General features: G+C 64.3%; 55 protein-coding genes (1 of these 55 running past the window's edge). 25 read left to right on the plus strand and 30 right to left on the minus strand.

Annotation, left to right across the window (positions count from 1 at the left end):
• The first annotated feature begins 91 nt into the window (after positions 1-91).
• The 10 genes from BTO02_RS32530 (at position 92) to BTO02_RS32575 (ending at position 10122) form a co-directional block, all read left to right on the plus strand.
• Entirely contained in the window at positions 92-874 is a 783-nt protein-coding gene (locus tag BTO02_RS32530; protein ID WP_075161060.1) for an ABC transporter substrate-binding protein, read from the plus strand.
• Positions 875-1021: 147 nt separating this feature from the next.
• Positions 1022-2137 carry a succinylglutamate desuccinylase/aspartoacylase family protein gene (locus BTO02_RS32535; protein WP_075161061.1) on the plus strand — a complete coding sequence of 372 codons (1116 nt, stop codon included), beginning with the start codon at positions 1022-1024 and terminating at the stop codon, positions 2135-2137.
• Between the two features lie 381 nt (positions 2138-2518).
• Positions 2519-3688 (plus strand): porin, encoded by a 1170-nt coding sequence (locus BTO02_RS32540; protein WP_075161610.1) that lies wholly within the window; start codon positions 2519-2521, stop codon positions 3686-3688.
• Between the two features lie 400 nt (positions 3689-4088).
• Positions 4089-5015, plus strand: a complete 927-nt coding sequence (locus BTO02_RS32545) for a ketopantoate reductase family protein (RefSeq protein WP_075161611.1) — start codon at positions 4089-4091, stop codon at positions 5013-5015.
• A gap of 41 nt (positions 5016-5056) precedes the next feature.
• Positions 5057-6151, plus strand: a complete 1095-nt coding sequence (locus BTO02_RS32550) for an enolase C-terminal domain-like protein (protein WP_075161062.1) — start codon at positions 5057-5059, stop codon at positions 6149-6151.
• 39 nt (positions 6152-6190) lie between these two features.
• Positions 6191-6838, plus strand: coding sequence for a TetR/AcrR family transcriptional regulator (locus BTO02_RS32555; RefSeq protein ID WP_075161063.1), 648 nt, complete (start codon positions 6191-6193; stop codon positions 6836-6838).
• Positions 6839-7083: 245 nt separating this feature from the next.
• Positions 7084-7476: a thioredoxin family protein gene (locus tag BTO02_RS32560; protein WP_198039293.1), complete on the plus strand. Its 393-nt coding sequence runs from the start codon at positions 7084-7086 to the stop codon at positions 7474-7476.
• 2 nt (positions 7477-7478) lie between these two features.
• A complete protein-coding gene (locus BTO02_RS32565; protein WP_075161065.1) occupies positions 7479-8201 on the plus strand; it encodes a cytochrome c biogenesis CcdA family protein in 723 nt (240 codons plus the stop codon).
• Positions 8202-8281: 80 nt separating this feature from the next.
• Positions 8282-9025 carry a hypothetical protein gene (locus BTO02_RS32570; protein ID WP_198039294.1) on the plus strand — a complete coding sequence of 248 codons (744 nt, stop codon included), beginning with the start codon at positions 8282-8284 and terminating at the stop codon, positions 9023-9025.
• Entirely contained in the window at positions 9025-10122 is a 1098-nt protein-coding gene (locus BTO02_RS32575; protein ID WP_075161066.1) for a 3-oxoacyl-ACP synthase III family protein, read from the plus strand. The genes BTO02_RS32570 and BTO02_RS32575 overlap by 1 nt, the downstream gene beginning before the upstream one ends.
• 61 nt (positions 10123-10183) lie before the next feature.
• On the opposite strand, the gene BTO02_RS32580 is transcribed toward BTO02_RS32575, so the two are convergent.
• From BTO02_RS32580 to BTO02_RS32630, 11 genes are all read right to left on the minus strand, one after another.
• Complete coding sequence (locus BTO02_RS32580) at positions 10184-11167, minus strand: sugar-binding transcriptional regulator (RefSeq protein ID WP_075161067.1); 984 nt, start codon at positions 11165-11167, stop codon at positions 10184-10186.
• 84 nt (positions 11168-11251) lie between these two features.
• Entirely contained in the window at positions 11252-11743 is a 492-nt protein-coding gene (rpiB, locus tag BTO02_RS32585; protein WP_075161068.1) for a ribose 5-phosphate isomerase B, read from the minus strand.
• Positions 11744-11986: 243 nt separating this feature from the next.
• Positions 11987-12997: an ABC transporter permease gene (locus BTO02_RS32590; RefSeq protein ID WP_083615494.1), complete on the minus strand. Its 1011-nt coding sequence runs from the start codon at positions 12995-12997 to the stop codon at positions 11987-11989.
• 7 nt (positions 12998-13004) lie between these two features.
• Positions 13005-14483, minus strand: a complete 1479-nt coding sequence (locus BTO02_RS32595) for a sugar ABC transporter ATP-binding protein (protein WP_075161070.1) — start codon at positions 14481-14483, stop codon at positions 13005-13007.
• A 55-nt stretch (positions 14484-14538) separates the two neighbouring features.
• A complete protein-coding gene (locus BTO02_RS32600; RefSeq protein WP_075161071.1) occupies positions 14539-15642 on the minus strand; it encodes an ABC transporter substrate-binding protein in 1104 nt (367 codons plus the stop codon).
• Positions 15643-15738: 96 nt separating this feature from the next.
• A complete protein-coding gene (gene dhaL / locus BTO02_RS32605; protein ID WP_075161072.1) occupies positions 15739-16413 on the minus strand; it encodes a dihydroxyacetone kinase subunit DhaL in 675 nt (224 codons plus the stop codon).
• Positions 16414-16427: 14 nt separating this feature from the next.
• Positions 16428-17435: a dihydroxyacetone kinase subunit DhaK gene (locus BTO02_RS32610; RefSeq protein WP_075161073.1), complete on the minus strand. Its 1008-nt coding sequence runs from the start codon at positions 17433-17435 to the stop codon at positions 16428-16430.
• Between the two features lie 107 nt (positions 17436-17542).
• Complete coding sequence (locus BTO02_RS32615; RefSeq protein WP_075161074.1) at positions 17543-18310, minus strand: GolD/DthD family dehydrogenase; 768 nt, start codon at positions 18308-18310, stop codon at positions 17543-17545.
• Positions 18311-18338: 28 nt separating this feature from the next.
• Positions 18339-19316 carry a substrate-binding domain-containing protein gene (locus BTO02_RS32620; RefSeq protein ID WP_075161075.1) on the minus strand — a complete coding sequence of 326 codons (978 nt, stop codon included), beginning with the start codon at positions 19314-19316 and terminating at the stop codon, positions 18339-18341.
• Between the two features lie 78 nt (positions 19317-19394).
• Positions 19395-20384: an ABC transporter permease gene (locus BTO02_RS32625; RefSeq protein ID WP_075161076.1), complete on the minus strand. Its 990-nt coding sequence runs from the start codon at positions 20382-20384 to the stop codon at positions 19395-19397.
• Positions 20381-21859, minus strand: coding sequence for a sugar ABC transporter ATP-binding protein (locus BTO02_RS32630; protein ID WP_075161077.1), 1479 nt, complete (start codon positions 21857-21859; stop codon positions 20381-20383). Before BTO02_RS32630 ends, BTO02_RS32625 begins: the two co-directional genes overlap by 4 nt.
• A 439-nt stretch (positions 21860-22298) precedes the next feature.
• On the opposite strand from BTO02_RS32630, the gene BTO02_RS32635 reads away from it, so the two are divergent.
• From BTO02_RS32635 to BTO02_RS32675, 9 genes are all read left to right on the plus strand, one after another.
• Positions 22299-23549: an ABC transporter substrate-binding protein gene (locus BTO02_RS32635; protein ID WP_075161078.1), complete on the plus strand. Its 1251-nt coding sequence runs from the start codon at positions 22299-22301 to the stop codon at positions 23547-23549.
• 2 nt (positions 23550-23551) lie between these two features.
• Positions 23552-25093, plus strand: a complete 1542-nt coding sequence (locus BTO02_RS32640) for a sugar ABC transporter ATP-binding protein (protein WP_075161079.1) — start codon at positions 23552-23554, stop codon at positions 25091-25093.
• On the plus strand, positions 25090-26142 hold the full coding sequence (locus BTO02_RS32645) for an ABC transporter permease (protein ID WP_075161080.1): 1053 nt from the start codon (positions 25090-25092) through the stop codon (positions 26140-26142). Before BTO02_RS32640 ends, BTO02_RS32645 begins: the two co-directional genes overlap by 4 nt.
• A 21-nt stretch (positions 26143-26163) precedes the next feature.
• Positions 26164-27114: a 3-hydroxyacyl-CoA dehydrogenase gene (locus BTO02_RS32650; RefSeq protein ID WP_075161081.1), complete on the plus strand. Its 951-nt coding sequence runs from the start codon at positions 26164-26166 to the stop codon at positions 27112-27114.
• 35 nt (positions 27115-27149) lie between these two features.
• Positions 27150-27941: an FCD domain-containing protein gene (locus tag BTO02_RS32655; RefSeq protein ID WP_075161082.1), complete on the plus strand. Its 792-nt coding sequence runs from the start codon at positions 27150-27152 to the stop codon at positions 27939-27941.
• 48 nt (positions 27942-27989) lie between these two features.
• Positions 27990-28898 carry an SMP-30/gluconolactonase/LRE family protein gene (locus BTO02_RS32660; protein WP_075161083.1) on the plus strand — a complete coding sequence of 303 codons (909 nt, stop codon included), beginning with the start codon at positions 27990-27992 and terminating at the stop codon, positions 28896-28898.
• Positions 28899-29028: 130 nt separating this feature from the next.
• Positions 29029-29412 (plus strand): DUF6232 family protein, encoded by a 384-nt coding sequence (locus BTO02_RS32665; RefSeq protein WP_075161084.1) that lies wholly within the window; start codon positions 29029-29031, stop codon positions 29410-29412.
• 162 nt (positions 29413-29574) lie between these two features.
• The gene (locus tag BTO02_RS32670) at positions 29575-29907 is read left to right on the plus strand and encodes a hypothetical protein (protein ID WP_075161085.1); all 333 of its coding nucleotides are present in this window, start codon (positions 29575-29577) and stop codon (positions 29905-29907) included.
• Positions 29908-30060: 153 nt separating this feature from the next.
• Positions 30061-31131: a hypothetical protein gene (locus tag BTO02_RS32675; protein ID WP_075161086.1), complete on the plus strand. Its 1071-nt coding sequence runs from the start codon at positions 30061-30063 to the stop codon at positions 31129-31131.
• A 43-nt stretch (positions 31132-31174) separates the two neighbouring features.
• On the opposite strand, the gene BTO02_RS32680 is transcribed toward BTO02_RS32675, so the two are convergent.
• Positions 31175-33628, minus strand: a complete 2454-nt coding sequence (locus tag BTO02_RS32680; RefSeq protein ID WP_075161087.1) for a glycogen/starch/alpha-glucan phosphorylase — start codon at positions 33626-33628, stop codon at positions 31175-31177.
• A gap of 343 nt (positions 33629-33971) precedes the next feature.
• Between BTO02_RS32680 and BTO02_RS32685 the strand changes: the two genes are divergently transcribed.
• A complete protein-coding gene (locus BTO02_RS32685) occupies positions 33972-34199 on the plus strand; it encodes a hypothetical protein (RefSeq protein WP_075161613.1) in 228 nt (75 codons plus the stop codon).
• A gap of 213 nt (positions 34200-34412) precedes the next feature.
• Here BTO02_RS32685 and BTO02_RS32690 read toward each other — a convergent pair whose 3' ends face one another.
• From BTO02_RS32690 to BTO02_RS32715, 5 genes are all read right to left on the minus strand, one after another.
• Positions 34413-36386, minus strand: coding sequence for a PhoX family protein (locus tag BTO02_RS32690; RefSeq protein ID WP_075161088.1), 1974 nt, complete (start codon positions 36384-36386; stop codon positions 34413-34415).
• 119 nt (positions 36387-36505) lie between these two features.
• Positions 36506-37081, minus strand: coding sequence for a DUF308 domain-containing protein (locus BTO02_RS32695; RefSeq protein WP_198039295.1), 576 nt, complete (start codon positions 37079-37081; stop codon positions 36506-36508).
• A 284-nt stretch (positions 37082-37365) separates the two neighbouring features.
• A complete protein-coding gene (metG, locus tag BTO02_RS32705; RefSeq protein ID WP_075161091.1) occupies positions 37366-38892 on the minus strand; it encodes a methionine--tRNA ligase in 1527 nt (508 codons plus the stop codon).
• A gap of 190 nt (positions 38893-39082) precedes the next feature.
• Positions 39083-39559 carry a GNAT family N-acetyltransferase gene (locus BTO02_RS32710; protein ID WP_075161092.1) on the minus strand — a complete coding sequence of 159 codons (477 nt, stop codon included), beginning with the start codon at positions 39557-39559 and terminating at the stop codon, positions 39083-39085.
• A 45-nt stretch (positions 39560-39604) separates the two neighbouring features.
• Positions 39605-40504, minus strand: coding sequence for a LysR family transcriptional regulator (locus tag BTO02_RS32715; protein ID WP_075161093.1), 900 nt, complete (start codon positions 40502-40504; stop codon positions 39605-39607).
• Between the two features lie 265 nt (positions 40505-40769).
• On the opposite strand from BTO02_RS32715, the gene BTO02_RS32720 reads away from it, so the two are divergent.
• The gene (locus tag BTO02_RS32720; protein ID WP_075161094.1) at positions 40770-41711 is read left to right on the plus strand and encodes an aromatic alcohol reductase; all 942 of its coding nucleotides are present in this window, start codon (positions 40770-40772) and stop codon (positions 41709-41711) included.
• Between the two features lie 304 nt (positions 41712-42015).
• Positions 42016-43437 (plus strand): MFS transporter, encoded by a 1422-nt coding sequence (locus BTO02_RS32725; protein WP_083615495.1) that lies wholly within the window; start codon positions 42016-42018, stop codon positions 43435-43437.
• On the opposite strand, the gene ltaE is transcribed toward BTO02_RS32725, so the two are convergent.
• From ltaE to BTO02_RS32745, 3 genes are all read right to left on the minus strand, one after another.
• Positions 43422-44426, minus strand: coding sequence for a low-specificity L-threonine aldolase (ltaE, locus tag BTO02_RS32730; protein WP_075161095.1), 1005 nt, complete (start codon positions 44424-44426; stop codon positions 43422-43424). The genes BTO02_RS32725 and ltaE overlap by 16 nt on opposite strands.
• Positions 44427-44564: 138 nt before the next feature.
• Positions 44565-45326 carry a peptidoglycan DD-metalloendopeptidase family protein gene (locus BTO02_RS32735; protein WP_075161096.1) on the minus strand — a complete coding sequence of 254 codons (762 nt, stop codon included), beginning with the start codon at positions 45324-45326 and terminating at the stop codon, positions 44565-44567.
• Positions 45327-45716: 390 nt separating this feature from the next.
• Positions 45717-46028: a cupin domain-containing protein gene (locus BTO02_RS32745; RefSeq protein ID WP_075161098.1), complete on the minus strand. Its 312-nt coding sequence runs from the start codon at positions 46026-46028 to the stop codon at positions 45717-45719.
• 186 nt (positions 46029-46214) lie between these two features.
• Between BTO02_RS32745 and BTO02_RS32750 the strand changes: the two genes are divergently transcribed.
• The gene (locus BTO02_RS32750; RefSeq protein ID WP_075161099.1) at positions 46215-46535 is read left to right on the plus strand and encodes a hypothetical protein; all 321 of its coding nucleotides are present in this window, start codon (positions 46215-46217) and stop codon (positions 46533-46535) included.
• A 96-nt stretch (positions 46536-46631) separates the two neighbouring features.
• A complete protein-coding gene (locus BTO02_RS32755; RefSeq protein ID WP_075161100.1) occupies positions 46632-47390 on the plus strand; it encodes a DUF2968 domain-containing protein in 759 nt (252 codons plus the stop codon).
• A gap of 178 nt (positions 47391-47568) precedes the next feature.
• Here BTO02_RS32755 and BTO02_RS32760 read toward each other — a convergent pair whose 3' ends face one another.
• From BTO02_RS32760 to BTO02_RS32800, 9 genes are all read right to left on the minus strand, one after another.
• Complete coding sequence (locus BTO02_RS32760) at positions 47569-47862, minus strand: DUF4148 domain-containing protein (protein ID WP_075161101.1); 294 nt, start codon at positions 47860-47862, stop codon at positions 47569-47571.
• 297 nt (positions 47863-48159) lie between these two features.
• Positions 48160-49572 (minus strand): NADP-dependent phosphogluconate dehydrogenase, encoded by a 1413-nt coding sequence (gndA, locus tag BTO02_RS32765; RefSeq protein WP_075161102.1) that lies wholly within the window; start codon positions 49570-49572, stop codon positions 48160-48162.
• A 171-nt stretch (positions 49573-49743) separates the two neighbouring features.
• Positions 49744-50376, minus strand: a complete 633-nt coding sequence (locus tag BTO02_RS32770; protein WP_075161103.1) for a DUF938 domain-containing protein — start codon at positions 50374-50376, stop codon at positions 49744-49746.
• A gap of 35 nt (positions 50377-50411) precedes the next feature.
• Positions 50412-51023: a pyridoxamine 5'-phosphate oxidase family protein gene (locus BTO02_RS32775; protein ID WP_075161104.1), complete on the minus strand. Its 612-nt coding sequence runs from the start codon at positions 51021-51023 to the stop codon at positions 50412-50414.
• Between the two features lie 73 nt (positions 51024-51096).
• Positions 51097-51954, minus strand: coding sequence for an NAD-dependent protein deacetylase (locus BTO02_RS32780; protein WP_075161105.1), 858 nt, complete (start codon positions 51952-51954; stop codon positions 51097-51099).
• A 106-nt stretch (positions 51955-52060) separates the two neighbouring features.
• On the minus strand, positions 52061-52294 hold the full coding sequence (locus BTO02_RS32785) for an oxidoreductase-like domain-containing protein (protein ID WP_332262274.1): 234 nt from the start codon (positions 52292-52294) through the stop codon (positions 52061-52063).
• Positions 52291-53085 (minus strand): SDR family oxidoreductase, encoded by a 795-nt coding sequence (locus BTO02_RS32790; protein WP_075161106.1) that lies wholly within the window; start codon positions 53083-53085, stop codon positions 52291-52293. The genes BTO02_RS32785 and BTO02_RS32790 overlap by 4 nt, the downstream gene beginning before the upstream one ends.
• 346 nt (positions 53086-53431) lie before the next feature.
• The gene (locus BTO02_RS32795; protein WP_075161107.1) at positions 53432-53683 is read right to left on the minus strand and encodes a GlsB/YeaQ/YmgE family stress response membrane protein; all 252 of its coding nucleotides are present in this window, start codon (positions 53681-53683) and stop codon (positions 53432-53434) included.
• A 90-nt stretch (positions 53684-53773) separates the two neighbouring features.
• Positions 53774-55183, minus strand: a complete 1410-nt coding sequence (locus BTO02_RS32800; RefSeq protein ID WP_075161108.1) for a DUF2252 domain-containing protein — start codon at positions 55181-55183, stop codon at positions 53774-53776.
• 206 nt (positions 55184-55389) lie between these two features.
• Here BTO02_RS32800 and BTO02_RS32805 point away from each other — a divergent pair, with 206 nt between their 5' ends.
• Complete coding sequence (locus BTO02_RS32805) at positions 55390-56334, plus strand: DUF72 domain-containing protein (protein ID WP_075161615.1); 945 nt, start codon at positions 55390-55392, stop codon at positions 56332-56334.
• Between the two features lie 69 nt (positions 56335-56403).
• Here the strand turns inward: BTO02_RS32805 and BTO02_RS32810 are convergent, their stop codons facing one another.
• Positions 56404-57399, minus strand: the 3' portion of a protein-coding gene (locus tag BTO02_RS32810; RefSeq protein WP_442953473.1) for a penicillin-binding protein 1A. Its footprint extends 1602 nt past the window's final position; only the last 996 of its 2598 coding nucleotides appear in the window; its start codon lies off the right edge, out of view; its stop codon occupies positions 56404-56406.

A 57399-nucleotide genomic window follows, 5' to 3' on the forward strand; every position in this document is an offset into this window, starting at 1 on the left:
AACCACCAGGCCCGGCCGCCTATCCGCGGCGGGCCATGTCGCATAGCACAATCCGCATAGCGACTTATCAGAACCACTCGGGAGTAAATCAGTGAAAAAACTGCTCGCGGCCTTGACGGTTGCCCTGCTTGCCACCGTTTCGATCGGCGCACACGCCAAAGACTGGACGACGATCCGTTTCGGCGTCGACGCCAGCTACCCCCCGTTCGAATCGAAGGGCTCCGACGGTAAGCTCGTCGGTTTCGACATCGACCTCGGCAACGAAATCTGCGCGCGCCTCAAGGCGAAGTGCGTATGGGTCGAGAACGACTTCGACGGCATGATCCCGGCACTGAAGGCCAAGAAGTTCGACGGCGTGCTGTCGTCGATGTCGATGACGCCGCAACGCGCCGAACAGATCGCTTTCTCGTCGAAGCTGTTCAACACGCCGACGCGCCTCGTCGCGAAGAAAGGCTCGAACATCCAGCCGACTCCTGAATCGCTCGCCGGCAAGTCGGTCGGCGTCGAGCAGGGCACGATCCAGGAAACGTACGCGAAGACCTACTGGGAGCCGAAGGGCGCGAAGGTCGTCGCTTACCAGAATCAGGACCAGGTCTACGCCGATCTGATCTCGGGCCGCCTCGACGCAGCGCTGCAAGACGCCGTGCAAGCGGACATCGGCTTCCTGAAGACGCCGCGCGGCGCGGGCTTCCAGTTCGTCGGCAAGGATCTCGAAGACAAGAAGATCCTCGGTGAAGGCGCCGGCATCGGCATGCGTAAGGAAGACACCGATCTGAAGGCGAAGGTCGACAAGGCGATCGCCGAAATCATCAAGGACGGCACCTACAAGAAGCTCGAGAAGAAGTATTTCGACTTCGACGTCTACGGCGGTTAACACGCCGGCGGCGCGGTTCGCCGCGCCGCACTCGCAAGGCTCCGCCGTATAAACGGGCTCCGCATGGAGCCCGTTTTCGTTCGAGACGGGCATAATAGCCCGCAGTCAACCGATAACGCGGCCTCTACGCTTTGCCGCCTCTCTCTCATGCAAACGCAAATTCACCCGCTGTTGTCCCCGTCGCTTGGCACCGCTCGCAACGTGACGAGCTTCCACTACGGCCCCGGCGGCGGAAAGAAGGTGTATATCCAGTCGTCGCTGCATGCCGACGAACTGCCCGGCATGCTCGTTTCGTGGGCCTTGCGCCGCAAGCTCGAGGCGCTCGAAGCGGCCGGCAAGCTGCGCGGCGAAGTGATCGTCGTGCCGGTCGCCAATCCGATCGGTTTGAACCAGCATATGCTCGGGCTGCTCGCGGGCCGCTTCGAATCGAATTCCGCGCAGAACTTCAACCGCAATTTCCATAACCTCGCGGCGCTCGTCGAACCGATCATCGAAGGCCGCCTGAGCGGCGATATCGAGCACAATCGCGCGGCGATCCGCGCGGCCATGCACGAAGCCTTGCAGGCGCAAAAGCCGCGCACCGAGCTCGAATCGCACCGCCTCGCACTGCAACTGATGTCGTTCGACGCCGATATCGTGCTCGATCTGCATTGCGACTGGGAAGCGGCGCTGCATCTGTACACGAACCCGGACCTGTGGCCCGACGTCGAGCCGCTGTCGCGCTATCTCGACGCCAAGGCATCGCTGCTCGCGCTCGATTCGGTCGGCAATCCGTTCGACGAGATTCACAGCTTCTGCTGGTCCGATTTGCGCGCGCGCTTCGGCGACCGCTTCCCGATTCCGAACGGCTCGATCTCGGTCACGGTCGAACTGCGCAGCCAGCGCGACGTGTCGTACGAGTTCGCGGAGAAAGACGCACAAGCGATCATCGAGTACCTCACGCATCGCGGCGTGATCGACGGCACGGCTGCGCCGATGCCGGCGCTCGAATTCGCGGCCACGCCGCTCGCGGGCACCGAGCCGGTCGTGTCTCCGGTCAGCGGCGTCGTCGTGTTTCGCGCGGAAGTCGGCAAGTGGGTCGACGCAGGCAAGGAGATTGCCGATATCGTCGATCCGCTGACCGATCAAGTCGTCACGCTGAAGTGCACGGTCGCGGGCGTCCTGTACGCGCGGCACGTATCGCGATTTGCGACCGCCGGCATGGAAGTCGCGCGTGTGGCAGGGGCGAAAGCGATCCGCTCGGGATCGTTGTTATCCGCTTAGCCAGGTCTCGTTTCACAGCCGGTTATTCCGCCCGTATTGCTTCGCCTTGTTGTTGCACTCATGCCGTTCGCGGTATGTCGCCAGCAAAAAATCGCCCGCTTGAAAGCGGGCGATTTGTCTTGTGCGTCACCGATTCACACGCGAAGCAGCATTACTTTCATTGAACCTACACTTATAAACAGCTCGTATGCATAACTATAAGAAACGAGCAAAAATTCCCGCGATCCCGTCCTATAAATGTAGTTTTTGCACTACATCTAGTGCATTTTTCGCAATTGTCATATTCAGTCGTATGTAATCCGTTTAAATTTCCGGTCGACGAAAGACCTGCCGAAGAGCATGGCGACAGTCGCTGGCAATTTTCTAAAAACGGAGAAATCTTTGAACAAGAAAGTACTGACCACGGCGCTCCTCGCAACTTTTGCGGGCGCTGCACACGCGCAAAGCAGCGTGACGCTCTACGGGATTATCGATGCAGGTATCAGCTATGTGAATCACAGCGGCACGAATTCGCAGAAGCTGTTCAAGTATGACGACGGCGTCGCACAGGGCAGCCGTTGGGGCATGCGCGGTGCGGAAGACCTCGGTGGCGGCCTGAAGGCGATCTTCGTGCTCGAAGGCGGTTTCAACAGCGGCAACGGCACCTCCAGCCAGGGCGGCGCACTGTTCGGCCGTCAGGCCTTCGTCGGTTTGTCGAAGAATGGTATCGGCGCGTTGACGTTCGGTCGTCAATACTCGATGTCGACCGACGTTCTCGGCGGCGCGTACTCGAACGGCGGCAACATCGTCAGCGGCAACTACTCGTACCACATGAACGACGTCGACCAGTTGACGTCGAGCCGCATCAACAACTCGGTGAAGTTCAGCAGCGCGAACTTCTACGGCCTCACGTTCGGCGCGTTGTACGGCTTCTCGAACCAGGCTGGCGCATTCGGCGGCGCACCGACGGTCGGCACGACGACCGGCTCGTCGCGCACGTACAGCTTCGGCGCGAACTACGCATACGGTCCGTTCAGCGTCGGCGCTGCCTACACGGACATCAAGTTCCCGGCTCTGTCCACGCCGGCATTCAACGTTACCCTCGCGAACTTCACCCCGGGCTCGGGTCCGTCGGGTGGCGCGGCGATCCGCGATCTGCGCACGTTCGGCGTCGGCGGCCGCTACACGCTCGGCCCGATCACGGCATGGGCGTTGTACACGAACACGCTGTTCCAGCCGATCACGCTGGGCTCGTCGCTGTACCAGGCTTACGACGTGGGCGGCAAGTACAACTTCACGCAAGCGCTGTCGGTTGCTGCCGGCTACACGTACTCGAAAGTGGACGGCGCCACGGCAAGCGGCCACTGGAACCAGATCTCGGGTGCTGTCGACTACGCGCTCAGCAAGCGTACCGACGTGTACTTCCTGACGGTGTTCGAGGACGCAAGCGGCCGCGCCGGCAACTCGGAACTGCAATCGCAGATCGGCGACACGAGCTCGTTCTTCGGCAACTCGGGCAACGGCTCGCAAAGCCAGCTGGCGTTCCGCGTCGGCCTGCGCCACAAGTTCTAAGCAGCTTGAGCGGTTGGCCTTGCGGCGAGACGCTCGGCCAGCCTGCTTCGAGAACAGGCACAGACGCCCTTCGGGGCGTCTTTTTTTTTGAGCAGCGCCATGAACGCGCATGCCGCGTCGACATGCGTCGCCACACGCGTTCGCACGATGCTCGACAAGGCGCGGCCGGCGCCGCGCGACGCGCGTTCCGCGGTTTCTGCACGTTTTAAAGCAATCGTTCTAAAATGACGCGTGCGGCTCCGGCGACGGGTCGCGGGCAGGGCCGAACAGCCATGGCTGTTCGGCAGCACGGTTGCGCCATGTGCAAGCGTGACCGTTACGCCTCCCGAATCACGTCGCCGTGTGCATGGCGCCCGACCCGCTCGTCGGCGCGCCGGCCTCATCCATTACAGGAACCGGCATGAAAATCGTAGTTTTTGGCACGGGCGGCGTCGGCGGCTATTTCGGCGCGCGGCTCGCCCAGTCAGGTTGCGACGTCACGTTCGTTGCGCGAGGACGCCACTATGCAGCCATCAAGGCGCACGGTTTGCGCATCGAGAGCCCGCTCGGCAATTTCACACTCGAGGCGCCCCGAATCGTCGAACACATCGGTGCTGTACAACAGGCCGACCTCGTCATAGTCGCGGTGAAACTGTGGGATACCGACGAGGCCGCCCGATCGCTTGCTCCGCTCGTCTCGCGCGGCGCGGCCGTGGTGTCGTTCCAGAACGGCGTGCAAAAAGACGAAACGCTCGGCAAACATCTGCCGCGCGAGTCGATCATCGGCGGAGTCTGCTACATCGCATCGGTGATCTCGTCGCCGGGCGTCATCACGCACAGCGGCACGATGCAGAAACTCGTATTCGGCGAATATGACGGCAGCCGCTCGGCGCGCGTGCAGGCGTTTCATGCGGCATGCGAGAAAGCGGGCATCGCCGCCGAAATAGCCGACGATATCGAGCGGCTGATCTGGGAGAAGTATGTGTTTCTCGTCGGACTGTCGGGCACGACCGCCACGATCCGGCGGCCCATCGGCGCCATTCGCACTCATGCCCGAACGCGCGCATTCCTGTTCGACGTGATGCACGAGGTGGTCGCGGTAGGCCGTGCGAAAGCGGTGCGGCTGCCCGCCGACTTTGCCGAAAACCGGCTCGCGTTCTGCGACACGCTGCCCGAAGGCATGACCTCGTCGATGCATCACGATCTCGAGAACGGCAACCGCCTCGAATTGCCGTGGCTGAGCGGCGGCGTGGCATCGCTGGGCGAAGCGCTCAATGTGCCGACGCCGAGAAACCGGACCATCGCCGACATTCTGGAACTGAGCGCCGACGGCCGCGTGTCCGGCTGAAGCCGGCCCGCACCTCACCCATTCGTGCAGGAGACTTCGCGATGACGACATCCCCGCTGACCATCCGCTCGCTTAGCGCCGCGGCCGTATCGGTGCCGATGCGACGTACCTTCGGTACGAGCGCGCAGACCTTCAACGCCGCTCCGCTGTTACTGGTTACGCTCGAAACCAGCGAGGGCATCGCGGGCCACGGCTATGCATTCTGCTATCTGGATTCAGTGGCACGAGCGATGTCGGCGATGGTCGCGGACCTGAGTGCGTTCCTCGCCGGGCAGCCGGTCAGTCCGCTCGACATCGGCAAGGCCCTTGCGCGCTACTTCAAGCTGACGGGGCTGTACGGACCGCTGTGTATGCTCGCCTCGGCAATCGATACGGCCGCGTGGGACGCGCTTGCGCTTGCCGCGGACGTGCCGCTCGCGACGCTGCTCGGCGGGTCGCCGCGGGCCGTGCGTGCGTACAACAGCAACGGCCTCGGACTCGTCGAGCCGCCGCGCGCAGCCGACGAAGCAGAAGCGTTGCTCGCCGGTGGCTTCCGCGCGGTCAAGATGCGGCTTGGACGTGCTTCTTTCGCAGACGACCTGGCCGCGGTTCGCGCCGTGCGCAAGCGCCTGCCCGACGACGTCGCGTTGATGACCGATTTCAACCAGGCCTTGAGCATCGCGCAAGCGCTCGAATACTGTCCGATGCTCGATGGCGAAGGCGTCTACTGGATCGAAGAGCCGATTCGTCACGACAGCTATGAGCATCTCGCGCAAATCGCCGCGCGCATCGATACGCCCGTCCAGCTCGGCGAGAATTTCGTGTCGGTGCAGCCGGTGTTCGAGGCGGCGAAGGCCGAGGCGAGCGACTATCTGATGTTCGATCTCGACCGCATCGGCGGCGTGTCGGGATGGCGCCTCGCGTCGGGCATCGCGGCGTCGGCCGGGCGCGAAGTCTCTTCGCACCTGTTTCCCGAAGTCAGCGCGCATCTGCTTGCCGCGACACCGACCGCGCACTGGCTCGAATACGTCGATTGGGCCGACGCCGTGCTCGAAGAGCCGCTGCGTATCGAAGACGGATTCGCGATGTTGACGGACAGGCCCGGCAACGGTCTGTCATGGAACGATGCGGCTGTCGAAGCCTATCGAATTGCCTGACGCGTCCGATGCGTTCAATCCGTGTAACGAGTTCGAGCAATGCCACGTCCACGCGAATTTGATGAAGACACCGTACTCGACGCCGCGATCGCGCAATTCTGGTCGCGTGGCTACGAATCGACCTCGGTACGCGAACTCGCGGACACCATGGGCATCACGAGCGCGAGTCTGTACAACGCGTTCGGCGACAAGCGTGCGTTATACGATCGGGCTCTCGAACGCTATGTCGAGCGCGGCTTCCGCGATCGCGTGCAACGGTTCGAAACAACGCTTTCCCCTCGCGACGCGATCGTCGCTTTTTTCGAGGAGATCGTCGATCTCTCGGTCAACGACAAACAGCGCCGCGGCTGTTTGATCGTCAACTCCGTGCTGGAACTGGCGCCGCACGACACGGCCGTTCAGGACGCGCTCGAATGCGTTCTGAAAGAGATGGAGCGCTTCTTTCTGCGCTGCGTGAGCGCCGGTCAGGCCGACGGCACGATTCCGGGTCACACGGCTCCAGCAGATCTTGCGAGAACGCTGCTCGCCGTGCTGATGGGGCTGCGCGTGCTCGCGCGCGTGCGCCCACAGCGCAGTCTGCTGGAAGGCGCCGCGCGTCCGGCAATGGAACTGATCGGCGCGACGCCGAAGACGCGGGCGTCATCGGCGTTGCGCCGTCCGGCCCGAAAAACGTCGCGCATTCCATAACGGGGCCGCGGCTTTTTCTTCAAGCCGCATAACGTGGCTCCTCACAGCCGCCTGCCACATCCTTCTTTGGGCCGCCGCGATCGTTCGCGGCCGGATTCGCTCGCCGCCGCATTGTTTTTTTGCTGCCGCGCTGTCATTTCGGCCCGCGCACGCCGACCTAAGGTCAGCACCGTGGCGTTCGCACGCGATCGCGCGGCAGTACGAGCGGCGCCGCTCTGCCCTATTCGTGACTGGAGATGTCGATAATGAAACTGCTTTCTCATATCGCCGTGGCGGCGACCTTCGCATTCGCGGCCGTAGCGCCGGCCCATGCAGCCGATTTCCGCGACTTCGACAGCAACGCGTTCGCGGCTGCCCAGGCGGCCGGCGAACCGGTACTGGTCGACGTGCACGCGTGGTGGTGTCCCGTGTGCGCATCGCAAAGCCACACGATCAAAAAGCTGACCGCGTCGCCGCGCTATGACAAGCTGGTGGTGTTCCGCCTCAATTACGACAAGCAGAAGGACGACTGGAAGCGTCTGGGTGTGACCACCCAGGGCACGCTGATCGCCTATCGCGGGCAAACCGAAACCGGCCGGCTCGCATATCAGACCAACGCGGCGAAGATCGAAGCGGTGCTCGACAGTGCGGTGCGTTGACCATGAGCGCTTCGTTCAACCTGCTTCTGCTCGGCTACGCAGCCGGCGCACTGACGATTCTGTCGCCGTGCGTGCTGCCGCTCGTGCCGATCGTGCTCGGCAGCGCCGCGCAGCGCAGCCGCTGGGGGCCGCTCGCGCTGGCCGCGGGGCTCGTCGCGTCGTTTACGCTGGTGGCGCTGGCGGTCGCGCTGGCCGGCGTGTCGAGCGGCAGCGACGTGCTGCGCATCGGTGGCGCCGCGGTGCTCGTGCTCGCCGGCGTCGCCATGCTGTTCAAGCGCGCCAGTGCGGGCCTTGGCCGGCTGCTCGCACCGCTTACCGCATGGGCCAGCGACACGCAGCTGCGCGCCGAGCGCTTCGGCACGCTTGGCCAGGCCGCGATCGGCGTGCTGCTCGGCGTCGTCTGGAGTCCGTGCATCGGCCCGACGCTCGGCGCGGCGACCGCGCTCGCCAGCCAGGGTCGCGACGTCGGCTCCGCCACGCTGACGATTTTCTCGTTCGGCGCAGGCATCGCGACGATGCTGCTGGTCGTCGCGCTCGCCGCGCGCACGCTGCTGCCGCGCTGGCGGCAACGGCTGATGAGCGTCGGCGGCATCGGCAACCGCGTATTCGGTGCGCTGCTGGTGGTGGTCGGGCTGCTGATCATCACGGGCCTCGATCGTCAGTTCGAAGCGCTCGCGGTGGCGGCCTCACCTGACTGGCTGACCGATCTGACCACCCGCTTCTAGCCTCCCACATGCACCGTGCCCATCGCGCCGCCGCACTCGCGGCGCACGCGAAGCGCCGCATATCAGACCTGGACGCACGCATGGCAACCCGAACCGCAGACCGCGCACCCGATTCCGGCATCGCGCGCACCGCAGTACCTGCCCCGACGCGGTGCTTTTCTGCGCGAATCCGGCGCTTGCCGGCCACGCAAACCATGCTGCCGATGCCGCCGCATCTCGACGACGACACTGCACAGGCACTCGCCGACGTGCTGCCGCTGCTCGGCTGCGCGGAGGAAGCGGCGACGCTCGCGTTCGGCCGGCTGGCCGACCGCGCGCCGGCAGACGACAAGCACGGCAGCGAGGCCGCTGCGTTGCGCGCGATCGAAGCCGAAGAGCGCGTGCACGACGAACTGCTGCAGCGGCTCGGCGCGGCCTTGCCGGCAGTGCCCGGCGGCGCGGCGCAGCGGGCTGCGGCGCGCCGCTTTCATCTGGGACTCGAAACGCGCGAGCGCACTACGCATCTCGCGCGGATCTGCGCGGTCGATGCGGCGGTCTGCACGATCCTGGCGCGCCTGACGGCGCCGCGCGCGGCGCTTGCGCAAGACGCGCAACTGGTGCGGCTGTTGCAAGGCATTCGCCGCGACGAAGCGCGCCACGTCGCGGTGACGCGCAAACTGGTCGCCGCGCGCGGTGCCGCGGCGCTTGGGCGCATGCAAGGCGCGGCTGCGCGCCACGCGCTGGCCGGCCTGCTCGTCCCGAGCGGGGCGGCCTTCGAGCGCCTGCGCGTAGACCCGGATGCGTTGCTGCGCGACGTTGCACATTTGCCGAACGGGTTGTTCTGATGGATGCGCCGTTGCACACCGCCTACTCGGAAGGCAGTGTCGCCGTGCTCGGCACCGGCGCCGCGCTGCCGGGCGAAGCGCTCGACAACGCAAGCCTGATCGCGCGCGTCGCCGCGCTCGCGCCGGCACTGGACACGCGTGCGCTGCACGCGCTGATGCGGCGGCTCGCGATCGGCCGGCGGCACGTCAGCCGCCCGTTTCGCGAGCGGGCGGAGGCGCCGTCGGCCGGCGCGCGCAATCCGCAACTGGCCGCGCAGGCGTTGCGCCGTGCGCTCGCGCAGGCACAGCTCGAGCCGCAGCAACTAGGCTATCTGATCGGCCACACCGCCACACCCGCTCAGCCGCTGCCGTCGAATATCGCGCTGGTCGCGGACCTGCTCGGTTATCCGGGCCCGCACGTCGAATTGCGGCAAGCATGCACGGGCTTTGCAAACGCGTTGCTGATCGCGTTCGGCATGCTCGCGCAGCGCGGCGCGCGGCCGCTCGCGATCGTCGGCTCGGAAACCGGTTCGCTGTTCTTCGATCCGGCGGCCGCCGTTCACGACCGCGATCAGCGCGTCAATCTCGCGCAGATGGGCGACGGCGCGGCGGCCATCGTGCTTGCGCCGGCGCGAGCCGGCATGCCGCAACTGCGCGCCGCGTGGTTCGGCGCGCTCGGCCTGAACCGTGCACCGGGGCTCGAAATGCGCGCCGGCGGGTCGGACGACGCAGCCGCGCGCACCTCGCCGCTGACGTTTTCGCACGATTACCGGCGCATCGCCGAGTCCGGCGCATTGCTGTTCGACGCCGGCGCAGCGACGGCGCGGCAGCGCGGGGTCGCGCTGGAAGACGTCGACTGGATCATTCCGCATCAGGTGAGCGGCAATATCGGTACGCAGCTGGCCGCCCACTTCGAGGTGCCGGCCGAGCGCTTCTTCGTCAACGCCGGCGAGGTCGGCAACACCGGCTCCGCGGCCATCTGGCTGGCGCTTGCCCAGCTTCGCGAACAGGGTCTCGCGGCGGGCTCGCGCGTCCTGGCGCTCGGCGCGGAAGCCACCAAGTACATGCATGGCGGCTTTCTGTACGAGCACGGTTCCTGCGAACATCGCGCCGCATGATGCGCTTTGCCGCCAGGCGAACGGCACTACGCAATAAAGAATGCCGGGCTGACCACGCGCGCTAGGTCGCGCCTGCCGTGACGCCGGCCGCTTGCCGTGGCCGCGTCGCGCCATCGAGACTGAGCACCGACTGCGCGATCGCCTCGGTCGTAGCGAGCGTGTTGATCGCGCCGGTGCGCAGCGCGCCGAGCACGGCGGTGGTTTTCGTCATCTCGCTGGCGACCGCGATGACGTTCGGGATGCGCACGAGATCCTCGAACGAGAGCCCGATCACCCGATCCGCGAACGGCGTGCGGGACGGTTGCCCGGCCAGATCGATAAAGTCGTAGCCCATCATGTCGCCGACCGCGCCCAGTTGCCTCACGGCGACAATCTCTTCGGGCGTGAACCAGCCCATGCGCACCATGTTGCTGTCTTCGTTGATGTCGCCAATACCGATCAGCGCGAGTTGGGCGCGCCGCGCATGATCGAGCGTCTGCTTGACCGTATCGTTTTGCAGCAGCGCCTCGCGCGCGTCCGGATCGACCACCAGCGCCGGTGCGTACAGCGTTTCGCTTTCGCCGCCGAAGCGCGCCGCGAGCCGCCGGCAAATATGGTCGGCATTCATGGTTTCGCCGCCGCGATACGCACCGCCGATCGCGCAAACGAACTGGCAGGAACGGCGCGTCGACGAGATCGCATGCTGCGAAATCGAGCTGATGTTGCGTCCCATGCCGACCGCGACGATCATGCCGTCCGAGAGGATGCGATCGAGATGGCTCGCCACGAGCCCGGCCAGCAATTCGCGCTGTTTGTCCTGATCCTTGTGGTTCACCGAGACAATCGCGCGTTCGAGCTTGAAGCGCGTGACGAGCTGCTGCTCGAGTTCGCTCGTATCGCGCGGATGATGCCGGACGCGAATCTCGACAATGCCCTCTTCCTGCGCACGCCTGAGCAACCGCCCGACCTTGGCCCGCGAAATGGAAAATGTCTTGGACAGATCTTCCTGAGTGAGCCCGTCGACGTAGTAGAGGGTGGCGAGGCGTGTCAGTTCGTCGGTTTCCATCAGGCAATCCTCAGAAGTGGAATCGGGCTGCGACGTGCGCAACGATACCGACCGGGACTCGCCGCGATTGGCGTTGCCGCTGCATCAGCCCGGGATCCGGTCCCCGCCCGCGGTGCGCTCGTCCTCTTTCGCGTGGAGCTCGGTCTCGTATTGCTGGATGCGTTGCACCTTCGGTGCCGAGCGGCCGCCGTCGAACTGCGCGGCGAGAAAAGTATCGACAATGGCTTTCGCCAGTTCCGGACCCACGACGCGTGCGCCGATCGTCACGATCTGCGCGTCGTTGCTGCGGCTCGCGCGCTCGGCCGAATACGTATCGTGACACTGCGCGGCACGGATGCCCGGCACCTTGTTGGCCGAAATGGCCATGCCGATGCCGGTTCCGCACAGCAATACGGCACGCCCGTATTCCCCGGTGACGACGCGCTCGGCCACGGCAAACGCAATGTCGGGATAGATAACAGGCTGCGCATTATAGGTGCCGAAATCCGTCACGTCGACACCTCGCCCGCGCAGATGCGCCAACAGGATCTCCTTCAGGTCGTAGGCCGCCTCGTCACAGCCGATCGCAATTTTCATTCAGTCACTCCCGGCGCAATTCCGCGCAGACGTGCGCGTTCGTTCGCGGTTTTCAGCATTGTGAAATTGAACATTTGATTAGTCAAGAGCAAATTCTCGACCTGATTTCGGGTAAAAGATACCCATTCTTCGTGAATTTCAGAAGCAGTTGCGCCCAACTCGGCGCTCTCGAATAAATACAAGTGCTCGCATATGAGCAAATGTCACATCGATTGCGCACCCGAACTCGACCATGCATGAGATCTATTTGATGATCCCGATCTTCTTGCGGTCGATCGTGATGAACACCGCGGCAATCAGCACGACGCCTTTTACGATGTTCTGCAGGTACGGATCGACGCCTGCCATGTTCATGCCGTTCGACAGGATCGTGATGATCAGGACTCCGAGTATCGTGCCCTGAACGCTGCCTAGTCCGCCGGTCAGCGGCGTGCCGCCGACCACCACCGCGGCGATCACATCGAGTTCGAGCCCCTCGCCGAGCTGCGAAGTGGCGGCCATGGCGCGCGCGCTTTGCAGCAGGCCGGCAATGCCGCACAGCAGACCGAGCAGGGTGAACATGGCGATCTTGACCCGGTCGATGCGGATCCCGGTCAGTCGCGCGACGCGCTCGCCGCCGCCCGTCGCCTTGAGCTCTCGCGCGAACACCGTGAAGCGCAACGTCACCCACCCGAGCAGCACCACCGCAACGGCGATCCACACGGCGTTCGGCACGGCGAGGGAACGGCCCGAATAGAAGTCGAGAAAGCTTTCGCTCTCGATCGAGACCGGTGCGCCGCGCGTGAAATACAGCACGATGCCGCGAAACACCACCATCGTGCCGAGCGTGACGATGAAGGACGGCACTTTCCCTTTGGCGACCACCACTCCATTGACGAAGCCGCACGCAAGACCGACGAGCACGGCGGGCACGATGGCGAGTACGCCGAGCGCGTTCGAACTGGCCGCGGCGGCCAGCGCGGCCAGTGCGACGATCGAGCCGACCGACAGATCGATCGAACCGGCGATCACGACGAAGGTCATGCCGAGCGCGGCGACCGCCAGCACCACGGCCTGCTGCAGCACGATCAGCGCGTTGCCGGGCGTGAGAAAGCGCCGCGAGCTGATCGAGAAGGCGATGCACAGCGCGGCCAGCAACAGCACGGGGAACATTCGCCGCAGCACGTCCGGCCGCTCGCGCGAAGCCGAGGTTTCGACACGGGTGCCGGCGTGCTCACGCCGGCCGGGAAGCGGTGATGTAGACGGACGGTCCATGGTGTTCTCAGGTCATGAAGCGGACGATAGTCGTCTCGTCCGCTGTATCGCCGGCGGCGAACGTATGTTCGATGCGGCCGCCGCGCATCACGGCGAGCCGGTCGGAGAGGCCGATCAGTTCCGGCAGGTCGTCGCTGACGAGCAGCACCGCGACGCCCTCTTCCGCCAACGTGCGGATGACGCGGTAGATCTCGATACGCGCGCCGATGTCGACGCCACGCGTCGGGTTGTTGAGCAACAGCAGCCGCGGCGCGACATGCAGGCACTTCGCCAGCACGACTTTCTGCAGGTTGCCGCCGCTCAGCGCGCGGCACGCGATGCCCGGATGCGCGGCCTTGATCTTCAGGCGCGCGCCGAGTTCCGACACGTCGCGATGCGCCTGCCGCGTGTCGAACATCCCGAGGCGGCGCGGCGGCCGGGCCATGACGATGTTGTCCAGCACGCTGAAGTCGGCAATCAGGCCTTCGCCGGTGCGATCGCCCGGCAGATACGCGACGCCGGCACGCCACGCCGCATCGGGATGTCGGGGCGCGTAGCGGTTCGCGCCGAGCGCGAGCGTTCCGCGCTGCGGCGCGAGCACGCCCATCGCGAGTTCGAGCACCGCTTCGCCGCCGCCGCCCTTCAGGCCGGCAATGCCCACGATCTCGCCGCTGTGCACGTCGAGGCGCACATCGTCGAGACGGCCGGCCACGCTCACGTCTTGCACGGCGAGCACGATTTCGGCCGGCGGCCGTTGTGCCTTGGGCGGAAACACGTGGCCCGAGATATCGCGGCCGACCATGCGCGCATGGATCTCCGCCGGCGCGATGTCGGCGACGTGCGCGCTGCCGGCGAGGTTGCCGTCCTTCAGGATGGTCAGTCGATCGGCGACTTCCGTTACCTCGCTCAGGTGATGCGACACGAACGCGACCGACAACCCGCGCGCCTTGAGCGCGCGAATCGCCTTGAGCAGCGCGTCGACTTCCCGGTGGCCGAGAAAAGCGGTCGCTTCGTCGAGAAACAGGATCTGCGGATCGTGCGACAACGCCCGCGCAATCTCGATGCATTTCCATTGCCCGAGATCGAGCCGCTCGATACCGGTCGACACCTGAATCCCCGCGTCGAAACTATCGAGCACCTGTTGCGCAGCGCGCTCGAGCGCCCTGCGCTGCATGAAGCCGTAACGCGAGAAGCGCGAAAGCCGATCGATGAAGATGTTTTCCGCCACTGTCAAAGACGGATTGATCGTGATTTCCTGGTGCACGAGCGCCACGCCGTGGCGCTCGGCTTCGCGCGTGTCGTGCGGTGCGTAACGCGCATCGGCGAGGCGCATCGCGCCGTCGTCGGGCCGCTCGGCGCCGGCGAGGATCCGCAGCAGCGTCGACTTGCCCGCGCCGTTCTCGCCGACCAGCGCGTGAACCTCGTTCGACGCGAGTTCGATCGATACGTCCCGAAGCGCAACGGTATTGCCGAAACGCTTGTTAATGTGCTCAGCGACCAGCGTCATCTGCGAATACCGTCGGGCATGACAGGGAACCTCGCGTGTGCAAATCGACGAATGCCTAGCTGTACTTCATATCGAACGACGCGGCCGGTGCATTCGGCGTGTAGAAACGCGAGTGCTTGCGGAAGTCGTAGGGTGGAATGCCATGCGGGAAGTCCTTTTCGAACTGCGGCACCTGATCGCGGCTCAGCGGCAGCAGATGAAGCTTGACCGTGTCGTCCTGCCGGCTCACGGGCTTGCCCTTGATCTGGTCGAACAGCATCACGAGCGCGAAGCCGCCCTGTAGCCAGTGACCGCCGATATCGAACAGCAGTTCGCCGCGCTTCACCGCCTCGACGTTTTCGGGGTTCAGGTCCATCGCGACCACGTAGACATCCTTGCCGGGCATCTTGCCGGCATTGCGCAGCGCGGCCATCACGCCGGTCGCCGTGCCGCCGTTGGCGGCCCAGACGCCCTTGATGTCGGGATGCCCCTGATACAGCGATTCGAAGGCGGTCTGCGACGTATCGCGCACGAAGTTGCCGTCGACCTCGCCGGCCACCGTCACCTCGGGATGTTCCTTCAGCGCGCGTCCGAGCCCTTTGCGCCGATCGATCGCGACCGACGTGCCGGCCGTGCCGTTGACCACGCCGATCACCTTCTTGCCGTTTGCGCCGGCGGGCACCGCGGTGAACAGTTTGATCGCCATCTGATAGCCGGCCTCTTCGTCGCTCGGTCCGATGAAGGCGATGTAGTTCGGAAAGCGCGGCGTTTGCGGGCTGAAGTCGGGGTACGAGTCCGTGAGGATGACCGGAATGCCCGCGTTCTTCGCAAGCGTGAGTCCGGGCACCGCGGTCGACCAGTACGGCGTGAAAATGATGCCGTCCACCTTCTGCGCGGTCAGATCCTCGAGGCTGCTCACCATGCGGTCCGGCTTGTTGTCTGCATTGAGCACGGTCAGATCGACGCCGAGTTGGCTGGCGCCCTGCTTCATGAAGTCGACGTAGTTGTTCCAGAACTGCGCGTCGAGCGTCGGCACGACCACGCCGATGCGGACCTTCTGCTGCGCCGCGCGCACGCCGCCTGCGAGCGGCAGCAGCGCGATACTCGTCAGGTACTTCAGGGACCGCCGTTTGCTCGCCTGCATGATCGTCTCCTTGAGGTTGTTCTGTCGTTCTGCCATTGCGCGCCCGCGTCGTTCGGACGGACGTCTCCTCGCGCAGACGCATCGCCTGCCTGCGCGTCCCTTCAGCGCCTTTGCTGCGCCTTCAGCGCCCGTTCAGGCGGGGTGCTTCTCGGTCTGCTTCTCGCCCCGCTCCGCAGCGGCGAGCAACGCGCCGAGCGATTCGCTCATGCTGCGCAGGATCAGGAAGCACGAACACGCGCCCGCATCGAGCACGCCGATCGAGCGATCGCCGAGACGGCTGGCGCGGCCGACGCGCGCGCGCAGTTCGCGCGTGGAGTTCATGCCACCCTCGGCCGCCGCGGTCATCGCGTCGAGGCATTCGCGAAACGAACGGTTTTCAGCAAGCGCCGCCTCGTATGCGGCCCGCGCCGGCTCGAGCGTATCGATCAAGGTCTTGTCGCCCACTTTCGCGTCGCCGATCGCCTGGACCGCGTCGATGCCGGCCGAGAGCGCGCGATAGAACAGTGGGCTGTCGAGCAACGCGTGTCCTTCGAGCACGCTGCTCATATCGAGGAAGAACGAGCCGTACAGCGGTCCCATCGACCCGCCGATGCCGCCCATCAGCGCATCGGACAGATCGGCGAGCGCAGCCGGCAGCGACGGCGGCGTGGCGCGTTTCGCGAGGCGTTCGCCGCATTGCGAGAAGCCCTTGCTCATGTTGATGCCGTGATCGCCGTCGCCGATCGCGCCGTCGACTTCGCTCAGGTATTGGCGGTTCGAATTGATGACGCCGATCAGATCGGCAACCACGCTGCCCGCGGCGGCCATGTCGAGAGTGTCGGTCACGATGCGTCTCCTACGGTGATGCCGATGCTTCGGCACGGATGGTGAAGCGCACGCGAAAGCTGCTCGTCGAGCCGCGTCAGCGTGACGGTCACGCCCATCATCTCGAGCGAAGTGAAGAGGTTGCCCACGCGCGAAAAGCCGATTTCGATGCCGCCTTCGCGCAGATAGTCCGCTACCTCGCCGTACAGGATGTACTGCTCCATCAACGGCGTCGCGCCGAGCCCGGAGACCAGCAATGCAACCTTGTCGCCGCGCGCGAAAGGCAGGTCGGGCAGCAGCGTATCGAGCATCCGCCTGGCCATGTCTTTTGCCGGCACCGTGCGCTGCACTTCGATTCCGGGCTCGCCGTGATGGCCGATGCCGACTTCCATGTCGCCATCCTTGATCGTGAAGTTGGCCTTGCCGACCGCGGGAATCGTGCACGCCGACAATCCGATGCCGATCGAGCGCGTCGATTCGATCGCATGTCGCGCGGCCGACACCACTTCGTCGAGCGAGGCGCCCAGCGCCGCGCACGCGCCGGCGACCTTCCACATGACGATCTCGCCGGCCACGCCGCGGCGTTTCGCGATTTCCTCCGGCGGCGCCGAGGCGGCGTCGTCATTGGCGACGACCGGCACCACGCGGATGCCGTCGCGTTCGGCCATGCGCATGGCCATCTTGACGTTCATGTTGTCGCCGGCGTAGTTGCCGTACAGGCAGGCGACGCCCGCGCCGCCGTCGGCGGCCTTGAACGCGTCGGCAAACGACTTCGCGGTCGGCGACGAAAAGATCTCGCCAACGGCGACCGCATCGACGAGGTGCTCGCCGACATAGCCGATAAAGGCCGGTTCGTGACCCGACCCGCCGCCCGTGACGATGCCCACGCGGCCCTTCTGTCCTGCGTTCACATGCGAGACGACGCGCGGATTGTCGGCCGACGCTCGCAGTTCCGGATGCGCGGCGAGTATGCCGCGCAACATGTCTTCGACAACCAGATCCGGATTATTGATGACGCGATTCATGAGCTTTCCTCGAGTTCTCTGGTTGCGTTTATCCGCTTCGCGGTGCGCTGCTTCCTATGCACCCGCTTCCATGCACGCTTCGTATGCGCGGCTTCGCGTTGCGCCGCCTATTGAGCGGTATAGCCGCCGTCGATCACGATGTTCTCGCCGTTCACCATCGCAGCGGCGTCGCTCGCGAGATAAAGAATCAGTGCGCCGATTTCGTCGGGACGGGCAAAGCGGCCGGCCGGAATCTTCGCCTTCATTGCTTCGCCGACCGCGCCCGCCCACGCTTTGCGGCCCAGTTCGGTTTCGACCACGGTCGGCGAAACAGCGTTGACCGTGACGCCGTGTTTCGCCCATTCGAGCGCGAGCACCTTCGTCATGCCGACGATGGCCGCCTTGCTCGCGCAGTACGCGGCATGACGTTCGAGCGCGATTACGCTCGCCTGCGAGGCGAGGTTCACGATGCGTCCGTAGCCGCGCCCGATCATCTCGCGGCCCGCTGCCTGCGCGAGCAGAAACGGCGCCTTCAGATTCAGCGCCATGGTGCGGTCCCAGGCGTCCTCGCTCAACGTCTCGGCCGGTTCCAGCAACGCGACGCCGGCATTGTTGACAAGGATGTCGAGCCGGCCGCAGCGGGCGACGACATCGCGCACCGCCGCCTCGGCGGCGCCGGGCGCGACGAGATCGGCCACCACGGCGACGTGGCCCCGTTCGCCGCCTTGCAGCGCGGCGGCAACCTCGCGCACCGCCGGATTGATGTCGAGCAGCGCGAGCCGCGCACCCGCCGCCGCGAGGCTTTCGGCAGCCGCGAAGCCGATGCCGCTCGCCGCGCCGGTGACGAGCGCCACGCGGCCGCTCAGATCGAAAAGTTTGCCTGCTTGCTGCGCCATGAATCTGCTCCGGTCGGTGACGTACGGCTTACTGTTGCGAGACTTCGCGAACCTTCTTGAGGATGGCGTCCGCATTCGCTTGCGTGACCTGCGTCCACGGCACCGTGTACTCCTTGCTGGTGCCGCCGTTCCACGGCATCTTCGCGCCGTACTCGGTCCAGATTTCGGACTGCGGCTTGTACGACGGGCCGACCACCGCGCGCATCGCGAGATCGAGCGCACCTTGCGATTGCGCCCTGGCGTCCTGGAAGAACGTCGTCATCTCGCCGCGCTTGGCCGCCTGTATGCCGTCGGCAATGCCGTCGATGCCGGCCACCGGAATCTTCTTCGGGTCGAGCCCCTTCGACTTCATCGCCTGGATCGCGCCGAGCGCTTCCTCGTCGTTTTCGGCGATGACGCCGTTGATCTGCCCAGGGTGCGACGTCAGCCAGTCCTCGACGAGCGCGAGCGCCTCGGCGCGCGACCAGTTGGCGGTCTTGTTTTCGAGCACCTTCACGTCCTTGTGCTGCGCGAGCACTTCGGCAATGCCCTTCGAGCGGTCGATCTGCGCCGACTGGCCGATCGGCCCCTCGATGATCACGACGTTGCCTTTGCCGCCGATCGCCTTGACGATCGCTTCGGCTTCGAGCCGGCCCGCGACGACGTCGTCGTTGCCGACGTACGAAGTCAGCTGGTCGCCGGACACGTGCGTGTTCGAGCCGATCACCGGAATATGGGCGGCCACGGCCTTCGCGACCGCGGCCGCGCCGGCATTCTTGTCGATCGGCGCAAAGATGATCGCGTCGTACTTCTGCGTGATCATGGTGTCGAACTGATTGCTTTGCGTGAGCGCATCGTAGTTGCCGTCGAACACGACGATCTGCGCCGAGCCGTTCTTGACCGCCGGATCCTGCTTGACGGCGTTGGTCCACATCTGCATGAATTCGGCTTTGAGGCCATACGGCATGACGCCGATGCGAACCGGTTTCGCCGCCTGCGCGACGCTGATCGTCATCGCGGCGAGCATGGCCGCCAGCACTGCCTGATTCCGTAGCTTCACTGATCGTCTCCTGAGTTTGTTGTTAAGTCCGATCCTGGATGGAGGTCACTGCTTCTTGCGCGATACATCGAGCAGAACCGCGCCGACGATGATCACGCCCTTCACGACCTGCTGGTAGTAGGACGACACGCCCAGCAGATTCAAACCATTGTTGATCACGCCGATCAGCAGCGCGCCGACCACCGTGCCGCCGAGCGAGCCCGAGCCGCCCGACAGGCTCGTGCCGCCGATCACCACGGCGGCGATCGCGTCGAGCTCGTACGACAGGCCCGCCTGCGGCAGGGCCGACGTGGTGCGCGCGGCCAGCACGATGCCGGCGAGCCCGGCCAGCAGCCCGCCGATCACGTACACCGAAAAAATGATCTTGCCGGTGCTGATGCCGCTTGTTTTCGCGCTCTTCGCGTTGCCGCCGACCGCATAGACGTAGCGGCCGTAAGTCGTGTAGCGCAGCACGAACCAGAACAGCAGCACCACCAGCGCGAACACGATCACCGGCACCGGCACGCCGGCGAAGTTGCCTGTGCCTGTGCGCAGGAAGCCATCGGGCAGATCGGCGATCGGCATGCCGTCGTTGTAGATGAAGGTCAGACCGCGCGCGACGCTGAGCATGCCGAGCGTCGCGACGAACGACGGCACGGCGAGCCGCGCGACCACGATGCCGTTGACCGCGCCGACCGCCGCGCCGACCAGCAGACCCGCCAGCAGCCCCAGCGCGACACCGTGCGGATGCGCGCCGGTCACGACGCTCGCGCTGACCATGCCCGCCAGCGCGAGCGTCGAGCCGACCGACAGGTCGATGCCGCCGGTCAGCACGACGTAGGTCATGCCGACTGCGAGAATCCCGTTGATCGAGGTCTGCCGGAGGACGTCGGCGATGTTGCCCCACGTCAGGAAATACTGGTTCGCGAAAGACAGCACGATGCACAGCAGCACCAGCGCCGCGAGCATGCCGTAACGCTGGTAAAGCTGATGCATCTGCGCGGCGCGGCTTTTCTGCGCGGGAACGCTGACCGAGGGTGAGAGTGGTGTATTCATGACGCGAGGTGCAGAAGGTCTTCCTGGCTGGAGAGATGGCCGTCGATCACGGAGACCAACCGCCCGGACTTGAAGATTGCGATGCGATCGCTGACGTCGAGTACCTCCTGAGCTTCGGACGACACGACAATGGCCGCGCCGCCCTGCGTGACGAAATCGTCGAGCAACTGGTAGATCTCCCGCTTGGCGCCTTCGTCGATGCCGCGCGTCGGCTCGTCGCACAGCAGGCAAACGGGGCTCGTCGACAGGCAGCGCGCCAGCACGACTTTCTGCTGGTTGCCGCCGCTCATCGACGAAACCGGCAGCGAAGCCGAAGCAGTCTTGATGCGCATGCGATCGATCATCGCGCGCACGAGCGCCTTGACCTTGCGCCCGTCGATCAGCGAAAAGCGCGACAGCGCCGGATAAGCGGACAGCGAAATGTTGTCGCGCACCGACGACGACAGGATCAGGCCGGTCTCCTTGCGGTCCTCGGTGACGAGCGCGAGACCGGCGCGGATCGCCTGGCGCGGGCTGCCCGGCGCAAGCCTGCGCCCCTTGAATTTCACTTCGCCGTCCTGTGCGTTCGTGAGCCCGTAGACGCAGTTCAGATATTCGCTGCGGCCCGAGCCCATCAATCCGTAGATGCCGAGCACTTCGCCGGCGCTGACCGACAGCGAAATATCCTCGAACTCGGCATTGCGCGAGAGGCCAGCGGTTTCGAGGACGGTTTGGCCAGTGGGCCGGCGCTTCTTGTCGTTCTGATTCAGCTTCCGCCCGACGATCGTGCTGACGAGATACGAACGGTCGATATCGGCGATGCGGCCGCTATCGACGAAGCGGCCGTCGCGAAACACCGTGTATCGGTCTGCAATCCGGAATACCTCGGAAAGCCGATGCGTCACATAGATGATGCCGGTGCCCTGCGCGGTCAGGCTGCGAATGGCATTGAACAGCACCTCGGTTTCCGATTCGCCGATCGCGGAAGTCGGCTCGTCCATGATCATCACGTCGCATTCGCGGCTGAACGCCTTGGCGATCTCGACGAGCTGGATTTGCGCGAGGCTCAGCGAGTCGACCGTTGCGCGCGCATCGATCGCGAAGCCGAGCCGGTCGAGCAGTTGCTGCGCCTTGCGCGCGAGCGCGTTGAATTTCACGAGCACGCCCGCGCGACGCGGCTCGCGTCCGAGATAGAGGTTCTCGGCCACGGTCATGCCGCGGATCGGCGTGAGCTCCTGCGTGATGATCGCGATGCGGTTGGCGAGCGCGTCGGCCGGCGAACGGAAGTGAACCTCGCGCCCGTTGAGCAGAATCGTGCCGGCATCGCGCTCGAGGATGCCCATGATGATGCTGAGAAACGTCGACTTGCCGGCGCCGTTGCCGCCGCACAGCGCGTGGACACTTCCGCGGTGCAGGGTCAAGCGACCGTCGTCGAGTGCGGGAACGCCGTCGAACGACTTTTTCAGACCGCTCGCCTCGAGTAGCAGATCGCTCACCTTGCCTCCGTCATTTGCTCATCAATGAACAATTGATCAATCGAGCGCTATCCTAGAGGGCAGGGAAAAGGGTGTCAATCTTCTGCAACAGATGGTTAACCCGCAGCAATCCGTCGTCTCAACGAGTATTACACGACGCTTATCGCCGCTTTTCGCGACAAAAGCGAGCTGAGGGGATGCTCACGCCAGCCGGGAATGCCACCCCTCACACGCCGAGTCAATGAGAATTTGATCTATATCGAACATATGATCGATCAGCGCGAATCCATTGATGAGGCATAAAGCGGTATCGACAAGTACACCGCACGCGTGTTTGTCCCCATGCGGGTAAACACCGCTGACTACCGACATATCAACTTGTCATACTGGTTGAACAGCTACCAAGCGGGCGAAGTGTCAAATAAACGTCGCCGTGATGGCGACCCACTGAGGAGACGTCATGCTGTCGAATATCAACGGTGAGCGGCCGTACCCAGCAACGGGCCGCAACTTCATCACGCGGGACGGAAGGCGGCGCGGGGCCGCCCTGCTCGCGTTCCTTTGCGGCGGACTGCTGGCGGCCGGCCATGCGTTCGCACAAACTCAAACGCGCGCGACGCCATACGACGCATGGCCGCAACCGCAAATCCGCAAGACGATTTCCGTCGACGACGCGAAAGCCATCGTCAAGGAACGCACGCAGGCGCAAACCGAATGGAAAGGTCCGACCAGCGGTCCGCGCGCATCGACCCAGCCGCTGACCATCGTCTACGTCTCGGCGGACCAGTCGTACGTGTCGTTCGTGAACTGGGGCCGCGGCGTCACCGAAGCGGCCAAGGCGCTGGGCTGGAAAGCCGTCGTGCTGAACGGCCAGGGCACCGTGACCGGCACGCTCGCCGCGATGCAACAGGCGGTCGCGAGCAAGCCCGCCGCGATCGTGACGTCCGCCGACGCCAGCGCGTTGCAAGGTCCGATCAAGCAGGCGGTCGCACAGCACATTCCGGTGATCGGCATTCACGCGACCGCGTTCCCGGGCCCGGATCCGAAGCTTGGCCTGTACAACAACATCTCGTCGAATCCCGCTGAAATCGGCGAGACGCAAGCGGCCTATGTGATCGCCCAGTCGAACGGTACGGCCAAAGACCTGCACTTCCTCGACAACAGCTTTGCGATCGCGCGTTTCAAGGCCGAGGCTGCGACCGATCCAATCAAGGCATGCAGCGGCTGCAAGTTCATCGACATGGTGAACATCCCGATCGCCGATCAGACGCGCCGGATTCCGGCGGTCATCTCGGGCATCGTCGCGAATCAGGGCAAGGGCTGGTGGGGCACGACCTGCTGCGACAATTTCTATCCGTACATCGCGTCGGCGTTGCGCGCTTCGGGCGTGAAGCCCGACGAAGTGCATCTGGTCGGCTCGGATGGGCCGCCGTCCGCCTATGACATGATCCGCAAAGGCGAATACGAAGTCGCGACCGTCCCGGAGCCGAGCACGCTGTTCGGTTACGAAGCGGTGGATTCGATCGTGCGCGCGATGGCCGGCGAACCGCCGTCGAAGTTCGTGCAGCCGACCTATCTCGTCACGAAAGAAAACGCCGATGCGGAAGGCGGCAAGAACAACGAGTTCATCCCGAGCAACGGCTTCGCGTGCCATTACCAGAACATCTGGCGCGGCACCAACACGGCTTGCGGCGGCAAGAGCGGAGGCTGACGATGACAGCCGGCACCGTGCCGCTGCTCGAGGCGCGCAGCATCACCAAGCGCTTCTTCGGTGCGCTTGCGCTCGACGCCGCGTCGTTCGAGTTACGCGCCGGCGAGATTCATGCGCTGATCGGTGAAAACGGTGCCGGCAAATCGACCTTCATCAAGATTCTCGCGGGCGTCTATCAGGCAGACGGCGGCGAGATACGGCTCGACGGCCAGGTCGCCGACCCGGCCGTCGATGCCTTGCCGCTCGCCTTCGTTCACCAGGATCTCGCACTCGTCGACGATCTGAGCGTCGGCGAAAATATTGCGCTGATCGCGGGCTACCCGCGCAAGCGCGGGCTCATCGACTGGCAGGCAGTGATGCGTCAGGTCGCGCCGCTCTACGCGGCGATGGACGTCGAACCGCCCGATCCCGAACGCCTCGTCGTCACGCTGAGCCTGTCCGAGAAGGCGATCCTCGGCATCGTGCGCAGCCTCGCGGGCAAGCCGCGCGCGCTCGTGCTCGACGAGCCGACCGCCGCCCTGCCCGAAGCCGATGCGCAACGGCTCTTCGAGGCGATCCGCCGTCTGCGCGACGCGGGCACCAGCATCATCTACGTCTCGCATCGGCTCAACGAGCTGTTCGGCCTCGCAGACCGCGTGACCGTGTTTCGCGACGGCCGCCACGTGCATACGGCGGAGATCCGCGCGACGAATCCGGAACGGCTGATCGCGCAGATGCTCGGCCGGCCGCTCGAAAGCGTCGAGATCGCGCGTCACGATGCAGCGAGGCAGCCTGCCGCGCTACGCGTGGAGGATCTCGTGGTCGAAGGCCGCGGGCCGCTGTCGTTCGAAGCGAGCCCGGGCGAAGTGCTGGGCCTCGTCGGCTTGCGCGGCGGCGGACAGGAAGCCGCGGGCCGTGCGATCTTCGGCGCGCTGACGGCCGATGCGGGGCGCATCGTGCTCGATGGCCGCGCCCTGCCGCGTACCGACGGCATCGGCGCGCGCATCCGCGCGGGTATCGTGCTGCTCGCCGGCGACCGCATGCGCGAGAGCACGTTTCCCGGCATGACGCTCGCCGAAAACCTGTTTCCCAATCCGCTCATCACCGCGCGCGGTCTCTGGCAGCCGCGCGCCACTGCGACCGAGCGCAAGACCGTGCATGCGCGTCTCGAGCAGTTCGACGTGCGCCCGCGCAATCCGGGCTCGCTGATCGACTGGCTCAGCGGCGGCAACCAGCAGAAGGTATGTCTCGCACGCTGGCTCGAAGCGCGTGCGCGCGTGGTGATTCTCGAGGAACCCACCGCGGGCGTCGACATCGGCGCCAAGCTGTCGATTCACCAGATGCTGCGCAAGGCGGCGGCCGACGGCGCGGCCGTGATCGTCGTGTCGTCGGACCTCGAAGAAGTCGCGGCCGTCTGCGACCGCGCCCTCGTGATCGACCGCGGCCGCGTCGCCGCGGAACTCGCCGGCCATGCAATGACGATGGATGCGCTGATCGCGCGCTCGTCCCTTGGCGAGCGCCGGTCCGGCGCGCAAGACGCGACCTACCTTTCGGATAACGTATGAATAGCACCAGCGGAAATGGCGTCGAATCGAGCAGGGCAAGCGGGCCGACGGCGCCGCGCAGGCCGCCGCCCACTGCCGCGAAACGCGCGGTCGAACTGTTCGCGAACTACGGGCTGATTTTCGTGTTCGCGCTCGTTCTGATCGTGTTCTCCGCGCTGCGGCCGGACACGTTTCTGAGCAGCGGAAACATCGGCAATCTGCTGACGAGCCAGTCGGTGACTGCGCTGCTCGCGTTCGCCGTGATGCTGCCGCTCGCCACCGGGCGCTTCGATCTGTCGGTCGGATATCACGTCGGCATGGCGCAGGTGCTCGTGATCGGCTTTCAGGTCAACAGCGGGCTCTCGTGGCCCGTTGCCGCCGCGCTCGTCATCGCGATCGGCGCGTTAGTCGGTTTGATCAACGGCATTCTGGTCACGCGCTTCAAGATCGACTCGTTCATTGCGACGATGGGCATGGGTTCGCTGCTCTACGGCGTGTCGAACTGGTACACGGGCGGCCAGCAGATCGCCGGCTTCAACCTGCCCGACGGCTTTTCGAACCTGTCCCAGGTGCTCGGCTACGTGCCACTGCCCGCGGTCTACGTGGCGGTCGTCGCGATCGTGCTGTGGATCGTGCTCGAGCGGCTGCCGGTCGGACGCAGTCTTTATGTGATCGGTTCGAACGCGCGCGCGGCCGAACTGTCCGGCCTGCGCACCGGCAGCTACATCTGCGGCGCGTTCGCCGCGTCGGGGCTGTTATGCGCCATCGCGGGCGTCCTGCTCGGCAGCATTCTGCGTTCGGGCACGCCCTCGGTCGGCGCCGAATATCTGCTGCCGGCTTTTGCGGGCTCGCTGCTTGGCGCCACGTCGATCCGGCCAGGGCGCGTCAACGTCGGCGGCACGCTGCTCGCGATCCTGATCGTCGCGTTCTCGTTCTCGGGCGTACAGCAGCTGGGCGCACCGTTCTATGTCGAATATTTCTTCAACGGCGGCATTCTGATCGTAGCGGTCGCCTTGTCCGTGTACGCGGCGATCCGTCGCCGCAAAGCGGCCGTGAACGCGGCCGGCTAATCTTTCTGGAGTGGATCGTTTATGACTCGGGTTGCGGTGATTGGATGTGGCGTGGTCGGCTCGTCGTGGGCCCTCGTTTTCTCGCGCGCCGGTTTCGACGTTGCCGTGTGGGACGCGACGCCAGGGGCCGTGCAGCAGACGCTCGCGTTCGTGCGCGAATCGATCGGCAGTCTCGCGAAACAGGGGCTCGGCGGCAGCGAGAGCGCCGATACGGTCTGCGCAAGGCTCCATCCATGCGCGACGCTCGAAGAGGCGCTCGCCAACGCCGACTATGTTCAGGAAAGCGCGCCGGAGCGCCTGCAGATCAAACGCGAGCTGTATCAGCGGCTCGATACGCTTGCCGCGCCCGATGTCGTGCTCGCGAGTTCGACGTCCGGCTTACCGGCGTCGTCGTTCACCAATCATCTCGCGACACGCGCGCGCTGCCTCGTCGTGCACCCGATCAATCCGCCGCATCTGATTCCGCTCGTCGAGCTGGTGCCGACGCCGTGGACCGATCCGGCGGTGCTCGAGCGCGCCGCGAAACTGATGGAGCAGGTCGGCCAGGCGCCGATCCGTCTGTCCCGCGAGGTCAACGGTTTCGTCGTGAACCGGCTGCAAAGCGCGCTGCTCGGCGAGGCGTTCCGGCTCGTCGAAGACGGCGTGCTGAGCGTGGCCGATGTCGACAAGGCGGTGGCCGACGGCCTCGGCTTGCGCTGGTTTTTCATGGGGCCGTTCGAGACCATCGATCTGAACGCGCAGCAGGGCGTGGCCGAATACTGCCGCAATCTCGGACCGATGTATTACGGCCTCGCGAAAGAGCAGGCGGACCCGCGCGAATGGGGGCCGCAGCTCGTCGCCGCCATCGAGCAGCAGCGCCGCGTGCTGACGCCGGCCGATGCATTGCCCGCGCGCCGCGCATGGCGGGACCGATGCCTCGCCGCGCTCGTCGCCGCCAAGCGGCGCGTACTCGGTGCTGAAGGGAGCGTGTAGCATAGTAAGTTTATCGTCGCCATCACGAGCCTTTTATGTCCACGCCCCCCTCCACTTTCCCGATCAAACGCCAGCGCCTGTTCGATCAGGTCGCCCAGCATCTGGAAGCGATGATCCTGTCGGGAGAAGTCGGCGTGGGCGATCCGCTGCCTTCCGAACGCGAATTGATGGAACGCTTCGGCGTCGGCCGTCCGGCGGTGCGCGAAGCGCTGTTATGGCTGAACAAGAAGGGGTTGATTTCGGTGAGCGCAGGCGAGCGCGCACGCGTCGTGGAACCCGACCCGAGCGAACTGCTCGAGCATCTGTCGGGAGCGGCGCTGCTATTCGCATCGACGCCTCGCGGCATGCAGCAGTTTCAGCAAACGCGGCTTTTCACCGAGGTGGCGCTCGCGCGCGAGGCATGCCGGTGGACCTCGGCCGACGACCTCAAGCGTCTCGAACAGCTGCTGCGCGACAATGAAGCGAGCGCGGGCAACATGGAGACGTTCGCGAGAACCGACGACGCATTTCATTTCGGCATCGCGAGCCTTGCGCACAATCCGCTGATCGACGCGTTGTATCGCAGTGTGCTGAGCGTGCTGCAGAATCAGCGCTATACGTCATTGCAGCATCACGATGCGCTCCATGCGGCGATCGACTGTCACACGCGAATTTTCGACGCAATCGCCGCGCGCGATCCGGACCGCGCCGAGCAGGTCATGCGCACGCATCTGACCAATGTCGAGAGTTTTTATTGGGACGTGCGGGGCAAGCCAGCGCGGCATCCGCCGGACGCCGCGGCAGATGCGTCGCAGGCGGCGGAGAAGCCGCGCAAAAAAACCAATTAGCAGGCAGAGCGGCCGGCATGGCCGAAGTCATAACAACGGAGACGCATCATGGCGTATTTCGAAGCGATCGATCCGCGCTTCATGCGGTACATCATTCCGGTATGCACACTGGAGACGCTACACACGGGCATGCGTTGGGCCGAAGGTCCGGTGTACTTCGCCGACGGCCGCTATCTGTTGCTGAGCGACATTCCGAACAACCGGATGTTGCGCTGGGAAGAAGAGACCGGGCAGGTCAGCGTATTCCGCTATCCGTCGGGCTTTTCTAACGGCAACACGCGCGACCGCCAGGGGCGGCTCGTCAGCTGCGAGCACGGCAACCGGCGCGTTACACGCACCGAGCCGGACGGCACGATCACGGTGCTTGCCGAGCGCGTGGGCGGCAAGCGCCTCAATTCGCCGAACGATGTCGTGATCAGATCCGACGGTACGGTCTGGTTCACGGATCCGCCCTACGGCATTCTGACCGACTACGAAGGGTACAAGGCCGAGAGCGAGATCGGCGGATGCCATGTGTATCGCTGCGATCCGCAAACAGGCGAAATCACCGTGGTCGCCGACGACTTCGTCAAACCCAACGGGCTTGCGTTCTCGGCCGACGAACGGCAGTTGTTCATCGCGGATTCCGGCCGCTCGCATGCACCGGACGCGCCTCATCATATACGTGTGTTCGATGTGACGGATGGCGGGAAACTGACCAACGGGCGCGTGTTTGCGACGATCGAACCCGGCATACCCGACGGCTTCAGACTCGACGAAGACGGCAACCTGTGGGTGAGCGCCGGCGACGGCGTGCACTGCATCGACGCCTCGGGCGAATTGATCGGCAAGATCCTCACGCCCGAAACCGTGGCCAACGTGACGTTCGGCGGCCCCAAGCGGAATCGCCTGTTCATCGCGGCGACCTCGACGTTGTATGCGGTTTTCGTCAACACGCGAGGTATTCAGACACCCTGACCACGAAGGCCGGAGCGGTCGACGAACCATGCGGGCCGGGGTGCGCGCGCCGGTCGCATGCAAAAATCCGTAACCTCGTCGATGGTCGGCGGCATAATTCACACATATTTCATACTCGTGTGGCCTGCCGATGGATCTTCCCTTCAACGAGCGCGGTGTCTCGGTCACGCGCAACGCCCTGTCCGCCGCCGGCCAGGTCTTCCCACTGCGGGACATCGGCGGCGTGCGCGTCGTCACCGTGCCGCGCAACCGGTTGCTGCCGATCGTCATCTCGGTGGCGGGTGCGGCCGGCGCGGTGGTCGGCGGCGCGTTCCGGTCGCCGGCCGGAATCGTGTGCGGCGCGATGCTCGTCGTGGTCGGCTGGCTCACGTGGATCAGCCAGGATGTCACGCACCGGCTCATCGTGCAGTCCAGCGAAGGCGAACGCGAGGCGCTGTCGAGCCTCGATCTCGACTTCGTCGAGCGCGTCGCGCAAACGGTTCGAGACGCGCTGGCGGCCACGCCGGTAAGCTGAAGGAAGCTGATGGAAGCCGGGCGAACAAGTCCGCAATAGCCAATGCGTTAATAAAAAATTAACGCACCTTCGGCGCGCTTTTGCACTCGTTTAAGGCGTGCGAGGTTACAGTGAACAGGTCATAACAGCCGTGCCGTCCCCGCTCGCGTCGGCACTTCGAAGATGCACGAACCTTCAACCGCCCGCGAACGTCCCGCGCCGCGCGCGTTTCGCGCGGCAGCCGCCCCTCAGTTGTCTTCCTCGTTTGTCACCATCGACATCACGGTGCCCGGCACTTCGTCTTCGGTCGGCCGGCGTGCGCTGCATACCGCCCTCGGCACCGATCTGCGGCTCTACGTGATGACCATCGACAAACGTCATGAGCGCATCACGTTCCGCGTCGAAGTGATGTCGCGCAGCGTCGACGAAGTGATCGCCGCACTGACCGGCGGCCTCGAGCGAGCCACGGTCGGCCGCGTCAGGGCAACGGCGATCAAACGTCTTCAGGACGTCTAGCTTTCACAGATTTTTGCAGAGTCGCCACCGCGCGCGCGTAGAGTTTGCGGTTTTTGTCACCCGCGTTCCCGGCTGCGGCCACTCCATCTCTGCCGCGTGCATTCGCGGGATGGGGGTCGTCATTGGGACACGCGCAACCGCAAGGTGTGTCTTATGACGCTCTTCTCTTTGACGCGCCGCGCCGTGTCGCGCACCGGCGCATGCGTCGCCGTCCTGGTTTCGGCGCTATGGGTTGCCGGCTGCGGCACGTCGATCACGGCGCCGACACCGCCCGCTTCCACCGCGGGTCTCATCAACGAGGGCCGCGACGGCCTGCTGGTTCCGCTGCATGTGGAACGCAGCGACCTCGGCCACGCCCGGCTTGGCCTGCCCACGGTGATCGACGGCAAACCGGTCTACCTGATGTTCGATACGGGCACGCGTGGCGTGCGAGTGCTCTCTTCGGCGCTGCCGCGCACGAGCTACGCCGCCGCCGGCATGCGAACGACGCTGACGTTTCCGACCGGCGCGCAAGCCTCCGGACCCGTGGTGGACGTGCCGTTCAGCATGGCGGGTACGAAGCCTGTCGAGATCGCGGCGCAATCGGTCGACGATGTGCGCTGTATGCCCGGCGTAAAACGCTGCGTCGCGATGGACGGCTACACGGGCGAATTCGGCTGGGCGTTTTCAGGCATTCTCGGCGCCGCGGCCGATGCGCCGAACGACACGTGCTGCGCACAGCCATTACGTTCACTGCCCGCGCGAATCGGCGAGCGGTACCTCGTGCATGCCGATCTTGCACGGCCGTTTCTGGTATTGAGTCCGTCGAATGCGGTTGCGAACGGCTTTACGCTGCTGCCGCTGCATGCGGCACCGGACGGCGCGCTGCAATGGCCGGCCGGATGCGTGCAGGTCGCCGACAAGATGCGCTTTTGCGCGCCCGTCGTGTTCGCGACGGGCGGCAGCGGCATGATCCGTATCGAAACCGACAAGGCACCCGCGTGGGTCGGCGACGGCGATGAAAATACCGTGCTCAAGCAGGGCAACTATGACGTCGCGCTCGGCGTCGGGCCTTGGGCACATCGCTTCGAAGGCGCACAGGTCGCCATCGCGAAGACGCAGGCCGGCGCGAACCGGATCGTGATCGGGTTGATGGCGTTGCAGAACATCGATCTGCTGTTCGACTTCAGAAACGGACAGCTTGGCGTGCGCGCGGCGCGCGACGCCGAGACGATCGACGGCTAAGCGCGACTGCGGGCTGCGCCACACCGCAGCCCGCACGCTCGACTCACTCCATGTCGAGCGGTTTCACCTGCCAGATATCGCGCGCGTATTCGGCAATCGTGCGATCCGACGAAAACTGCCCCATGCCGGCCACGTTTTCGATCGCACTCGCGGCCCAGCCGCGTGTATCGACGAAGCGCCGGTCGACTTCATCCTGCGCTTTCGCAAACGCCGCGAAATCGGCGAGCACCATATAGTGGTCGCCCCAGTCGACCAGCGTGTGGAAGATGTCCGAAAACCGCAGCGGGTCGTCGGGCGAGAAAAACCCGGTGCGGATCTGGTCGAGCGCCATGCGCAGTTCGGGGTCGTCTTCGTACAACTGACGCGGCCTGTAACCGGTCGCGCGCAGGTTGTCCACTTCGTCGGCCGTGTGGCCGAAAATAAAAATGTTCTCGCGTCCCACCGCGTCGCAGATTTCGATGTTCGCGCCATCGAGCGTGCCGATCGTCAGCGCGCCGTTCAACGCGAGCTTCATGTTGCCGGTGCCCGACGCCTCGGTGCCCGCCATCGAAATCTGCTCGGACAGGTCGGCGGCCGGAATGATCAGCTCGGCGACGCTCACGCCGTAGTTCGGCACGAACACCACCTTCAGACGGTCGCCGACGACCGGATCGTTGTTCACCTTCGCGCCGACGTCGCCGATCAGCTTGATGATGGTCTTCGCCATGCGGTACGCGGATGCGGCTTTGCCCGCGAACATCACGACGCGCGGCACCCAATCGCGCTGCGGCTCCGCGAGAATCCGGTTGTAACGCACGATCACATGCAGCACGTTCAGCAACTGCCGCTTGTATTCGTGAATGCGCTTGACCTGCAGATCGAATAGCGCGTCCGGATCGAAGCCGATCTTCGTATGTTCGGACAGGCGCTGCACGAGACGCTGCTTGTTCTGCCGCTTTGCTTCGCGGAACGCATCGACGAACGCAGGGTCGTTTTTCAGCTCGCGCAGCTTCGACAGCTCGAACAGATCGCGGCGCCAGTGCGCGCCGATCTGCTGGTCGATCAGCGACGACATCGACGGGCTCGCCTGCGCAAGCCAACGCCGCGGCGTCACGCCGTTCGTCACGTTCGTAAATCGCTCGGGGAACATGCGCGCGAAGTCGGCGAAGATATCGCGCGTCATCAGTTGCGAGTGCAGCTTCGATACGCCATTCACCTTCTGGCTCGCGACGATCGCCAGATGCGCCATCCGCACGCGCCGCTGCCCATATTCGTCGACGAGCGAAATGCGGCGGATCATATCGACGTCATGGCCCGAATGCTCGCTGACACGCTTCAGAAACTCCGCATTGATCTCGAAGATGATTTCGAGGTGACGCGGCAACAGACGCGCGAGCGTTTCGACGTCCCAGGTTTCGAGCGCTTCGGGCATCAGCGTGTGATTCGTGTACGAAAACACCTGTTGCACGTCTTTCCACGCCTTGTCCCAAGGCACGCGATGCACGTCGACCAGCAGCCGCATCAATTCCGGAATCGCAAGCACCGGATGCGTATCGTTCAGATGCACCGCGACCTTCTCCGCGAAGCGGCCGAACGTGCTGTGCGTGCGCAGATAGCGGCGAATCAGATCCTGCATCGTCGCCGAGACGAAGAAGTACTCCTGCCTGAGCCGCAGCTCGCGTCCGGCTGAAGTCGAATCGTCCGGATACAGCAGACGCGATACGTTCTCCGACATATTTTTCGCGTCGACCGCGCGGCGGTAGTCGCCCTGGTTGAACGCGGACAGATCGAGTTCTTCGGTCGCGCGCGCGGACCACAGGCGCAGCGTGTTCGTTGCGCTCGTCGCAAAACCGGGAATGACCGTGTCGTATGCCATCGCGTTGACGTGCTGGGTTTCGATCCATTCGATATGGTCGTTACGCTGCACGGTGCGGCCGCCGAAATGCACGATGTACTGCACCTCCGGTCGCGGAAATTCCCACGGATTGCCGGCGCGCAGCCAGTAGTCCGGTGTTTCGACCTGCTCGCCATCCACGATCTGCTGGCGGAACATCCCGTACTCGTAGCGGATGCCGTAGCCGAAGCCCGGAATGCCGAGCGTGGCCATCGAATCGAGAAAGCACGCGGCGAGTCGGCCAAGGCCGCCGTTGCCGAGCGCCGCGTCGGGCTCGAGATCGGTCAGCGTTTCCATATCGACGCCGAGGCTCGCCAGCGCCTCCTTCATCTGGTCGTAGATGCCGAGCGCGAGCAGCGCGTTCGTAAACGTGCGGCCGATCAGAAATTCCATCGACAGGTAATAGACGCGCTTGACGTCCTGCTCGTATTGCTCGCGCGTCGTTTTCATCCAGCGCGCGACGAGCCGGTCGCGCACGGTAAGCGCGGCAGCGTGCAGCCAGTCTTGCGGGCGGGCGGTGACGGCATCCTTGCCGACGCCGTACATCATGCGATTCGAAATCGAGCGCCGCAGCGCATCGACGGTGCTGTTGAGCTGGTCGAATTCCAGATCCACCGCTGTCATCGAGGCCTCCGGTAAAGCGACGCGGCACGCACCTGAACCGCACGCAAGCGATAAGGCACAGGCGGCGCGAGCCGGTCTGGTGGATAAATAAGCAGATTAGGACATTTGTCGTGTCCCGTCATCCGCGACGGCAGTGCCACGCAAGGTACATGCCCCGCCCGCACGAACGTCGAACGCGCCGGCTCGCGGCTGCCCGCGCCTAACGCGAGGCCCGCATGCCTGTCACCAGGGTTGCAGGCACGGCCACGGCTCCTGCACGGATGCAGTGCGACCTTCGATCCGGCTTGCACTAGTATGGAATTGAAAGACGACATATCGGCGACAGCGCTGAATGGAGGTCGACATGAACGCGCAAGCGATGCTCGGGATCGTTCACGCACAGGAACTGCTGCTGGTGTCGCTGATCCGCGCGATGCCGCCCGACGAACGGCGCAGGATCGCCGACGAATTCCAGCAGCAGGTCGAACTTGCCGAAGCACCGCATCTGAGTTCTGGACATGACCGTGAAATCGACGAAGCGTTCAAGGCTCACATCCGAAAGTTGTCTATTCTGCTTGCCTCACTGAGCTGAAAGCCACTGATCGGCCGCTGGAAGTCAGACCGGCGCAGGGCCGCTCGAATGCTTGCGGGCTGCTTGCGGGTCAGACAGTTAGTTGCATTTTAGACGACAGTACGACACTGTCGAGGCTGCACTCCAACCACCGGTCTCCCAAAATATGGGGCGCAACGAAAAAAGCCACGCTCGTGCGTGGCCGAAAACTTTCTGCTACCCCCTACCGCCTCATTAAAGCTTCATGGCCGTCGGCTCCGCCGTCAAATAGCCGACTGACGCGCCATATCCGTCCTTGAAGTTCGCACGCACGAGTGGATCGAGCGTCGGCTGCACTTTGCTGTGAATACCGCCCCAGTCGCCGGCGTGCTGGAAATTGCTCATGACGTAGGTCCAGCCGTTGATCTCGTCGACCGCATGCAGGCCCGTCGATTCCGCGCCAGCCGGCGTCGACAGCACGCGCGACAGTGTCTTCGTGTCGACGTTGTACGCCCACAGGAAGTTGTTCACGTGCTGGCTGCTGTCTTCGCCGATGAACAGCGTGCGCAGCTTCTCCGAAAACTTCAGGTTGTCCGGGCTCGCGATCGCGTCGACGTTCGCCGTGTTGCCGATCGCATCGGGCGTCGCCAGATCCTCGCCGACCAGTGCCGGCGGCGCGCTCATGTCGACCGGTACCCATTCGCTGTCGATCGCCGAACCGTCGGTCGCACGCTGAGCGCCGCGCAGGTTCAGCGCGTAGACCGCGCCTGCGCTAATCGCCTTGTCGAGCGCGATGTCGGTGGAATGGACATTGCCGCGCACCATCGACGTCACGATTTGCGACATCGCCGAGTACAACACCTTGTCCTTCGCATTGACGGTCGTTCCTTCGAGCTTCGTGAAGCACATGCTCGCGCCGGCAAGCGCCGCATAGCGGTGCGTCTCGAGGAAGGTGGCGGCCTTTTCCATACCCGGCTTGATTTGCACCCAGTTGAAAGCGTTATTGAAGTGGATCTTCTGGTAGCCGGGGTACTGCGTCGTATCGGTGTTGCTGACCGGAATGACGTCCATGATGTCCGCCGCCTTCAGCTGATCCGCGAGCGCTTCGATCTCGGCGCTCGTCGCGTGGCCGAGTTTGATCCACGACAGGGTGGCCGAGCCTGCGCCCGCCGACGACGTCTGATTCCACTTCGCGACGTATAGCGTGCCTGCCGACAGGTCCTTGGCAGCGTCCGCGATGAACATGAACAGACCGCCGTTGGTTGCGTCGTCTCCCATCAGCACGGTGCGCTGGTCCGGCATCACCTGGATCAGCTCGTGCGAGATGCGGCCGAGGCAATAGTGCTTCCTGACGCTGCCCGTGCCGTCCGGATGCACGGTTATCTCCGGCAAATGGCCGTAGTGATACGGGTTTGCCTTCGCCGGATCGCCGAAAAGGTTCTGGCTGTATGCGCGCAACTGCGCGTCGGTGGCCGCTTTGGTCGCGTCCGGCTCGTATTCTTCGCTGGACAGATGCGTGTTCCACGGAGAGAGGCTCGCGCCGCAGGTGATCCAGAGCCCGTGCGCCGGCGAGGTGTCGACGTTGGCGTAGCTGACGAGCGACAGCTTGCCGGTGGCCGGATCCTGATCGAGCGTGAGCACTGCGATCGGCGACGGCAGTTGGCCGTACATGTCCGCGCCGCTCAGATCGATATCCGTGTATTCGAACTGGACGACCGCGAACACCGCATTGCCCTTTACGCCGCGTACGGTCGGATTGTCGAGCTTGAGCAGCGACGTGCCATCGGGACAATTCGAGAAGAACTGACGCTCGCTGCCGGGCTTCGAGCGGTCGATAATCGGCTGGTTGTTGATGTCGTAATAGCCGCCGGCGATGATCGTGCCGCCCAGCGTATTCGCAACTGCGTCGCCAGTCGTGAAAAACGATTGATAGGCGAGCTTGTAATCGATGCTGCTGCCGTCGGCAAACCGCGCGGTCAGCGTCGAGCCGACGGTCGTCTGCGCCATTGCGGCAGGATTGTCCAGCGTCGGCGCCGGCATGCTATTGAACGAGGCCGACGTGAATGCGGCGCGAGTGACGGGTGCCGCCTCGTTTGCTGTCGGCGTATCGTCGCCACCGCAGGCGGCAAGTAGCGGCGACGCGGCAAGCGCGCCGCCGAGCGGCAATATCGGGGCGCCGGCGATCAGTTTGAGTGCCTTTCGGCGCGACGAATCGAAGTGCTGGTCCATATTCTCTTGGGGGTCCGGGTTGAAGTAGTAGCGGGTACGCCGACAGGACCGAACAAGTCCATAGCCGCCTCGGGGAAACACGAGCATGCTATGAAATGAATATGAAACTATATTGACAGCTATGAGTAAGACTTTCGTCGCATCTCGCTAACGGTCAGCCAAACCGCGGAGATCAGGAAGTAAATGGCGCCCACCGCCGCGTAACCGGCTATCTTGATGATGGCTTCCGGCACTTGCGCTCGAGCCTGCGCGATAAAGAAGCCGCCCGCCAATGCCGATTGCGCGCCGCTCAGAATCATCGCCCACTGCGCCCCGAACTCCTTCCAGCGGCGCACCGCCGTGCCGAGCTGCAGCAGCCCGGAGAGAATCGCCCAAACGCCAAAGATCTCGAGCACATCGACCATACTCCCGCGCAGAGCCACAATCACCGCCACCGTTACCGCGAGATTCACGACGACGTTGATTGCTTGCACGCGGTTTTGGACTGCTCCGCCGCTACGCGACATGTCCAGGTAGTTGGAAAGCGCATCCCATGCAGGATAGACAACGAGCAAAGCGGCCGCGATGCCGGGCGCATGCTGACCGGCAACAAAGGCGAGCGCCACCCAGACGATGGAAAACGCTGCCCTTAAAAAATAATAATGCTTTAACCAGCGCTGCCCGGCGGCGTGCGAAACATCAACGTTACGATCCATGATCCAGATTCCTGTTTAAAGATGATGCGGACGGCACCATCGCTCGTACAACTCCGGCCTGAAGCCGTAAGCGTCCGGGTTTGCACCGAACATCGCCTCGCATTCGGCCTTCTGCGCGACTCATTTCGCGTTCCTGAACAGCCGGCAATTGCCGACGTGACCGAACGCTCAAGGCTTGCAATTGCGACGCTTCAGGTGCCGTTCGACTGAGGACAAGTTTCGCAGGCGAATCTTTTTTGCGGTATCGGTCGTTTGACCGATACGGGGGCACGTGGTCCCTACTGCTAGTCCGCTTCGAACTGCTTTGGAAAAAGGATGCCCTCCGAGACGCGGCTTCCCGGTTCGACGCCCGCTCCCCAAGGCACATTCCAGCCCGGCTCGGCGGAAGCGCCAAGCAAAAGTCGCAACTCGCGCATCTTGCCTGGCATCACTGGAGCCAACAGATCGGACACGCTGTAAAGCGCCTCGAGCAGCGTATAGAGCACCGTACTCAACCGATCGGATGTCTCTGCACTCCTCGCCAGCAGCCATGGCGCGCTGCTCGCTACGTAGCCGTTAAGCTGGCTCACGAAATCCATGACCTGTTCCGCTGCGCGGCCCACTTTCATCTCTTCCACCAAGGACAGAACGATGCCCGGCAACTGCCCGGCCCTGTCGATGATGGCTGTTTCAGCCTCGCCATAAATGCGAGGTACCGGAACCATACCGTTGCGGTACTTCGTCACCATGGCCAGGGTGCGCGCTGCGAGGTTGCCAAGATCGTCGGCGAGGTCGCGGCTTAGCCGCTGCTCGATCACCGCATTGCTCACTATGCCGTCGAAGCCAAAGCTGACTTCGCGGATCAGCGTGTAGCGCAGCGTATCGACGCCGTATCTGTGCGCCGCTTCGAGCGGATCGACCCCGTTGCCAAGCGATTTGCTCATCTTGCGGCCATCGGCGCCAAGCAGGTGTCCGGAAACGTGCAGACGCGCATACGGCACGATTCCCAATGCGTGCGTCATGCCAAGCCAGAAAAGCGTATGCGTGCGCAGTATGTCTTTTCCGATCACGTGCCGCACCGATGGCCAATAGTCGGCAAACGCGCGCTGGTCGGGGTAACCCAACGGCGAAACATAGCCAAGCAAAGCGTCGAACCAGACATAGGTAACGTGCCCCGCATCCCAGGGAATGGGAATTCCCCAATCGAGGCGATCCTTGGGACGCGAGATGCTGAGGTCGCCTATCGGCTCGTCGAGAAGCTTGAGCACCTCGTTGCGATATCGCGTGGGCTGGATCAGATCCGGCCTGTCGAGAAGCAACTGGCGCATCCATTCGCGGTGCGCCTCCATGCGGAAGAAATAGTTGGGTTCGCGGCGCAATACCGGCGGTTCCTTGTCTTCCGGAAGCTTGCCGTCCACCAGTTCCTTGTCTGTGACAAACCGTTCCTGCCCGACCGAGTAAAGGCCCTCATAGTCGGCAAGGTAGATTTCGCCGGCATCGCAAAGACGCGTGAGGCACTCGGACACGACCCGGGCATGCGCAGGCGCCGTGGTACGAACGAACAGATCGGGCGCCACCGCGAGGCGCCGCCACGCGTCTTCGAACGCTCTTGCGTGGCGTTCGGCGAACGCATGCGGAGCTTCACCGGCCTGCAGCGCCGCTTTGGCAATCTTTTCACCATGCTCGTCGGCGCCGGTAAGCATCAGTACCTGGTGGCCGGCCGCGCGCAGGTAGCGCGCCATGATGTCCGCATGGATGCTCGCGTAGGCGTGACCGAGATGAGGCCGGTCATTCACGTAGTAAATTGGCGTCGTGATGTATCGATAGCTCATTACCGTTCCAGAAAACAAAAAAGGACGCCCGCGGCGTCCTTTTTTAAAAGCAAAAGCCCTTAGCGCCCGGGAGGTGTCGTTCCGTGCGGCATATGCATCGACTGAGCGAAGGCTTTGAACAACTGAATTTTCATTTGACCGAATACGATGGCGGACCGGAAGATCTTCCGTATGCGGTGCATCGTGCCAGCTAATCTAACGCGTGTCTAGCAGTGCCGTCGATGCACTTGCACATGTAGACCCGGCGCAACCCTTTTTCCTCCACGCGATGCGTTTCGGCATAGCCTATACGCGTATACAGCGCGATATTTTCAACCATGGCCTCGTTCGTATAAAGCTTGATGAAACGGTAGCCCGCCTCGCGCGCCTTCTGCTCGGCAAAGGACAGCATCAATCGTCCTAAACCGGTACCTTGCGCTTCCGGCGCGACAGCCACGTTATCGAGCAGCAGCGCATCGCTCTGCGCGATGAGCACGAGGATGCCGGCCACTACACCATGCCGGCTTGCGACATGCATGCGGCCCTCGCGAATCAACGTCGCATAGTCGTCGAGCATGGGGCCGGGCTTGCGTCCAATTCGCGCGACGTATTGTTCATATGCAGTGCGGACGATGTGTTGAACCGCCGCGAGATCGCTTTCCGTTGCTGGTCGAAGTTGCGCATTCATAGGTCACGGGTTTGAGAGGTCGATCATGTCATTGAATGGCTGGGCTTACTGTGTCAAATCGGCCGCTGCGATCTCGATTATCCAGTCGACGAACGCTCTGATCGCCACTGTGACACGAGCTTGAGGATAGACAATGGAAACCGGCACCGGCGCGCATCGCGCGTGAGCGAGGACTTCCTTCAGCCGCCCGCTCCGCAGATACGCAGACACGGCGAATTCCGATAGCTGGATCAGCCCGAGGCCCTCCAGACCGCACTGGACGTAAGCCTCCGTTTCGTTGACCGAAAAGCGGCTCGGCATCGTCATCGTCACGTCTTCGCCGTCCACCCTGAAGCGCCATTCCAGAGGGCGGCCCGTCGCATTCGATATGTAATTGATGGCCCGATGAGCGCCGAGCGCGGCCACGGAATCGGGCTCGCCATAACGCTTCAGATATCGCGGCGAGGCGCACGTCAACCAGGCAAGCTGACCGAGCCGGCGCGCAACGAGCGTCGAGTCCGCGAGCGCGCCGGTGCGAATCGCGCAATCGATGCCTTCGTAAATGAGATCCGACGGCCGGTCGCTGAGACCGAGCACGAGTTCGATGTCCGGGTAGCGGCTCTCGAATTCGTGCAACCGGGGCAATACGACCGAACGCCCGAGCACGCCCGGCATATCCACTCGAACCCGGCCGCGCGGTGTCGTAGCAGTGGCCGACAGCTGGCTCTCCGCATTCGCGACCTCCGCGAGGATGGTCTGGCACGACGCGAAATATCGCGCACCCGCGTCGGTCAGACTCAGACTTCTCGTGCTTCTGCGCAGCAGCGGCGTGCCGAGATGCGCTTCCAGATGCTTGACGATCGTCGTAACCGTCGAACGGGGCATCGACAAGGTCTCGGCAGCCTTGCTGAAGCTTTGAGCCTCGACGACCCGCACGAAGGTGGTCATCGCCTGAAGTTTGTCCATGAGTGGTCCGCGCGGCGAGTGAGTCCGCGCGTCTGGCCAATAACGGCGTCAATGTTACCAATCCGGCGCCGTGCGGCAGTTGCGGCGGCAGGGACCGGCAGACCGGTGCTGCCGCCATTGCCGTCGCTTTGTGTATTCACGTGCCGCGAACAATGCGCAGCACCGGCGCCCCTACACTGCGAGTCGTTCAAGGGCCGATCGTCCTCATCGGGTCGTGCGTTCCGAGGACTTTCCCGCAACGTTTATTTCCCCATGGGATACGCATATGCTGAACGACAACTCAATACTCGTGCTGGGCGCCGGCGAACTCGGCATGGCCATGCTGCGCAGTCTCTCCCGCCGTGCCAGGCACGCGGACAACGTATCGATCGCTGTGCTGCTTCGTCCATCGACGATATCGTCCGAGAATCCAGTCAGACAGAAAAACGTCGACGAGCTGCGTGCCCTCGGTCTCGAACTCGTCGCGGGAGACGTCGCCACGCAAACGGGCGCCGAACTCGCGGCCATTTTCAGTCGGTTCGATACGGTTATTTCGTGTACCGGATTCGTGGGCGGTAGCGGTGTGCAGCGCAAGATCGCTCACGCGGCACTCGATGCCGGAGTCAAGCGGTACTTTCCGTGGCAATTCGGCGTCGACTATGACGTCATCGGCAGAGGCAGCGCACAGGATCTGTTCGACGAACAGCTCGATGTGCGCGACCTGCTTCGTGCGCAGTCGCGCACCGAATGGGTCATCGTCTCTACCGGCATGTTCACGAGCTTCCTGTTCGAGAAGTCGTTCGGTGTCGTCGATCTGGAGACCCGTACCGTGAACGCTTTGGGAAGCTGGAGCAACGCCGTTACCGTGACGACGGCCGACGACATTGCGTCGCTGACCGTCGAAGTTCTCTTCACCGAGCCGCGAATTGCGAACCAGGTCGTGCATATCGCCGGCGATACGGTCACGTATCGCGAGGTTGCGGATACGGTCGACAGGGTGCTCGGCGTCAAGGTCCGCCGCAACGAATGGACGGTGCCTGAATTGAAGCGGCAGTTGGCCGAAGAGCCGCAAAACGGATTGCGAAAGTATCGTGTCGTGTTCGCGCAAGGGCGCGGCGTCGCGTGGGACATGAACCAGACATTCAACGCGAAACGAAACATCGGAGTCTGTTCGCTCGAAGAGTGGCTCCGAAACAACCTGTCGGACGCACCGCTCGCCTCTGGCTAACTCGCCGCCTAGGGCTGCGCTCGGCTGCGAGACATCGTTCACGTTTACGTCGGATCGCACCGGACCGACCGCTCGCGGCAATACTTCGCTTGCAAAAACCTTTCATCGCGCAGTCGATTGACCCGCGCGATGCGCGCGATCCAGCAAGAATTTCGTGCGTCTGCAACAATTGCGAAGTTCGAACCGCGCTGCTGTTTCGCATCCCGATCCAACGCCGGCTCGCCGCCCCCGCCACTTCCTGCAGAGCCCGGTTTTGTCCGCACACGACCCCGCCCCCAATCCGATCCGCGTCGCGGATCAATCGATGTCCACCGGCCTGCGCTTCGCGCTCGTCGCCATCATGCTGTCGGTCGCGCTCGCGTCGATCGACACCGCGATTGCCAATACCGCGCTACCCGCTATCGGCGCCGATCTGCACGCGAAGCCAGCCGCATCGGTTTGGATCATCAACGCGTATCAACTCGCGATGGTCTCGACGCTGCTGCCGCTCGCCGCGCTCGGCGACATCATCGGCCATCGGCGCGTATACATCAGCGGCATTGCGCTCTTCACGGCGGCGTCGCTCGGCTGCGCGCTGTCGCCGACCCTGCCGTTCCTGGCGGTCGCGCGCGTTGCGCAGGGCGTCGGCGCCGCGGCGATCATGGGCGTCAATTCGGCATTGATTCAAACGCTCTATCCGCCGCATCGGCTCGGGCGCGGGCTCGGCCTGAACGCGCTCGTCGTCGGCGTCTCGTTCGCCGCGGGGCCGACCGTCGCTTCATTGATCCTTTCGGTGGCAAACTGGCCGTGGCTTTTCGCGGTCAACGTGCCGCTCGGCATCCTCGCCATTTCGTTTGCGCTGCCAGGCTTGCCGAACACCGCGCGTGGCAAGCACCAGTTCGATCCCGTCGCGGCGGTGCTCAATGTCGTCATGTTTGCCGCGCTGATCTTCGCGCTCGCGGAAGCCACGCAGCGCGCGTCGGCGCATGTCGTGCTGATCGCGGCCGCGATTGCGCTCGTGTTCGGGGCCTTGATGGTGAAGCGCGAAGCAGGACACCCGGCGCCGATGCTGCCTGTCGATCTGTTCAAGCGGCCTGTGTTCGCGCTTTCGGCAGTGACGGCCGTCTGTTCGTTCGCCGCGCAAGGGCTCGCGTTCGTGTCGCTGCCGTTTTATTTCGAAACGGTTCTGCAGCGCAGCCAGGTTGAAACGGGCTTTCTGATGACGCCGTGGTCGGTAGTCGTGGCGCTCGCGGCGCCGTTCGCGGGCCGGATGTCCGACCGCTATCCGCCGGGCCTGCTCGGCGCGATCGGGCTCGCGGTGTTGAGCGCAGGAATGGTGTCGCTCGCGTTGCTGCCGCCGAATCCGTCGGTGCTCGACATCACGCTGCGCATGTGCGTATGCGGTGCGGGCTTCGGCTTTTTCCAGTCGCCGAATCTGAAGGCGATTATGGCGAGCGCGCCGCGCGAGCGCAGCGGCGGCGCCAGCGGCATCATCGCAACGGCGCGTCTGCTCGGACAGACCACGGGCGCCGCGCTGGTCGCATTGAGCTTCGGTATTGCCGGGCGTCACGGACCGACGCTGGCGCTCGCGACCGGCGCCGTGTTCGCGGGCGCCGCGAGCATCGTCAGCGGCTTGCGGCTCTTCGCGCCTTCACATCGCGCAAAGCAACGCGAAGGCGCTGCCGGGCCGCAGCCGCACGCACACACTGCGGCGCCGGTAGAAACAGGCGGTCAGCGCGCGAAATAGCTCTTTACCGCGGCGATAAACGTATCGATATCGGCTCGCGAAACATCCATGTGCGTGACGAAGCGCGACGCGTACAGCATCTGCGTGAGGATGCCGCGCTCTTTCAGGAACGCTTCCAGCGGCGCGCAATGCTCCTGCGGCATCTGCGCGAACACCATGTTCGTCGCCTGCGATTGAATTTTGATCGCGCCGATCTGCGCGAGGCCGGCGGCCAGATGCGCGGCGTTATCGTGATCTTCTGCGAGACGCTCGACGTTATGTTCGAGCGCATACAGGCAAGCGGCCGCAAGTACGCCCGCTTGCCGCATGCCGCCACCGAGCACCTTGCGCCAGCGATGCGCGCTCTCGAGCAGCGCCTTGCTGCCGACGAGCACCGAACCGACCGGCGCACCGAGCCCCTTCGAAAAACAGATCGACACCGAGTCGAACGGCGCGCATAGCGCCTCGATCGGCCTTTGCGACTCCACCGCGGCGTTGCACACGCGCGCGCCGTCCAGATGCGTCGCGAGGCCGCGATCGCGCGCGAACTGCGTCGCTTCGGCGACATATCCGGCGAGCAACACCTTGCCGCCGATCGTGTTTTCCAGCGCCAGCAATCGCGTGCGCGCGAAGTGATCGTCGATCGGCTTGATCGCCGCGGCGATCTTGTCGAGCGGCAACGAGCCATCGAGCGCGTTTTCGATAGGCTGCGGCTGGATGCTGCCGAGCACAGCCGCACCGCCGCCTTCGTATTTATACGTGTGCGCAGCCTGGCCCACGATGTATTCGTCGCCGCGCGCGCAATGCGCCATCAGCGCCGCGAGGTTGCTTTGCGTGCCGCTCGGAAAGAACAGTCCGGCCTCCTTGCCGGCGCGCTCGGCGACGGTTGCCTGCAGGCGCAGGACGGTCGGGTCGTCGCCCCAGACGTCGTCGCCGACCTCGGCGCACGCCATGGCGGCGAGCATGGCCTTGCCCGGCCGGGTAACGGTATCGCTGCGCAAATCGATCATGGACTTTTCCTGTAAGGATGGCGGAAGTCGCGGCGCGCACCGGGCGCCGCGAACATGACGTGAATGCGCGAGTGTATCAACTCTTAACGACGCAAACCGGAGGCGAGACCATGCGGTTCGTGAAGAAACGGGTGCGGCCTAACGTGGCAACCACGCAAGCGGATCGGCCGGGCGGCCGTCCTGGCGCACTTCGAACTGGATCGATCCGACATTGTTGCTGTCCTGGCCGGCCTCGGCCACCGGCTGCCCTTGCGTGACGGCCTCGCCTTCCTGCACGAGCAGCTTGCTGTTCTGGCCGTACGCGGTGATCAGCGAGTCGTTGTGCTTGATGATGACGAGCGGACCGTACGCGGGAATGCCGGTGCCCGCATAGACGACGCGACCCGCGGCGGCCGCTCTGACCGTTTCGCCGACGCGCGCGCCGATCACGATGCCGTTCGTCTTGCCGGGCACGAAGCGCTTCAGTATCGGACCGCGCAGCGGCCATGCGAGGATGCCCTGCTGCGCCGCCGCCGACGATGGCGGCTGCGGCGCGCCGACCGGCGGCACCGCGGCCGCGCCCGGCGTGAGCGAAGGCGGCGACACGCGCAGCACTTGTCCCGGCGTAACCGACGTTTCCAGGTTCATGCCGTTCCAGCTCGCGAGGTCTTGCGGACGCTGGCCGAACGCGCCGGCGATGCTTTGCAACGTATCGCCGGGATTCACGCGGTAGAACCCCGCCGGGACGCCTGTCGACGCCGCACCGCCGGTCGTCGAACGCGTGCCGATCGTGGTTGGCGGCGGATTGCTTTCCCATGGCGAAGTAAACGACGAGCACGCGCAGAGCAACGTCGCCAGGGAAAAAACGGAAGCGCGCAGAATCCAGACTTGCCTATGTGCGGTATGCCACTTGCCGGTCATTTTTATAATCCTCGACACGGTCGGAAATGAACGTTGAAGAGCCATTATGCCGTCGCTTGACGGCCATCGTCACGCGCGGCGGCGCACGAACTTCGTGAACTCTGGCGGTGTCGCTGGCAGGCGTTCCTGCATGCCTGCCGCGCATTCGCCGTGCGGCTCGCGCGATGCCCGCCCTGCATTCGCAGTTTCCGTTCCCGCTCCCCGCTCTCGCTTCCCGGGCACGTCGAAAACGTCGAAAACGCCGCGGACGTCGAGCGACGATCGATCCGCTCCGCTTGCCTCGCTCATTCAACCTTCTGCGCGGCAACCATCGTTTGCATTGCAGATCAATTGATCGTCGCACCCGGCCGCGAAGCGTCACATCGCTTTGCAGGCCCGCTTTGCAGCGCGCTATACGCTGCCTTCCGATTCCACAACGAGAATACGTGCCTCGCCCACCGGGTGCGCGACATGTTCGGTGCCGATCGACGCATGGAACACATCTCCGGTCTCGAGCATGGTCGTCTGCTCGACACCGTTTTCGCGGTACCGCATTTCGACGCGGCCATCGAGCACGGCGAATACCTCTTCCCCGTCGTTGATATGCCACTTGTATGGTTGATCGGTCCAGTGCAGGCGCGTCGTGATGCCGTTCATGTTCGCGATATCGAGCGCACCCCACGGGCGTTCCGCGGTAAAGCCGCGGCTGCGGATAATCTTCATGGTAGCCAAGCCTGACGATGATGTTGCGGCCCGGACATTATAGGGCCGCAAAGGTCGGCAGCCCGCTGCATCCGGATTCGTGCGACCATTGCTTCCACACGCCGCTCGCCTATACTGGATCAGGCTGCCGCCATGCACAGCGGGCGAGCAAGCCGCCGCAACGTCCTGTCCATGAGGAGTTCGAGCATGAACAAAGCCATGTTTCTGGCTGTGCAGCTCAGCGTCGACGAGGTTGCGTCGTCGCACAGTCTCGTCGAACTGTTGAACACGCATCTCGTGTTCGCAGCGGATGTCGCCGAGGCGGCCGACGCGCTCGTGCAGCTTGCCAGCGTGTCGCATCTCTCGAGCGGCGTCGAGGCGACCGTCGAAATTTCCGCAGTTGCGATCGAACGTCTGCGCGATGCGCTCGATACCTTGAGCGGCTACGACGAATCGTGGCTCTTCGCACTCGAACCGAGCCAGGCGCTATTCGACGAAATCACGCGCCCACAGCGCACATTGCACTGACACCCCGCCTCGTCCGGCCTGTTTGAACCAGAAGTCTCCTTACGTTGCAGCATCGACCAATTAGTTAGCTATCCGCATGAATATGGAGGTGATGCCTTGAAGCTGCTTCTGAACCGTCGCCGCACGGTGCCCGCCGATGGCATCGCGCATCTCGTGCGCATCGATCGAAACGCGTCGATATCGGCCGACGCGATCGTCGATGCGCCTGTGCACGATGCGCGGCCCGCTTCGTCCGCTTCGTCTAATTCGCCGGGCCATACGCCCGAACGGCCCGTGCGGCCGGTGGCGACCTTGCATCCGATGCCCGCAATGCCGTCGCAAGCGAACGGGCGCGTCGCGCACTTCGCCGATCCGGGAGAGATCGAGTGGCTCGTCGAGGCCGGCGCGCTGACGCCGTTTCGCGTGTTTCGCGCGTTCGATTATTCGGCGAGTCTGCTGTTTCACGCGAAGGAGTTGAAGTACTACGTTGCGCTGTATCAGGACGGCACACCGTGGCGTGCATTGAGAGCGAACGACCTCGATGCGGCACAAGGCATCTTCTACCAGTTCGAGCAGCAGGCAATGCGTCTTGCCGACGGGCAGACGCGCCGCGCGCAACTCGAAGCGCAAAACGAGCAGTTGACGAAGCTGATCGCGCAATCGGAGGCGCAGGCCGAGCAATTGCGCAAGGCGCTGCAGCGATCGGCAACCCAGGAGCAGGCGGTAACGAGCCGCCAGCATCAGGTGCGCCGCGAGGTCGCGCAACTCGAAGCGCAGCGTGTCGCGGCGCAAGCGCAATTGAACAAGGTGCACCGGCAGATCCATCAACTCGATCTGGCCGCGCACGACGGCGTCCCGCATCTGACGAATCGCTAGCGCGGCCGGCGCGCGAGCCGACGTAGCGGCTCGCATGCGTACTTGCGGAAACGCCGGCACAACACATGCGTACATGAAAAACGCCGGCCAGATTACGCTGGCCGGCGTTTTTCTTCATTCTGCTTCAGCCGCGCGGACGCATTTCGGTCACCGCGCCGATTCACTTCCGCGCTCGGGTTCAATGGCCCGCTTGCGAGGTGCCGATTTCTTGCACACCGTAACCGCTCGTATCGCCGCGGGCGACGGCATGTTGCGCACGCTGTGCTTGCAGACGCGCTTCGGCCGCCTGAATGTTGCGCGGATAATCCTGGCGATCGCTCAGCGGGTCATAACCGACGTTCTCCAGCGCGATCAGTTCGGCACGCACTTGCGCGCGCGTCAGCGGCTGGTTCGACTGCGCAGACTGCGCGAACGATGCAACAGGTGCGGCGAAGAGCGTAGCAACGAGCACTGCCGGAATCAGCTTGTTCACGACTTATAACCTCCGAGACTTCGTTTTTAGGTGTGCCGGGAACGTGTAGTTCGGGGCGTTGAATGAAGTCTACGGAACGGTGTGCCTAGGGTAAATACCTAGTCTGTTGATACAGCATTCCAATTTACGCAATAATTGCGTCGTCAAACAATGTTTTTTGTTATCTCATAATTTGGAACGCAACAATGATCGCCTCGAAGCGGCCGGCAGGAAAAACAACGGGGCCACCCGCCAGTGGCCCCGCCGTCTTCGCGCTTACGCGCCGAAGCAAACGCAAATGATCGAACCTGCCGCCCTCTACGCCCACTCGGCGTGGAAGCTGCCCGGCTTGTCGACGCGCTCGAACGTGTGCGCACCGAAGAAGTCGCGCTGCGCCTGCACGAGATTCGCCGGCAGACGCTCGGAGCGATAGCCGTCGAAGTACGCAATCGCCGACGAGAACGCCGGCACCGGCACACCGGCCGCCACGGCCGCCGTCACCACATCGCGCAAGGCGCCCTGGTAGTTCGCAGCGATATCGCGGAAGTACGGGTCGAGCAGCAGGTTCGCCAACGCCTTGTCCTTCGTATAAGCGTCGGTGATCTTCTGCAGGAAGCGCGCGCGGATGATGCAGCCGGCCCGGAAAATCTTCGCGATCGTGCCGTAGTCGAGATCCCAGTTGTACTCTTCGGAGGCCGCGCGCAGTTGCGCGAAGCCCTGCGCGTACGAAATCACCTTGCTGAAGTACAGGGCGCGCCGCACCGATTCGATAAACGCCTCGCGCTCGCCTGCGAACGGCTTCGTCTTCGGCCCCTCGAGCACCTTGCTCGCGGCCACGCGCTGGTCCTTCAGCGACGACAGCACGCGCGCAAACACGGCTTCGGTAATCAGCGGCAGCGGCGCGCCGAGGTCGAGCGCGTTCTGGCTCGTCCACTTGCCCGTGCCCTTTTGCGCGGCGCGGTCGAGAATGATGTCGACCAGATCCTTGCCCGTCGCGTCGTCTTTCTTGCCGAAGATTTTCGACGTTATTTCGATCAGATAGCTGTCGAGCTCGCCCTTGTTCCACTCGGTATAGACGCGGCCCAGTTCCTCGTTCGAGAGGCCCAGCACCTGCTTGAGCACCGCGTAGCTCTCGGCGATCAATTGCATATCGCCGTATTCGATGCCGTTGTGCACCATTTTCACGAAGTGGCCCGCACCGTCCGGCCCCATGTAGGCGACGCACGGCTCACCGTCGTCGGGCGCCTTCGCGGCGATTTCGGTGAGGATCGGCGCGACGAGATCGTACGCGTCGCGCTGGCCGCCCGGCATGATCGACGGGCCTTTCAATGCGCCTTCCTCGCCGCCCGAGACGCCCGTGCCGATGAAATGCAGCCCCGCTTTCGCGAGATCCTGGTTGCGGCGAATCGTGTCGGTGAAGTGCGTGTTGCCGCCGTCGATCAGAATGTCGCCTTTCTCGAGCAGCGGCTGCAGCGCGGCGATCGTCGCGTCGGTCGGCGCGCCAGCCTTGACCATGAGCAGAATGCGGCGCGGCTTTTCGAGCGACGCGACGAATTCTTCCATCGTGAAAGTCGGCACGAGTTTGCGGTCGGGAAACTCGGCGATCAGCTCGTCGGTTTTCTCGCGCGTCCGGTTGAATACGGAAACCGCGTGACCGCGGCTTTCGATGTTGAGCGCCAGATTGCGGCCCATGACCGCTAGCCCCACTACGCCGATTGCCTGTTTGCCCATGTGAGTTCTCCAGATTTCCGGGTGACGTCAAGCCGCGCAGACCTGCCTTGCGTGCAAGGCGCGCGCGGCGTCGAGGATGAAAGGATAAAAGAAATGCTCAAGCTGCGTTCAGATTGCCGCATCCGGCACGGCGCGCGCGCCTCGCCCGCTGCGTGAGACTTGCACCGTGCATCAGCGTTTCCGGAACACGAGACTGAAGTTGTTCGCAGGCATCGCAATCGGCTCGTCGCACGCGAACCCGGCCGCATCGGCAAGCTGCACGACCGTCTCCATGTCGCGCACACCCCATGCCGGGTTGCGGTTCTTCAGGTGCTGATCGAATGCTTCGTTCGACGGTGACGTATGCGCGCCGCCGCGCCGGTACGGGCCATACAGGAAGAGCACCGCGCCGCGCTCGCCGAGCACACGCGACGCGCCGTCGATCAGCGCTTCGGTGGCCGCCCACGGCGAGATATGAATCATGTTCAGGCAAAGCAGCGCTTGCGCGGCATCGATGCCCCACGGCGTGCGGCAGACGTTGAGATCGAGCGGCGGCCGGATATTCGTCAGACCGCTGAGCGCCGTCCACGCCTCGATCGATGCGCGCGCACCCGGGTCCGCGTCGCTCGGCTGCCAGTCGACGCCAGGAAACGCTGCGGCAAAATGAATCGCATGCTGGCCGGTGCCGCTCGCGATTTCGAGTACGGTGCCGCGTGGCGGCAAGACCGTGCGCAGCACGGCGAGGATCGCGTCGCGATTGCGCTCGGCCGACGGCGAGTGCTCGCGCAAATCGGCGGACCGGTGAGTCGAATCGGTGGAGGTCATAGCTGTCTTGCCCCGTGAGGTGGGTTCGATATGCGTCAGTAGAGGCTCGTGCGCAGTCTTTCCACGAGGTCGCGATCGTAGGCGTCGGCATCGAAGGACGGACCGTTCAGGCGTCGATGGATCTCGCCTGCGCTCGGCAGCTGCGTGCGTTCGACGTGGTGCGCCGGATCCCACAGTTTCGAGCGCACGAGCGCCTTCGAGCAGTGAAAGTAGACCGCATCGATATCGACGATCAGCACGGTGCGAGGCCGTTTGCCGTTCACCGCAAAGCGGTCGAGCCATTCGCCGTCGATGCTGATGCGCGCGCGGCCGTTCACGCGCAGCGTCTCGCCGACGCCCGGCACGATAAACAGCAAGCCGACCTGCGGATTCGCGACGATATTGCGCAGGCTGTCGATGCGGTTATTGCCGATGCGGTCCGGTATCGCAAGCGTGCGGTCGTCCACGATCTGCACGAAGCCCGGCGCATCGCCGCGCGGCGAGCAGTCGAGTCCGCCGGGACCGCTCGTCGCGAGCATGACGAGCGGCGCGTGCTCGATAAACGCACGATAGTCTTCGTTGACGAACGTGATTTCCTTGCGCACCGAGCGTTCGTGCGGCGAACCGTAAATCGCTTCGAGTGCTTCGATCGTCGTCAGCGTCGACATCGTTCCATCTCCATGTTTGCGTGGTTCCCGTTACGGCGTTTCTGTCGCGTCGTTCCCGCAAGATCGCTTCGTCTCAAGTGCTGGCGAGCCGCGCCGCAAGCGCGGTCAAGGTTTCGCCGCACGGCGCCGCGATTTTCAGCGTCAGCAACGGATCTGCACGCGTGAGCCCCAGGTTGATCGCGGCAATCGGCTTGACCTTCTGATGAGCCCAGACGCAAAAGCGATAACCCGAATACACCATCAGCGACGAACCGACGACCAGCACCGCATCCGCTTCATCGAGCGCGCGCGCCGCCGCGTCGACGCGCTCGCGCGGCACGCTCTCGCCGAAGAACACCACCGACGGTTTGAGCAGTCCGCCGCAATGCGTGCAAGCCGGCACACGGAACGAATCGAGCGCGTGCCATTCGAGATGCGCATCGCCGTCCGCGGCCGGTTCGGCTTGCGCTTCGAGCAACGCCGGATTTTCCGCTTCGAGTATCTGTTGAATCGACGCGCGCGCATGCTGCGCACCGCAGTCGAGACACGTCACCGCACCGATGCTGCCGTGCAGTTCGATCACCTTGGTGCTGCCGGCGCGCTGATGCAATCCGTCGACGTTTTGCGTGACGAGCGCCGTGATGTGCCCCGCCGCCTCGAGCCGCGCGAGCGCGCGATGCGCCGCGTTCGGCTGCGCCTCGCCGACGACAGGCCAGCCGACCATGCTGCGCGCCCAATAGCGGCGGCGCGAGGCATCGGCGCCGAGAAACTCCTGCAGCGTGATCGGCGGCGAGCGCTTCCATTGGCCGTTTTCGTCGCGATAGCCTGGAATGCCGGAGTCGGTGCTGATGCCGGCGCCCGTCAGCACGAACAGGCGCGGATAGCGCGCGACGAAGTCGTGCAACGCGTGCAGAGTGTCGGATTCGATAGGCGGGGCGGCAAGTTCTGTCATAAAGCGCAGCTGCAGAGCGAAACGCAAAGCAAACGCAAACCGAGTACGAACAAGGCACGGCGTTCAAACCGCGCTACTCGCGCTTGCAGACGCTATTGCACATGCACTATCGAGCACCGCTGCCGTGCCGCTTCTGCCACGCGGCGAGCGCGGTGCGATAGCGCTCCAGCGCCTCATTGTACAGATCGAACACACAGGGATCGCAGCCGCTGCGGCAGCAGTCGTCGGCGCAGGGACGAACGGGCGGCTCGGGCGGCGGGTCGTCTTGCACTGCCGGCGCCGCCTTGCGTCGGGACTTGCGAACGCGATCGCCGGCCCTCGCATTCACGCCGCCCCTCACCCGCGGCCGACGAACGGCATCTTGCTCGCCATGATCGTCATGAACTGCACGTTCGCCGACAGCGGCAAATCCGCCATATGCAGCACCGCATCGGCCACATGTTCGACATCCATCAGCGGTTCGACGGCCACCTGCCCGTTCGCCTGCGGCACGCCCCTGGCCATGCGCGCGGCCATCTCGGTCGCGGCGTTGCCGATGTCGATCTGCCCGCAGACAATGTCGTACGGACGCCCGTCGAGCGAAACAGACTTCGTGAGCCCGGTGATCGCATGCTTCGTCGCCGTGTAGGCGATGCTGTACGGACGCGGCGCATGCGCGGAGATCGAGCCGTTGTTGATAATGCGCCCGCCGCGTGGCATTTGCGCTTTCATCATTGCGAAGGCGGCGCGCGTGCAGAGGAACACGCCCGTGAGATTCGTATCGACGACCGCCCGCCAGTCTTCGATGGCGAGCGCGTCGATCTCGACCGGCGGCGCACCGCGTCCCGCGTTGTTGAACAGCACGTCGAGCCGCCCGTAGCGCACGCGGATCGCGTCGAACAGCGCGGCAACGCCGTCCACGTCGGCCACATCGCACGCGTGCGCGAACGCGTCGAAGCCGCCCGCGAGCGCCTCGGCTGCCAGTTCGTCGAGCGGCTGCTGCCGGCGGCCCGTCAGCACGACGCTATAGCCATGTTCGAACAGCTTGCGCGCCGTCGCGCGGCCGATGCCGCTGCCCGCGCCGGTGACGAGCGCCACCTTGCCGACCGCGGCTTGCCGGCTTTCCGGTGCATCCTGCGCACCGAACGCCATCTGTGCTTCGCGGACATCGTCCGCGCTATGTTCAGCCACTGTGCCCTCCTTCGGTTGAGCAGGCGGTGCTCGACCGATGCATGGATCATGCGCGCCACGGCACGACGCAACGCAATGCGCGCACGGCCTTGCCGCAATGCATGCGTGGTTGACGCGCAAAGCGTTTTACGGAAAAACCACCTCGCGCATGTTTGCGCCGCCCCGGTTCGCGAATCGATTGCCGCTTGCCCGGGGGCGCCGACGAGGCACATGATGACCGATCCGCACGCGCTGCGTAGTCTCGCCGGCAACGCAAGAAGAAGCACGCGCATGCCCGGCGAGTAAACGGCTCATCGCCCCGCTTGTGCTACATGCGTTTGCGGATCAGCCCGTAAATAACGAGCAGCACGATCGCGCCGATCACCGACGCGATCCACCCCGCGCCCTGCCCCGGCTGATACCACCCGGCGGCACGCCCGACGTAGCCCGCGATCAGCGAGCCCGCGATGCCGAGGATGATCGTCATGATGAGACCCATCTTGTCGTCGCCGGGTTTGATCGCGCGCGCAATCAGACCGACGATCAAGCCGACGATCAACGTACCGATGAATGAAAGCATATGCACCTCCCTCTTTGATGAAGCCACGTGTCGTGGCCAAATGGCACGGCGTGCCGTGAAACAATCGGTTAGCGCGTCCGCATACGGAATCTATACGCGGAAATCGGCGGCAAAGTCTTCATCGGTGCGCGCGTCGAGCGCGCCGCTGCGGCATGCTTTCACGAATGCATCGTAGTCGCGCTCGACCTGGTCCGCATAGGCAGAAGCGTACTGGGCGAGCGCCTCGGCGAACTGATCGTTGCGTCCGATGTAGGCGGCGATCTCAATCGCCTTGCCGCTCGCTTTCGCATGCGCTCGCGCGAGCGCCCAGCCGCATACGCGTGCATAGCCGGCAAGCAGTTCGGCATCGACGAGTTCGACGTTCAGCGACAGCTTCATGTCGAGCAATTGCCGTACATAGAGCGGACGCCCGCCAGGGCCCGTGGCCCAGCCGAGAAAAATATCGCTGGCCGCCTGCAGCATCTGCTGCCCGCGCACGACGCGCTCGCCTTCGTGACGCGGCTCCTTCGACTTGAAGTAGCGCGCGACGACCGAAGGCCGCGCCTCCTTCGCCTGCAGGAAAAGCGGCCTGCCGGCCGCATCGGTGGCGAGCAGCACGAGGCAGCGCGTGCCGACGCTGCCGACGCCGACGACCTTGAACGCGAGGTCCTGAATGGTGAACCGCTCGAGCAGTTCGCGCCGGTCGGGCGGCAACGTGTGCAGATAGTCGGCATAGACAGGGTCGACGAGCTTATTCCAGTCGCCGAGTCGAAACCAGTCGTCGTCACGCGCAAACAGCGTGTTCGAGCCGTGCACGTGAAACAGGCCGGGCGGCATATCGCGCATCGCGAAGCGGTCTCCGACGCGCTCCGCGATCTTGTCGAGCATGCTGTCGTGCGTGCGGGCGGCCGCCTTTTCCATGCCGCGGCGAATCCGGCGACGCCCTTCGGGCGTCAACGCCGCTTCGATCATGCGATCGAACGTAATGCGCTCGTACCAGAGTTCGAGCGTGCCGGACTGCGCGTATTGCGCCATGCGGTCGCGATACTGCAGCACCGCCGACATCGCCGTATCGTGCGCGGCGCCGCGGCTGAAGCCGAGTTGACGCGCCGCGACCGTAAAGCTCGCGACGAGGCGCTTCAGATCCCATTCGAACGGGCCGTGCGCGGTTTCGTCGAAATCGTTGACGTCGAAAATCAGATGCCGCTCAGGCGTTGCGAAGCCGCCGAAGTTCAACAGGTGGCTGTCGCCGCAGATCGGCTGCACGAGCGAGGTATGCGGTAGCTGGCCCAGATCGTGCGCCTGCAGGGTCGCGCTGCCGCGAAAGAAGGCGAGCGGCGAAGCGGCCATGCGGCCGTAGCGCAGCGGCACGAGCCGCTCGATGCGGCCGGCGCTGCTTTGCGCAAGCAGTTCAAGCGGGTCGCGGCGGATCTCGCCGACTGTGCGATGGCTCGAGCGTTTCGAGTGCTCGCGTGCGGTCCGGCCGGCGGCTTCCCGTTCCGCGATGGTGCTGCCCTTCATGCGCCTCTCCGTTCTTGTTGATCGACGTGCCGCGGATAGCCATTGAATGAAGCCTGTGGAATTCTAGCAACAATCGCTCTGACGGCAGCGTTGGCTAACCATCTTTGACAAACCTGAGCTTGAACCGCGCACACACGCAGTGCAGTACGATGCAAAAACGATAACCGGTCACCGAGGCATCACCCGCACCCATGGAGCAGCGCAACATGTCGATCGAAGTCGGTACCGCGTCATGGACGGACGCCACGCTGATCAAGTCCGGCAAGTTCTATCCGAAGGGCTGCACGAGCGCCGAGGCGCGGTTGCGCTTTTACGCCGAACATTTTCCGATGGTCGAAGTCGATGCGTCGTACTACGCGATGCCGAGCGCGGCCAATAGCGCGCTTTGGGCGCAACGCACTCCCCCGGGCTTCACGTTCAACATGAAGGCGTTCCGGCTCTTTACCGGGCACCAGACCGAGCCGAAATTCTTCCCGCCCGATATCCAGCAGGCGTTGCCGAAAACGGGCAAAAAGAACCTTTATTACCGGGACATCCCGCCCGATATCATCGACGAGCTATGGGCGCGCTTTTTCGAAGCGCTCGAGCCGTTGCGCGCGGCCGGCAAGCTCGGCGCGGTGCTGTTCCAGTTCGCGCCGTGGATCACCACCGCATCGCGCGACAAGGCGCACGTCGCGCATTGCGCGGACCGCATGGCGCCTTATCTGACCGCGTTCGAGTTTCGCAACGCAAGCTGGTTCGACGATCGGCACCGCGCTTCGACGCTCGCATTCGAACGCGAGCGCGGGCTCGTGCATGTGGTCATGGATGCGCCCGACGTGACGACGCGTGCGCATACGGTGTGGGAGGTCACGTCGCCGCGGCTTGCTATTGTGCGTTTGCATGGCCGCAACGCCGAGACATGGTCGGGCAGCACGACCGCGTCCGGGCGCTTCAACTACGACTACAGCGATGAAGAACTCGAAGAGCTGATCATCCCGATTCGCGAGATCGCGAAACGGGTGGACCGCACCGACGTCGTGTTCAACAACTGCTTCGAAGACTCGGCGCAGCGCAACGGGTTGACGATGATGCGGCTGCTTGGGCAGCGCTATTCGGCGTCCGGGTCCGGGTCCGGGTCCGGGTCCGGGTCCGGCTTCGAGTTTGGGTGAGGCGGCTCGGGTTTGCGTGCGCCGCCTCCATCACATCGCCGACGCAACGGCGCACGCTGCCACGGCGCGTTATTGCGATCCGGCGCCCGACGCACCTGATGGCGCCGCGGCGCCGTTCGTGTGCTCGCCGTTCGTGTGTTGATTGATCCACTGGTCGAGCGACGTCGGTCCGGACGACGCTGCGCCCGCCGCATTCGGAGCCGGCGTCGCCGAACCGGACAGCGACGCGCCCGCGGCCGTGCCGCTCGCAACTGCCGCGCCCGGCGCATTCTGCACCCCCGCCGTGGCACCAGGCGGCGACAACAGCGGCGGCACCGACGCGCCGTGGGGCGCGACGATCTGCGGCGGCTCGACGTCGCGCGGCTCAGCCGGTGCGGACGCAACAGGCGCGGGCGCAGCGGGTGCGGCCGGCGCAGCAACCATCGCCGGCGCCCGGCGCGGCGCGCGCGGCGTCTCCTTCTGCGGCGCGGGCTTGTTGTCCGCACCAAACAGATGGCCCCACCACGTACTCGCCGTCGCACGCAGCGAATCGAACACACCCGTCTGCTTCTCCTCGACGAACTTCGCACGCGGATCGATGAGCCGCGAACGCAGCGCGCGCTGGAAGAAATCGCCGACGATCGGCAGCGCGCTATGCGCACCCTGCCCCCAGTAATCGCTGCGCAGCGTCACACGGCTGTCGTTGAAGCCGACCCACGCGCCCGCCACCAGTTGCGGATGCATGAGGATGAACCAGCCGTCGGCATCGTCCTGCGTCGTGCCCGTTTTGCCCGCCACGTCCCCGCGAATGCCGAAGCGCGTGCGGATCGCGCTGCCCGTCCCTTTGTCGACCACGCCGCGCATCACGTCGAGCAGCGTCTGCGCGGCGGCCGGCGGCAATGTCTGCTCGGGCCGCGCGGGCCGGAATTGCGCGAGCACGTTGCCGTCGCGATCCTCGATCTGCGTGACGAACATCGGCGGAATATAGGCGCCGCGATCGGCGATCGTGCTGTACGCCGATACCATTTCCTTCAGCGTGACCGGGCTCGTGCCGAGCGCAAGCGACGGCACCGCGTCGAGCCGGCT

Source organism: Paraburkholderia sp. SOS3, from assembly GCF_001922345.1.
Lineage (GTDB): Bacteria > Pseudomonadota > Gammaproteobacteria > Burkholderiales > Burkholderiaceae > Paraburkholderia.

Excerpts from the sequence above, each read along its gene's own strand:
- BTO02_RS32555 (WP_075161063.1), top strand. The coding sequence starts at position 6,191 with ATGCCACGTCCACGCGAATTTGATGAAGACACCGTACTCGACGCCGCG.
- BTO02_RS32595 (WP_075161070.1), bottom strand. The coding sequence starts at position 14,483 with ATGACGCTGGTCGCTGAGCACATTAACAAGCGTTTCGGCAATACCGTT.
- BTO02_RS32620 (WP_075161075.1), bottom strand. The coding sequence starts at position 19,316 with ATGCTCGCCGCGATGACGATCAGCGTCGCGCAGGCGGCGAAACCGGTT.
- BTO02_RS32750 (WP_075161099.1), top strand. The coding sequence starts at position 46,215 with ATGAACAAAGCCATGTTTCTGGCTGTGCAGCTCAGCGTCGACGAGGTT.
- BTO02_RS32665 (WP_075161084.1), top strand. The coding sequence starts at position 29,029 with ATGGATCTTCCCTTCAACGAGCGCGGTGTCTCGGTCACGCGCAACGCC.
- BTO02_RS32575 (WP_075161066.1), top strand. The coding sequence starts at position 9,025 with ATGGATGCGCCGTTGCACACCGCCTACTCGGAAGGCAGTGTCGCCGTG.
- metG (WP_075161091.1), bottom strand. The coding sequence starts at position 38,892 with ATGAGCTATCGATACATCACGACGCCAATTTACTACGTGAATGACCGG.
- BTO02_RS32670 (WP_075161085.1), top strand. The coding sequence starts at position 29,575 with ATGCACGAACCTTCAACCGCCCGCGAACGTCCCGCGCCGCGCGCGTTT.
- BTO02_RS32790 (WP_075161106.1), bottom strand. The coding sequence starts at position 53,085 with ATGGCGTTCGGTGCGCAGGATGCACCGGAAAGCCGGCAAGCCGCGGTC.
- BTO02_RS32600 (WP_075161071.1), bottom strand. The coding sequence starts at position 15,642 with ATGGCAGAACGACAGAACAACCTCAAGGAGACGATCATGCAGGCGAGC.
- BTO02_RS32565 (WP_075161065.1), top strand. The coding sequence starts at position 7,479 with ATGAGCGCTTCGTTCAACCTGCTTCTGCTCGGCTACGCAGCCGGCGCA.
- BTO02_RS32535 (WP_075161061.1), top strand. The coding sequence starts at position 1,022 with ATGCAAACGCAAATTCACCCGCTGTTGTCCCCGTCGCTTGGCACCGCT.
- BTO02_RS32640 (WP_075161079.1), top strand. The coding sequence starts at position 23,552 with ATGACAGCCGGCACCGTGCCGCTGCTCGAGGCGCGCAGCATCACCAAG.
- BTO02_RS32545 (WP_075161611.1), top strand. The coding sequence starts at position 4,089 with ATGAAAATCGTAGTTTTTGGCACGGGCGGCGTCGGCGGCTATTTCGGC.
- BTO02_RS32715 (WP_075161093.1), bottom strand. The coding sequence starts at position 40,504 with ATGGACAAACTTCAGGCGATGACCACCTTCGTGCGGGTCGTCGAGGCT.
- gndA (WP_075161102.1), bottom strand. The coding sequence starts at position 49,572 with ATGGGCAAACAGGCAATCGGCGTAGTGGGGCTAGCGGTCATGGGCCGC.
- BTO02_RS32615 (WP_075161074.1), bottom strand. The coding sequence starts at position 18,310 with ATGGCGCAGCAAGCAGGCAAACTTTTCGATCTGAGCGGCCGCGTGGCG.
- BTO02_RS32695 (WP_198039295.1), bottom strand. The coding sequence starts at position 37,081 with ATGGATCGTAACGTTGATGTTTCGCACGCCGCCGGGCAGCGCTGGTTA.
- BTO02_RS32690 (WP_075161088.1), bottom strand. The coding sequence starts at position 36,386 with ATGGACCAGCACTTCGATTCGTCGCGCCGAAAGGCACTCAAACTGATC.
- BTO02_RS32635 (WP_075161078.1), top strand. The coding sequence starts at position 22,299 with ATGCTGTCGAATATCAACGGTGAGCGGCCGTACCCAGCAACGGGCCGC.
- BTO02_RS32580 (WP_075161067.1), bottom strand. The coding sequence starts at position 11,167 with ATGGAAACCGACGAACTGACACGCCTCGCCACCCTCTACTACGTCGAC.
- BTO02_RS32590 (WP_083615494.1), bottom strand. The coding sequence starts at position 12,997 with ATGGACCGTCCGTCTACATCACCGCTTCCCGGCCGGCGTGAGCACGCC.
- BTO02_RS32725 (WP_083615495.1), top strand. The coding sequence starts at position 42,016 with ATGTCCACCGGCCTGCGCTTCGCGCTCGTCGCCATCATGCTGTCGGTC.
- BTO02_RS32560 (WP_198039293.1), top strand. The coding sequence starts at position 7,084 with ATGAAACTGCTTTCTCATATCGCCGTGGCGGCGACCTTCGCATTCGCG.
- BTO02_RS32780 (WP_075161105.1), bottom strand. The coding sequence starts at position 51,954 with ATGACAGAACTTGCCGCCCCGCCTATCGAATCCGACACTCTGCACGCG.
- BTO02_RS32800 (WP_075161108.1), bottom strand. The coding sequence starts at position 55,183 with ATGAAGGGCAGCACCATCGCGGAACGGGAAGCCGCCGGCCGGACCGCA.
- BTO02_RS32710 (WP_075161092.1), bottom strand. The coding sequence starts at position 39,559 with ATGAATGCGCAACTTCGACCAGCAACGGAAAGCGATCTCGCGGCGGTT.
- BTO02_RS32625 (WP_075161076.1), bottom strand. The coding sequence starts at position 20,384 with ATGAATACACCACTCTCACCCTCGGTCAGCGTTCCCGCGCAGAAAAGC.
- BTO02_RS32570 (WP_198039294.1), top strand. The coding sequence starts at position 8,282 with ATGGCAACCCGAACCGCAGACCGCGCACCCGATTCCGGCATCGCGCGC.
- BTO02_RS32685 (WP_075161613.1), top strand. The coding sequence starts at position 33,972 with ATGAACGCGCAAGCGATGCTCGGGATCGTTCACGCACAGGAACTGCTG.
- BTO02_RS32655 (WP_075161082.1), top strand. The coding sequence starts at position 27,150 with ATGTCCACGCCCCCCTCCACTTTCCCGATCAAACGCCAGCGCCTGTTC.
- dhaL (WP_075161072.1), bottom strand. The coding sequence starts at position 16,413 with ATGGCCGCCGCGGGCAGCGTGGTTGCCGATCTGATCGGCGTCATCAAT.
- BTO02_RS32745 (WP_075161098.1), bottom strand. The coding sequence starts at position 46,028 with ATGAAGATTATCCGCAGCCGCGGCTTTACCGCGGAACGCCCGTGGGGT.
- BTO02_RS32805 (WP_075161615.1), top strand. The coding sequence starts at position 55,390 with ATGTCGATCGAAGTCGGTACCGCGTCATGGACGGACGCCACGCTGATC.
- BTO02_RS32660 (WP_075161083.1), top strand. The coding sequence starts at position 27,990 with ATGGCGTATTTCGAAGCGATCGATCCGCGCTTCATGCGGTACATCATT.
- BTO02_RS32610 (WP_075161073.1), bottom strand. The coding sequence starts at position 17,435 with ATGAATCGCGTCATCAATAATCCGGATCTGGTTGTCGAAGACATGTTG.
- rpiB (WP_075161068.1), bottom strand. The coding sequence starts at position 11,743 with ATGAAAATTGCGATCGGCTGTGACGAGGCGGCCTACGACCTGAAGGAG.
- BTO02_RS32735 (WP_075161096.1), bottom strand. The coding sequence starts at position 45,326 with ATGACCGGCAAGTGGCATACCGCACATAGGCAAGTCTGGATTCTGCGC.
- BTO02_RS32795 (WP_075161107.1), bottom strand. The coding sequence starts at position 53,683 with ATGCTTTCATTCATCGGTACGTTGATCGTCGGCTTGATCGTCGGTCTG.
- BTO02_RS32675 (WP_075161086.1), top strand. The coding sequence starts at position 30,061 with ATGACGCTCTTCTCTTTGACGCGCCGCGCCGTGTCGCGCACCGGCGCA.
- BTO02_RS32720 (WP_075161094.1), top strand. The coding sequence starts at position 40,770 with ATGCTGAACGACAACTCAATACTCGTGCTGGGCGCCGGCGAACTCGGC.
- BTO02_RS32550 (WP_075161062.1), top strand. The coding sequence starts at position 5,057 with ATGACGACATCCCCGCTGACCATCCGCTCGCTTAGCGCCGCGGCCGTA.
- BTO02_RS32770 (WP_075161103.1), bottom strand. The coding sequence starts at position 50,376 with ATGACCTCCACCGATTCGACTCACCGGTCCGCCGATTTGCGCGAGCAC.
- ltaE (WP_075161095.1), bottom strand. The coding sequence starts at position 44,426 with ATGATCGATTTGCGCAGCGATACCGTTACCCGGCCGGGCAAGGCCATG.
- BTO02_RS32650 (WP_075161081.1), top strand. The coding sequence starts at position 26,164 with ATGACTCGGGTTGCGGTGATTGGATGTGGCGTGGTCGGCTCGTCGTGG.
- BTO02_RS32645 (WP_075161080.1), top strand. The coding sequence starts at position 25,090 with ATGAATAGCACCAGCGGAAATGGCGTCGAATCGAGCAGGGCAAGCGGG.
- BTO02_RS32680 (WP_075161087.1), bottom strand. The coding sequence starts at position 33,628 with ATGACAGCGGTGGATCTGGAATTCGACCAGCTCAACAGCACCGTCGAT.
- BTO02_RS32775 (WP_075161104.1), bottom strand. The coding sequence starts at position 51,023 with ATGTCGACGCTGACGACGATCGAAGCACTCGAAGCGATTTACGGTTCG.